The sequence below is a fragment of the Pseudomonas sp. PA-1-6B genome (assembly GCF_021609545.1).
GTDB classification, from domain to species: Bacteria; Pseudomonadota; Gammaproteobacteria; order Pseudomonadales; family Pseudomonadaceae; genus Aquipseudomonas; species Aquipseudomonas fluorescens_BV.
On the sequence record NZ_WJZM01000016.1, the window covers coordinates 55,082 to 96,993 of the forward strand.

47 protein-coding genes (1 of these 47 cut by a window edge) are annotated in these 41,912 nt (G+C 61.0%); 25 read left to right on the top strand and 22 right to left on the bottom strand.

Annotated features, from left to right (window positions below):
- The 3 genes from GIV35_RS10415 to GIV35_RS10425 all read right to left on the bottom strand — a co-directional run.
- On the bottom strand, positions 1-325 hold the 5' portion of the coding sequence (locus GIV35_RS10415; protein ID WP_105228714.1) for an ABC transporter permease. Its footprint begins 941 nt before the window's first position; 325 of the gene's 1,266 nt are visible here — the first part of the coding sequence; the start codon lies at positions 323-325; the stop codon falls past the left edge of the window.
- A 1-nt stretch (position 326) separates the two neighbouring features.
- Entirely contained in the window at positions 327-1,037 is a 711-nt protein-coding gene (locus GIV35_RS10420) for an ABC transporter ATP-binding protein (protein WP_054896940.1), read from the bottom strand.
- Between the two features lie 148 nt (positions 1,038-1,185).
- Positions 1,186-1,785 (bottom strand): DUF2796 domain-containing protein, encoded by a 600-nt coding sequence (locus GIV35_RS10425; RefSeq protein WP_236264152.1) that lies wholly within the window; start codon positions 1,783-1,785, stop codon positions 1,186-1,188.
- A 129-nt stretch (positions 1,786-1,914) separates the two neighbouring features.
- On the opposite strand from GIV35_RS10425, the gene GIV35_RS10430 reads away from it, so the two are divergent.
- Positions 1,915-2,256, top strand: a complete 342-nt coding sequence (locus GIV35_RS10430; RefSeq protein ID WP_200647577.1) for a hypothetical protein — start codon at positions 1,915-1,917, stop codon at positions 2,254-2,256.
- Here the strand turns inward: GIV35_RS10430 and trxA are convergent.
- The 3 genes from trxA to GIV35_RS10445 form a co-directional block, all read right to left on the bottom strand.
- Complete coding sequence (gene trxA, locus GIV35_RS10435) at positions 2,253-3,125, bottom strand: thioredoxin (RefSeq protein ID WP_019818859.1); 873 nt, start codon at positions 3,123-3,125, stop codon at positions 2,253-2,255. The genes GIV35_RS10430 and trxA overlap by 4 nt on opposite strands.
- 125 nt (positions 3,126-3,250) lie before the next feature.
- Positions 3,251-3,907, bottom strand: coding sequence for a class I SAM-dependent methyltransferase (locus GIV35_RS10440; protein ID WP_236264154.1), 657 nt, complete (start codon positions 3,905-3,907; stop codon positions 3,251-3,253).
- Positions 3,904-4,359 (bottom strand): YbaY family lipoprotein, encoded by a 456-nt coding sequence (locus tag GIV35_RS10445; protein WP_003194586.1) that lies wholly within the window; start codon positions 4,357-4,359, stop codon positions 3,904-3,906. Before GIV35_RS10445 ends, GIV35_RS10440 begins: the two co-directional genes overlap by 4 nt.
- Positions 4,360-4,499: 140 nt before the next feature.
- Here GIV35_RS10445 and nrdR point away from each other — a divergent pair, with 140 nt between their 5' ends.
- The 11 genes from nrdR to GIV35_RS10500 all read left to right on the top strand — a co-directional run bounded on the left by nrdR (position 4,500) and on the right by GIV35_RS10500 (position 12,675).
- On the top strand, positions 4,500-4,964 hold the full coding sequence (nrdR, locus tag GIV35_RS10450; protein WP_019818855.1) for a transcriptional regulator NrdR: 465 nt from the start codon (positions 4,500-4,502) through the stop codon (positions 4,962-4,964).
- On the top strand, positions 4,961-6,088 hold the full coding sequence (gene ribD, locus GIV35_RS10455) for a bifunctional diaminohydroxyphosphoribosylaminopyrimidine deaminase/5-amino-6-(5-phosphoribosylamino)uracil reductase RibD (RefSeq protein ID WP_019818853.1): 1,128 nt from the start codon (positions 4,961-4,963) through the stop codon (positions 6,086-6,088). Before nrdR ends, ribD begins: the two co-directional genes overlap by 4 nt.
- Before the next feature lie 49 nt (positions 6,089-6,137).
- Positions 6,138-6,800, top strand: coding sequence for a riboflavin synthase (locus GIV35_RS10460; protein WP_014720128.1), 663 nt, complete (start codon positions 6,138-6,140; stop codon positions 6,798-6,800).
- Between the two features lie 15 nt (positions 6,801-6,815).
- Positions 6,816-7,907, top strand: a complete 1,092-nt coding sequence (ribBA, locus tag GIV35_RS10465; protein WP_236264156.1) for a bifunctional 3,4-dihydroxy-2-butanone-4-phosphate synthase/GTP cyclohydrolase II — start codon at positions 6,816-6,818, stop codon at positions 7,905-7,907.
- Between the two features lie 88 nt (positions 7,908-7,995).
- Positions 7,996-8,472, top strand: a complete 477-nt coding sequence (gene ribH, locus GIV35_RS10470; RefSeq protein ID WP_003194576.1) for a 6,7-dimethyl-8-ribityllumazine synthase — start codon at positions 7,996-7,998, stop codon at positions 8,470-8,472.
- On the top strand, positions 8,469-8,969 hold the full coding sequence (gene nusB, locus GIV35_RS10475; protein ID WP_014720126.1) for a transcription antitermination factor NusB: 501 nt from the start codon (positions 8,469-8,471) through the stop codon (positions 8,967-8,969). Before ribH ends, nusB begins: the two co-directional genes overlap by 4 nt.
- A gap of 18 nt (positions 8,970-8,987) precedes the next feature.
- Entirely contained in the window at positions 8,988-9,953 is a 966-nt protein-coding gene (gene thiL, locus GIV35_RS10480) for a thiamine-phosphate kinase (protein WP_236264157.1), read from the top strand.
- Positions 9,954-10,007: 54 nt separating this feature from the next.
- Positions 10,008-10,730 (top strand): substrate-binding periplasmic protein, encoded by a 723-nt coding sequence (locus GIV35_RS10485; protein WP_105228708.1) that lies wholly within the window; start codon positions 10,008-10,010, stop codon positions 10,728-10,730.
- Between the two features lie 129 nt (positions 10,731-10,859).
- Positions 10,860-11,477 carry a GTP cyclohydrolase II gene (ribA, locus tag GIV35_RS10490; protein ID WP_057724861.1) on the top strand — a complete coding sequence of 206 codons (618 nt, stop codon included), beginning with the start codon at positions 10,860-10,862 and terminating at the stop codon, positions 11,475-11,477.
- Positions 11,474-11,893, top strand: a complete 420-nt coding sequence (locus GIV35_RS10495) for a hypothetical protein (RefSeq protein WP_034126857.1) — start codon at positions 11,474-11,476, stop codon at positions 11,891-11,893. The genes ribA and GIV35_RS10495 overlap by 4 nt, the downstream gene beginning before the upstream one ends.
- Positions 11,890-12,675: a cobalamin-binding protein gene (locus tag GIV35_RS10500; protein ID WP_236264158.1), complete on the top strand. Its 786-nt coding sequence runs from the start codon at positions 11,890-11,892 to the stop codon at positions 12,673-12,675. Before GIV35_RS10495 ends, GIV35_RS10500 begins: the two co-directional genes overlap by 4 nt.
- 90 nt (positions 12,676-12,765) lie before the next feature.
- Here GIV35_RS10500 and GIV35_RS10505 read toward each other — a convergent pair whose 3' ends face one another.
- The 6 genes from GIV35_RS10505 to GIV35_RS10530 all read right to left on the bottom strand — a co-directional run bounded on the left by GIV35_RS10505 (position 12,766) and on the right by GIV35_RS10530 (position 18,969).
- Positions 12,766-14,640: a TonB-dependent receptor domain-containing protein gene (locus GIV35_RS10505; RefSeq protein ID WP_105228706.1), complete on the bottom strand. Its 1,875-nt coding sequence runs from the start codon at positions 14,638-14,640 to the stop codon at positions 12,766-12,768.
- Positions 14,641-14,716: 76 nt separating this feature from the next.
- Entirely contained in the window at positions 14,717-16,615 is a 1,899-nt protein-coding gene (gene dxs, locus GIV35_RS10510; RefSeq protein ID WP_200647569.1) for a 1-deoxy-D-xylulose-5-phosphate synthase, read from the bottom strand.
- Positions 16,616-16,725: 110 nt separating this feature from the next.
- On the bottom strand, positions 16,726-17,613 hold the full coding sequence (ispA, locus tag GIV35_RS10515; RefSeq protein WP_054918156.1) for a (2E,6E)-farnesyl diphosphate synthase: 888 nt from the start codon (positions 17,611-17,613) through the stop codon (positions 16,726-16,728).
- Positions 17,610-17,852: an exodeoxyribonuclease VII small subunit gene (locus GIV35_RS10520; protein ID WP_003194556.1), complete on the bottom strand. Its 243-nt coding sequence runs from the start codon at positions 17,850-17,852 to the stop codon at positions 17,610-17,612. Before GIV35_RS10520 ends, ispA begins: the two co-directional genes overlap by 4 nt.
- 156 nt (positions 17,853-18,008) lie before the next feature.
- Positions 18,009-18,386 (bottom strand): MerR family transcriptional regulator, encoded by a 378-nt coding sequence (locus GIV35_RS10525; protein ID WP_105228703.1) that lies wholly within the window; start codon positions 18,384-18,386, stop codon positions 18,009-18,011.
- Positions 18,325-18,969 (bottom strand): NAD(P)H-dependent oxidoreductase, encoded by a 645-nt coding sequence (locus GIV35_RS10530; RefSeq protein WP_105228701.1) that lies wholly within the window; start codon positions 18,967-18,969, stop codon positions 18,325-18,327. The genes GIV35_RS10525 and GIV35_RS10530 overlap by 62 nt, the downstream gene beginning before the upstream one ends.
- 174 nt (positions 18,970-19,143) lie before the next feature.
- On the opposite strand from GIV35_RS10530, the gene GIV35_RS10535 reads away from it, so the two are divergent.
- The 9 genes from GIV35_RS10535 to GIV35_RS10575 all read left to right on the top strand — a co-directional run bounded on the left by GIV35_RS10535 (position 19,144) and on the right by GIV35_RS10575 (position 26,528).
- Positions 19,144-20,175, top strand: coding sequence for a PDDEXK nuclease domain-containing protein (locus tag GIV35_RS10535; RefSeq protein WP_105228699.1), 1,032 nt, complete (start codon positions 19,144-19,146; stop codon positions 20,173-20,175).
- A gap of 228 nt (positions 20,176-20,403) precedes the next feature.
- Entirely contained in the window at positions 20,404-20,985 is a 582-nt protein-coding gene (locus GIV35_RS10540) for a YjfI family protein (protein ID WP_034126864.1), read from the top strand.
- Between the two features lie 17 nt (positions 20,986-21,002).
- On the top strand, positions 21,003-21,701 hold the full coding sequence (locus GIV35_RS10545) for a PspA/IM30 family protein (RefSeq protein ID WP_057975573.1): 699 nt from the start codon (positions 21,003-21,005) through the stop codon (positions 21,699-21,701).
- Positions 21,702-21,857: 156 nt separating this feature from the next.
- Complete coding sequence (locus tag GIV35_RS10550) at positions 21,858-22,418, top strand: rhomboid family intramembrane serine protease (RefSeq protein WP_213152820.1); 561 nt, start codon at positions 21,858-21,860, stop codon at positions 22,416-22,418.
- A gap of 72 nt (positions 22,419-22,490) precedes the next feature.
- Entirely contained in the window at positions 22,491-23,525 is a 1,035-nt protein-coding gene (locus tag GIV35_RS10555; RefSeq protein WP_223023702.1) for an ion channel, read from the top strand.
- Positions 23,512-24,186: a DUF2491 family protein gene (locus GIV35_RS10560; protein ID WP_223023701.1), complete on the top strand. Its 675-nt coding sequence runs from the start codon at positions 23,512-23,514 to the stop codon at positions 24,184-24,186. The genes GIV35_RS10555 and GIV35_RS10560 overlap by 14 nt, the downstream gene beginning before the upstream one ends.
- A gap of 15 nt (positions 24,187-24,201) precedes the next feature.
- Positions 24,202-24,630: a DUF350 domain-containing protein gene (locus GIV35_RS10565; protein WP_003194539.1), complete on the top strand. Its 429-nt coding sequence runs from the start codon at positions 24,202-24,204 to the stop codon at positions 24,628-24,630.
- A gap of 18 nt (positions 24,631-24,648) precedes the next feature.
- Positions 24,649-25,359: a DUF1190 domain-containing protein gene (locus GIV35_RS10570; RefSeq protein ID WP_034126869.1), complete on the top strand. Its 711-nt coding sequence runs from the start codon at positions 24,649-24,651 to the stop codon at positions 25,357-25,359.
- 11 nt (positions 25,360-25,370) lie between these two features.
- On the top strand, positions 25,371-26,528 hold the full coding sequence (locus tag GIV35_RS10575; protein ID WP_105228691.1) for a glutathionylspermidine synthase family protein: 1,158 nt from the start codon (positions 25,371-25,373) through the stop codon (positions 26,526-26,528).
- Between the two features lie 131 nt (positions 26,529-26,659).
- Here GIV35_RS10575 and ycaC read toward each other — a convergent pair whose 3' ends face one another.
- The 10 genes from ycaC to exaC form a co-directional block, all read right to left on the bottom strand.
- Positions 26,660-27,292, bottom strand: a complete 633-nt coding sequence (ycaC, locus tag GIV35_RS10580) for an isochorismate family cysteine hydrolase YcaC (RefSeq protein WP_014720109.1) — start codon at positions 27,290-27,292, stop codon at positions 26,660-26,662.
- Positions 27,293-27,742: 450 nt separating this feature from the next.
- Entirely contained in the window at positions 27,743-28,513 is a 771-nt protein-coding gene (locus GIV35_RS10585) for a LexA family transcriptional regulator (RefSeq protein ID WP_034126892.1), read from the bottom strand.
- A 211-nt stretch (positions 28,514-28,724) separates the two neighbouring features.
- Positions 28,725-29,252 (bottom strand): inorganic diphosphatase, encoded by a 528-nt coding sequence (gene ppa, locus GIV35_RS10590; protein WP_003176323.1) that lies wholly within the window; start codon positions 29,250-29,252, stop codon positions 28,725-28,727.
- Between the two features lie 109 nt (positions 29,253-29,361).
- Positions 29,362-30,177 carry a zinc-dependent peptidase gene (locus GIV35_RS10595; protein WP_105228687.1) on the bottom strand — a complete coding sequence of 272 codons (816 nt, stop codon included), beginning with the start codon at positions 30,175-30,177 and terminating at the stop codon, positions 29,362-29,364.
- 6 nt (positions 30,178-30,183) lie between these two features.
- On the bottom strand, positions 30,184-30,840 hold the full coding sequence (locus GIV35_RS10600; RefSeq protein ID WP_003194521.1) for a DedA family protein: 657 nt from the start codon (positions 30,838-30,840) through the stop codon (positions 30,184-30,186).
- A 320-nt stretch (positions 30,841-31,160) separates the two neighbouring features.
- Positions 31,161-31,619 carry a GNAT family N-acetyltransferase gene (locus tag GIV35_RS10605; protein ID WP_014720105.1) on the bottom strand — a complete coding sequence of 153 codons (459 nt, stop codon included), beginning with the start codon at positions 31,617-31,619 and terminating at the stop codon, positions 31,161-31,163.
- 89 nt (positions 31,620-31,708) lie between these two features.
- Positions 31,709-32,545, bottom strand: coding sequence for an ethanolamine ammonia-lyase subunit EutC (gene eutC / locus GIV35_RS10610; protein ID WP_034126894.1), 837 nt, complete (start codon positions 32,543-32,545; stop codon positions 31,709-31,711).
- Entirely contained in the window at positions 32,542-33,936 is a 1,395-nt protein-coding gene (locus tag GIV35_RS10615) for an ethanolamine ammonia-lyase subunit EutB (protein WP_236264159.1), read from the bottom strand. The genes eutC and GIV35_RS10615 overlap by 4 nt, the downstream gene beginning before the upstream one ends.
- Positions 33,937-33,999: 63 nt before the next feature.
- Complete coding sequence (gene eat / locus GIV35_RS10620; protein WP_003194515.1) at positions 34,000-35,433, bottom strand: ethanolamine permease; 1,434 nt, start codon at positions 35,431-35,433, stop codon at positions 34,000-34,002.
- 156 nt (positions 35,434-35,589) lie between these two features.
- On the bottom strand, positions 35,590-37,110 hold the full coding sequence (gene exaC / locus GIV35_RS10625) for an acetaldehyde dehydrogenase ExaC (RefSeq protein ID WP_236264160.1): 1,521 nt from the start codon (positions 37,108-37,110) through the stop codon (positions 35,590-35,592).
- 272 nt (positions 37,111-37,382) lie between these two features.
- On the opposite strand from exaC, the gene GIV35_RS10630 reads away from it, so the two are divergent.
- The 4 genes from GIV35_RS10630 to GIV35_RS10645 all read left to right on the top strand — a co-directional run bounded on the left by GIV35_RS10630 (position 37,383) and on the right by GIV35_RS10645 (position 41,754).
- On the top strand, positions 37,383-39,293 hold the full coding sequence (locus GIV35_RS10630; RefSeq protein WP_236264162.1) for a sigma-54-dependent Fis family transcriptional regulator: 1,911 nt from the start codon (positions 37,383-37,385) through the stop codon (positions 39,291-39,293).
- A 208-nt stretch (positions 39,294-39,501) separates the two neighbouring features.
- Complete coding sequence (mpl, locus tag GIV35_RS10635) at positions 39,502-40,851, top strand: UDP-N-acetylmuramate:L-alanyl-gamma-D-glutamyl-meso-diaminopimelate ligase (protein ID WP_236264164.1); 1,350 nt, start codon at positions 39,502-39,504, stop codon at positions 40,849-40,851.
- Complete coding sequence (gene ubiX / locus GIV35_RS10640) at positions 40,848-41,477, top strand: flavin prenyltransferase UbiX (RefSeq protein ID WP_032895136.1); 630 nt, start codon at positions 40,848-40,850, stop codon at positions 41,475-41,477. The genes mpl and ubiX overlap by 4 nt, the downstream gene beginning before the upstream one ends.
- Complete coding sequence (locus GIV35_RS10645) at positions 41,470-41,754, top strand: YceK/YidQ family lipoprotein (RefSeq protein ID WP_236264165.1); 285 nt, start codon at positions 41,470-41,472, stop codon at positions 41,752-41,754. Before ubiX ends, GIV35_RS10645 begins: the two co-directional genes overlap by 8 nt.
- The last annotated feature ends 158 nt before the right edge of the window (positions 41,755-41,912 follow it).

The window sequence follows — 41,912 nt, forward strand, 5'->3', positions numbered from 1 at the left end:
CGCGATGGGAGTCGCCGAGGGAGATCGGGATCGCCCATTTCACTTGAGGGTTGGCGGCGAAGTGCTCGTAGCTGTCCCAACGGATGTTGTTGGTGGCGTTGCCAATGCGGAACACCGAATACAGCAGCAGGTTGACCGAGCCGGAACGGGCGCCGACGATCAAGTCGGTGCCGCTGATGGTGCTGGCGAAACTGTTGCGCGCCTCGACGCGCACACGCTCCACCGCGAGCAGCAAGCAGACGGAAAGCGCGATGGCAAACGCGGTGAGGATCGCGGTAAAGCGGCGGTTAGCCAGGCTGGCCATGGCTAGACGGAACAGATACATCTCAAACCTCTGCGGGCATGGCGGCGCGATTGAGTTCGGCCAGCGACAGGTTGCGGTCGAACAGCGAGGCCAGGCTCTGGTCATGGCTGACAAACAACAGGCTGGCGCCCGCTTCGCGGCATTCTGCGAACAGCAACTGCAGGAAGGCTTCGCGGGCGTCGTAGTCCAGGGCCGAAGTGGGTTCGTCGGCAATCACCAGTTCCGGTTGTCCGATCAGCGCTCGGGCAGCGGCCACCCGTTGTTGCTGGCCGATGGACAGCGAATCGGCACGGCGTTCCAGCAGGCTCTGGTCCTTCAAACCCAAGTGTGCGAGCAAGGTCGCGGCGGCCTGGTCGACACTGCCGTGGCGCTGTTTGGCCCGTTGCGCGCGCAGCTTGGAAAAGTGGCAAGGCAGCTCGACGTTCTCGCGCACCGACAGAAACGGCAGCAGGTTGAACTGCTGGAAGATATAGCCGGTGTGGTCCACACGGAAACGGTCACGAGCACCGGCCGAGAGTTCGGTCAACTCCTGGCCGAGCAGGCGGATGCTGCCCTGGCTGGGCTTCTGCACGCCTCCCAACAGCCCAAGCAGAGTGGTCTTGCCACTGCCGCTCGGGCCCTTGAGGAACAGGGTTTCCCCGGGTTCCAGGCGGAACGCGGGAATGTCCAGCAACTGCGGGTGTCCGGGCCAGTTGAAGCCCAGGTCGGACAGTTCGATTAACGCTTGAGTCATGGGAAGTCAGTGTCGCCTGGTAGTCGAAAATGGCGCCGATCCACTGTGGGAGCTGGCTTGCCTGCGATGGCATCGCTACGGTGTGCCTGTTGCACCGCATCGCCTGTATCGCAGGCAAGCCAGCCCCCACAGGGACTGTGCTTTCAAGTCAGAACTTCAGGGTGGCGGCGGTGGCCGTCGCTTCAACACCTTGCTGACCGCTCGGGCCGATCAGTTGTACCTGAATTTTCTGCGTGGCGGGGAAGGTCTTGAACACTTGGCTCAAGTCCAGGTTGCCCAGGGCCGCCGGCGTGGCGCAGGTGAACTGGTAATGGGCGTGAATTTCACTGTGGTCGTGATCATGCTTGTGGGCGGCTGCGCCTTTGCCGTCGGTGGCGTGGTCATCGTCGTCATGCTCAGCTTCTGGTTTGTCACCGAACAACGGGCTGTTGAGTTCCTGGCTGCTGACCACGCAACCTGCGGCCTTGGGCAGTTTGAACAGTGCCGATGGATTTTCCAGCTGCTTGCGCACGGCGGCGACCTTGGCTTTGTCGGCGGCGCTGGTGGCGGCATGTTCGAAACCCACCAGGTTCATGGCCGGGCTGTCCAGTTCCAGCTCCAAGGCCTGGCCGTCCAATACGGCATTCAGGCGCCCGACCCCATGTTCATGGGCGCCGAGGCTGCCGTGCTCGTGGTCGTGGTCTTCGTGAGCATGAGCGACAGCCAGTGGCAGCAGGGCAAACGGCAAAGCAAGCAGCAAACGGCGCATGAGAGGGCTCCAGGATGAAAGTTTTGTTATGTGATCTTATAACAATTGATCCGAGAGTTTGACCGCCCGCTTGGTGTTGCGCAAGCTGCATGGGAGCATGCCCCTCAGAAAAATGCAGGAGTAAGGACGATGTTGCGAATTCGTGGAACCATCGGTGAGTTGCCGGTGGACTTGACCTTGGAGCTTGACGACGGCGATTGGGCGCGATTGGGCGCCCAACTGCAGGCCGCCCCAACCCCCAGCGCACCGGCTGCGGCGCCGGTCAAACAGAACGAAGACCTGTGGCAGAACGCCCAGGATTTGCTGCGCAAGGCCGGGCAACTCAATGGCCTGGAATTGCTCGACCAACTCGAAGGCTTGGCTGGCGATGCCGGGGCGGGCAAGCGCCTGTTGGTGCGCCTGCGCCACAGCGCCAAGGTGAAGGTGAGCAGCGGCGGGGATACGCCGCTGTACAGTTGGATCGGTGATTAATACAACGCGGCAAACAACTTGCGGCGGTACACCGTGACCAGCGGGTGATCATTGCCCAGCAATTCGAACACCTGCAGCAAGGTCTTGTGGGGCAGGCCTTCGCTGTAGCTGCGGTTGCGGATAAACAACTTGAGCAAACCTTCCAGTGCCGCGTCGTATTGCTGGCGCGCCAGTTGCTGGATCGCCAACTGATAGGCCGCTTCGTCATCCTGCGGGTTTTGCGCCAGGCGGCTTTTCAGCTCGGCAGCGTCCGGCAAATCCGCAGCCTGGCGCAGGAAGGTGATTTGCGCCTTGGCCCCGGCCAGGGCGGCCTTGTGGTCGTCGCTCTTGACCGCGTCGAGCACGGCCTGGGCTTCACCCAATTCACCGCGTTCGGCCAGGCAGCGTGCATATAGGATCAGAGCGGCGGCGTTGGTATTGTCCTCGCCCAATAATTGCACCAGCAACGCTTCGGCCTCGCTGATACGGCCTTCGCTGAACAGCGCCTGAGCCTGCTCCAACGGGTCCGCCGCAGCCGGCGGTGGCATTTGCACATGGGGCTCCAGCATCGCCCGCACTGCCGACTCCGGCTGTGCACCGGCAAAACCGTCCACCGGTTGACCATCCTTGAACAGCACCACCGTCGGCAGGCTTTGAATGCCAAAACGCGCCACGATGTCCTGTTCGGCTTCGCAGTCGATCTTGGCCAGCAGCAACTCACCCTGATAACTCTCGGCAATCTTCGCCAGCATTGGCATCAGTGCTTTGCAGGGTGCGCACCACTCGGCCCAGAAATCGACCAATACGGGCTTTTCGAAGGAGTTCTGGATAACGGCCTGGTCGAAGTTGGCGGTGGTGACGTCGAAGATGTACGGCGTGGGCTCACTCATGGGGCGTCTCGAATAAAGCAGGAATGGGGGCAACTATAAGGGCTGGCGAGGTTGGCTGAAAGCATCCTGGTAGCTCCCACCTTGAAATGCATTCCCCTGTGGGAGCGGGCTTGCCCGCGATGGCCTCAAGCGCGCCGCGAATGGTACAGGCTCACCTTGCGAAACTCCCAGGGCTCGGCCAGGTCCGGCAGGGTCAAGGCCTCGAGGATCTCCAACCGCTGGTAATCCGGATGCTGGAAGTCCCGTACCCGTGAATCCGCCACCAGCGCTTCGCGGCCGCGGGTCAGGAATTGATCCAGCAACGGCAGGTTGGCGCGGTCGTAGAGCACGTCGGCCACCAGGATCAGGTCGAAGCGGTCGGCTTCGGCAAAAAAGTCTGCCGAATAACTCAGTGACACCTGGTTGAGCTCGGCATTCGCACGGCAAGCGGCCAAGGCCAGTGGGTCCAGGTCGCAGGCCACCACCTCCAGGGCCCCAGCCTTGACGGCGGCGATCCCGGCTACTCCCGAACCTGCGCCGAAATCCAGCACGCGTTTGCCGGCGACCCACTCGGGATGCGCTGCCAGGTAACGCGCCAATGCCAGGCCGCTGGCCCAGCAAAAGCTCCAGTAGGGCGGCTCATGCAGGATGCGCCGGGTTTCTTCCTGGCTGAAGGCGCGGTCCATGTTGTCGGCGTCGAGCAGCCACAGCGACAATGCGGTGCCCGGCAGTGGGCAGGGCACTAATTGCGCGTCGCCGATCAGTTCGCTCAAGGCACGCTGCAGGTGCAGCGGTGGTGTCATGGTGCCTTGACGAGTTGCAAGGGGCCGGTGCTCTGGGTGATCGCCTGGGTGACGCGCACGGCGGGTAGATGCAGGATCAACTGGCCGGACTGGCTGGCGCGACCGCGCAATTCAACGCGCGCACCCGCCGGAAAAGCTTCAGGGTTGAAGCGCAGGCGGAAGGCCAAAGGCTTGCCGTTGCCGCTTAGTACGCTGCTGGCGAGCAGTTGCTGCGGGCGCGAACGGTCGTCGATCACCAAGAGCGCCATCTCGACTTCGGCACCCGCGGGCACGTTGGTCAGGCTGCCGCTGATTTCGCGCTGATAGGCGGGCAGGGGGCCGAGGTCTTCAATGCCCGGGACTTTCTTCTCTTGCGCGGGTGTCGGTTGAGGCGCGGCCGGCTTGGGGGCTTCGCTGCTGCAGGCGACCAGAAAACTGAACAGGCTGAGTAGAACGAGTGGTCGTAACTGCATGTACGGCTCCAGAAAGGACAAAATCCGTGACTTAAACAATATCAAACATATAAGCCTGCCTATATACCGTAAAGGCTATGGCTTGTCTTGCCACAGGGATGCGCTACCATGGCCCTCCCATTTTTTGTTGCCTGCCAACCATGCACTGTCCCTTCTGCGGTGCCAACGACACCAAGGTCATCGACTCGCGTCTGGTCGCCGAGGGCGACCAAGTGCGTCGCCGGCGCGAATGCCTGGCCTGTGGTGAACGTTTCACCACCTTCGAAACCGCCGAACTGGTGTTGCCGCGTCTGATCAAGTCCGACGGCAGCCGCCAGCCTTTCGACGAAGAAAAACTGCGCGCCGGTATGCAGCGCGCCCTGGAAAAACGCCCGGTGAGTGTCGAGCGCCTCGAAGCGGCGCTGGTGCATATCAAGCATAAGCTGCGGGCGACCGGCGAGCGCGAGGTCAAAAGCCTGGTGGTCGGCGAGTTGGTGATGGGCGAGCTGCAAAAGCTCGACGAAGTCGCCTATATCCGTTTTGCCTCGGTGTATCGACGCTTCCAGGACCTCAATGAGTTCCGCGAAGAGATCGACCGCCTGGCCCGTGAGCCCTCCAAACAATGACATCTGAACAGGCTGTGCTCGACGCCCACTACATGGCCCGCGCCCTCGAATTGGCGCGCAAGGGCCTGTACACCACCCACCCCAACCCGCGGGTTGGCTGCGTGATAGTGCGTGACGGGCAGATTGTCGGCGAAGGCTGGCATGAGCGCACCGGCGAGCCCCATGCCGAGCCCAATGCCCTGCGCGCCGCTGGCGACAAGGCCCGTGGCGCGACGGTATACGTGACCCTTGAACCGTGCAGCCATCATGGCCGTACGCCGCCCTGTGCCGATGCGCTGGTGACAGCCGGTGTCGCCCGGGTGGTGGCGGGCATGCAGGACCCGAACCCCGAAGTGGCTGGCCGAGGTATGCAGCGCCTGGCCCAGGCGGGTATCGAGGTGCGCAGCGGTGTGCTGGAAACCGAAGCGCGGGCGCTTAACCCCGGCTTCCTCAAGCGCATGGAGCACGGTCTGCCGTTTGTGCGGGTCAAGCTGGCGATGAGCCTGGACGGCCGCACGGCGATGGCCAGCGGCGAAAGCCAATGGATCACCGGCCCCGCCGCCCGTGCTGCGGTGCAACGCTTGCGTGCCGAGGCCAGCGTGGTGCTGACCGGTGCCGACACGGTACTGGCCGACGGTGCCCGCTTGACCGTACGCGCCGCCGAACTGGGCCTGGACGACGCAACCACCGCCCTGGCCATGTCGCGCCCGCCGTTGCGTGTGCTGATCGATGGCCGCCTGCGGGTGCCGCTCAACGCACCGTTCTTCAAGGCCGGCCCGGCATTGGTCATCACCTGCGTGACTCCGGAGAACCAGTTCCCCCGGGGCCCTGAGTGCCTTGTGGTTCCAGGTGTGGAGGGCCAGGTTGACCTGCGCTCGGCATTGGTCGCCCTGGCTGCCCGTGGCGTCAACGATGTGTTGGTGGAAGCCGGCCCAAGCCTGGCCGGCGCGTTTGCCCAACAAGGCCTGGTGGATGAATACGTGATATTCATCGCCGGCAAGTTCCTCGGCTCCGCTGCCCGCCCGTTGCTGGACTGGCCGCTTGATAAGTTGGCCGATGCTCCCCAACTCAAGATCACCGAAATGCGCGCTGTGGGCGACGACTGGCGAGTCACTGCCATCCCCGTCCCAGCAGTGAGCGTATAATTCCCGGCCTGCGCTTGAGCGTCAGCCCCCTCGTTTTCAGGAGAACGAAATGTTCACCGGCATTATCGAATCCATCGGCAGCATCCGTGCAATGACCCCCAAAGGCGGGGATGTCCGCCTGCTGGTTGAAACCGGCAAGCTGGACCTCGGCGACGTCAAGCTGGGCGACAGCATCGCCGTCAGCGGCGTGTGCCTGACCGTCATCGAGCTGCCGGGCAACGGCTTTGCTGCCGATGTCAGCCGGGAAACCCTGGACTGCACCGCGATGAACGATCTTGCGGCCGGCAGCCCGGTCAACCTGGAAAAAGCCCTGACGCCCACCACCCGCCTGGGCGGTCACCTGGTCAGCGGTCATGTCGACGGTGTCGGCGAAGTGGTGGCCCGCAGCGAAAACGCCCGCGCCGTGGAATTCCGTATCCGCGCGCCAAAAGAGCTGGCCAAGTACATCGCCCACAAAGGCTCGATCACCGTCGATGGCACCAGCCTGACCGTGAACGCCGTGAATGGCGCTGAATTTGAACTGACCATCATTCCCCACACCCTCAGCGAAACCATCATGGCCTCGTACCAGCCGGGTCGCCGGGTGAACCTGGAAGTGGACTTGCTTGCCCGTTACCTGGAGCGCCTGTTGTTGGGCGAAAAGGCCGCAGAGCCTGCATCAGGCAACATCACCGAAAGTTTTCTGGCCGCTAACGGCTACCTGAAATCCTGACCAAGGGGGTGCCGCGTGGCGCTCAATAGCATCGAAGAACTGGTTGAAGACATCCGCCAAGGCAAGATGGTCATCCTTATGGATGACGAAGATCGCGAGAACGAAGGCGATATCATCATGGCCGCCGAAGCGTGCAAGCCCGAGCACATCAACTTCATGGCCAAGCACGCCCGTGGGCTGATCTGCATGCCCATGAGCCGCGAACGCTGCGAATTGCTCAAGCTGCCCTTGATGGCGCCGCGCAATGGCTCGGGTTTCGGCACCAAGTTCACCGTATCCATTGAAGCCACCAGCGGCGTCACCACCGGCATTTCCGCCGCTGACCGCGCCCGCACCGTGCAAGCTGCGGCGGCGAAAGACGCCAAGGCTGAAGACATCGTCAGCCCCGGCCACATCTTCCCGCTGATGGCCCAACCGGGCGGTACCCTGGCCCGTGCCGGCCACACCGAAGCCGCGTGCGACCTGGCGCGCATGGCCGGTTTCGAGCCAAGCGGGGTGATCTGCGAAGTGATGAACGACGATGGCACCATGGCCCGTCGTACTGAGCTCGAAGCCTTTGCCGCAGAGCACAACCTCAAGATCGGCACCATCGCCGACCTGATTCACTACCGGATGATCCACGAACGTACCGTTCAGCGGATTGCCGAGCAGCCACTGGACAGCGAACTGGGCCAATTCAATTTGGTGACCTACCGTGATTCAGTGGAAGGCGACGTGCACATGGCCCTGACCCTGGGCAACATTTGCGCCGAAGAACCGACCCTGGTACGCGTGCACAACATGGATCCACTGCGTGACCTGTTGATGGTCAAGCAGCCGGGCCGCTGGAGCCTGCGCGCCGCCATGGCTGCGGTTTCCGAGGCCGGCAGCGGTGTGGTGCTGTTGCTCGGTCACCCGCTGGATGGTGACGTGTTGCTGGCGCACATCCGCGAAACCGCCGACGCCGTGCCGGTGAAAAAACCGACCACCTACAGCATCGTCGGTGCCGGTTCGCAGATCCTGCGCGACCTGGGCGTGCGCAAAATGCGCCTGATGAGCGCACCGATGAAATTTAATGCGATATCCGGATTCGACCTGGAAGTTGTAGAATACGTGCCCTCCGAATAAAGGCCGGCGATTTTTGCCCCTTGTTCGCGGTTAAATCATCACTGAGGGACGCACTTTTCGCGTCCCGGCTCTTTAAGAGATTTGTCGAATGACCCTGAAGACCATCGAAGGTACCTTCATCGCCCCCAAAGGCCGCTATGCCCTGGTGGTTGGCCGCTTCAACAGCTTCGTGGTTGAAAGCCTGGTAAGCGGTGCGGTTGACGCCCTGGTTCGCCACGGTGTGAGCGAAAGCGATATCACCCTTATCCGTGCCCCTGGCGCCTTCGAAATTCCACTGGTTGCGCAAAAAGTTGCTCAGCAGGGTGAATACGCGGCGATCATCGCCCTGGGCGCGGTCATTCGTGGCGGCACCCCGCACTTCGAATACGTAGCCGGCGAATGCACCAAGGGCCTGGCCCAGGTGTCCATGGAGTTCGGCGTGCCAGTCGCTTTCGGCGTACTGACCGTGGATTCCATCGAGCAAGCCATCGAGCGTTCCGGCACCAAGGCCGGTAACAAAGGCGCTGAAGCTGCCTTGTCCGCCCTGGAAATGGTCAGCCTGCTGTCGCAGTTGGAGGCCAAGTGATTTCCGACGAAAGCGATCAGTTCAACCCTCAGGACCCGCGTCCTGCCGATGCCGGCAAACCGTCCAAGAGCGAGAAGCGCCGCAAGGCGCGTCAACTCGCGACCCAGGCGCTGTACCAGCGTCACCTGGCGGGCGCTTCGCTGAACGAAATCGAGGCACAGTTTCGCGTCGATAACGATTTCACCTTCGCCGACCAGAGCTACTTCCACGACATCCTGCACGGCGTGCATGCCAACCTGACCGAGATCGACACAGCCCTGGCGCCATGCCTGGACCTGACCATCGAAGAGCTCGACCCGGTTGAGCTGTGCGTGATGCGCCTGTCCACCTGGGAGCTGCTCAAGCGCGTCGACGTGCCGTACCGCGTCGTGATCAACGAAGGCATCGAACTGGCGAAAGTCTACGGTTCGACCGATGGCCACAAGTTCGTCAACGGCGTGCTCGACAAGCTGGCCCCGCGCCTGCGTGAAGCCGAAGTGAAGGAACACAAGCGCTAATCTGCGCTTGATTCCTCAATGGGTGAGTTTGAGCTGATCCGCACATACTTCGCCGCCGCGCCTTGTGCGCAAGGCGGCGAAGGCATTGCCCTGGGGATCGGCGACGACTGCGCGTTGCTGGCGCTTCCCGCCGGGGAGCAATTGGCAGTCTCTACCGATACGCTGGTGGCTGGCGTGCATTTTGCCGACCCCTGTGACCCGTTCCTGCTCGGCCAGCGCTCGCTGGCCGTGGCGGTGAGCGACCTGGCCGCCATGGGCGCCCACCCCCTCGCCTTTACCCTTGCCCTGACCACGCCGAGCGTCGAAGCCGATTGGCTGCAACGCTATGCCCAAGGCTTGAACGCCATGGCGCAAAGCTGCGGCGTAGGCTTGGTGGGCGGCGATACCACCCGTGGGCCGCTGAGCCTGACCCTGACCGTGTTCGGCCGTGTGCCGGCTGGCCAGGCCTTGACGCGCAGCGGTGCACAGCCGGGTGATATGCTGTGTGTGGGCGGCGAGTTAGGCAATGCAGCTGGCGCCTTGCCGCTGGTATTGGGGCAACGCACGGCTGACGCAGCAATCGCCGAGCCGCTGCTGGCGCATTACTGGTCGCCGCAACCGCAGCTGGCCCTGGGGCTTGCGCTGCGGGGCAAGGCGACAGCGGCGATGGATATCTCCGATGGGCTGTTGGCCGACTGTGGGCATATCGCCAAGGCGTCAGCGATGCGCCTGGTGGTTGAGCGCCAGCGGTTGCCGTTGTCCGAGGCCTTGCTGGCGTTTGTCGGTGAAGACCAGGCTCAAGTGGCGGCGTTGAGCGGGGGCGACGACTATGTGTTGGCGTTCACCTTGCCACCGTCCGAGTTGGCGCCGTTGCAGGCCGATGGCTGGCCGGTGCATGTGGTCGGTCGGGTCGAAACGGGGCAGGGCGTGACGCTGCTCGACGGCGACGGCCAGGACATCACCCCGGCTGTGCGCGGCTACCAGCATTTTCGCCAGACGCCCTGAGCCGGCGGTCTGCGCTACCCTTTAGACGATTATCCCGAGTAAGAGGCCGTGACTATGGCTGCATGCCGCTGGCTGCTGATCGTGCTGTGTTCCTTCGTTTCCCTGGCCCAGGCGGACACTCCCGTGCCCGGTAAAATCGTGCTGGCCAGTGAGGAATGGAACGACTACACCAACAAAGATGGTAGCGGCCTGGCCTGGGACCTGTTGCGCCACGTCTTCGAGCCAGCAGGCATTACCTTGCAAACCCGCAGCGTGCCCTACACCCGATCGGTCGGCCTGGCCCAGCGTGGTGAGGTAGATGGTTGTGTCGGCACCTATCGCGATGAGGCCAGCGCAGTGCTGTACCCGCACTGGAACTTCGACGCCGATCATGTCTACGCTCTCGGGCTGGCAACTTTACCCACGCCGACATTGGCGACCCTGGGCAACTACCGCCTGGCCTGGGTGCGTGGCTATAAATACGAGGGGTATCTGCCCAACGTGCAGCGCTTCAACCAGATCGAGCGGCGCAGCGGCATTCTGCCGATGCTGCAACACGGCCGTGCCGATTTTTATATCGACGCCCTCACCGAAGCCAAATACGTGCTCAGCCAGGCGCAGGACCCGGCGCTGTTCAAACTCACCCATATCGCTGAACTGCCGCTCTACATAGGCTTTGCCGACACCGAGCGCGGCAGGGCATTGATGGCCGTGTATGACCAGCGTTTGGGCATCCTGGTCCAGACCGGTGAGTTGAAAGCAATTTTCGATCGCTGGAAACAGCCGTATCCGTTCTGACGCCCATAGAACTGACTCAAAGGCCAATCGAACCTATTGATCTTTATCAGCGATAATTCAGCTTAAGCGTCTGTAGGAACGTGCTGTTACAATGCCCGCCTCTGTGAAATCTGAAATCAGGAGCACACGGTGCCCGTCGTTTTCGTCGCCGCTTCCAAGCTGCCTACCCCTTTTGCCACGTTCACCATGCACGGCTTTCTTGAAGAAGCCACCGGGCGCGAGCACGTTGTGCTCAGCCTCGGCGACATCGCCGATGGCGCGCCGGTGCTGGGGCGTGTGCATTCCGAGTGCCTGACCGGCGATGCGCTGTTCAGCCAGCGCTGTGACTGCGGCTCGCAACTGGAGGCCGCACTGCAAGCCATCGCCCGTGAAGGGCGTGGCGTGTTGCTGTACTTGCGCCAGGAAGGCCGGGGCATTGGCCTGTTGAACAAGATTCGTGCCTACGAGCTGCAAGACGGCGGCGCCGACACCGTCGAGGCCAACGAGCGCCTGGGCTTTGCTGCCGACCAGCGCGACTACGCCATCTGCCTGCCGATGCTCGAGCACCTGGGGGTCAAATCCCTGCGCCTGATGACCAACAACCCCCGCAAGGTCAAAGCCTTGACCGAGATGGGCATCACCGTGGCCGAGCGCGTACCACTGCACACCGGGCATAACCCGCACAACAAACTCTACCTGGCCACCAAAGCCAGCAAGCTCGACCACATGATGGGCAACGAGCACCAGGGCGAGGTCGACCGCGCGTGACCCGTGGCCAGGTGAAACGGCGACTGTCCTTCAACTGGTGGCAGTACCTGGCCCTGGCGTTGCTGCCCTTGTTCGTGATCAACCTGCTGTTTGGCCGTGCTGAATCCTTGTTGCCCGTATTGGCCATGCCGTTCTTCATCGCCGGCGTGGCATCGATGTTTCTCAGCCTGCGTTATTTTCATGCCTACAAGCACGCGCTGATCGCCACCTCCAAAGCCCTTGATACTGCTGACGAACCCGCGGCCTGGATCACCCTGGCGGCGCGTCGGCGCACGGCCTTGCTGGTTGCAGCGTTACCGGCCTGGATCGGTGCGCTGGCGGTATTCGTCGGCCTGGAGGCGGTGCCGCTGTTTCTGTTGGCGCTGTCGACGCTGGTGCTGTTCTACCTCTATCGCATACCGCGCCAGTTAGGATGAAGCGCTATTGGCTGGCGCTGCTGCTGGTATTCAGTGCCCAGGCGTTGGCGGTCGAACGCGTCGTCAGCCTGGCGCCTTCACTGTCTGAAATCGTGCTTGAACTGGGTGCCGAGGACTTGCTGATCGGCGTGCTTGACGGTGGTGACCGCCCGGCGGCGTTGGCGAAGGTGCCCTCGGTCGGGCACTACGGCCAGTTGGACATGGAGCGCCTGCTCAGCCTCAAGCCCGACTTGATCCTGCTGTGGCCTGGCAGCGTCGGCCCGGCCCAGCGCGAGCAGCTCCAGCGGTTGAATATCCCGGTGTACGTCGCCGAACCCCACAGCCTTGAACAACTGACCGCCCAGGTGCAGGCCATTGCCGAGCAATTGGGCCGCGCTGAGGCAGGGCGCCAGTTCGCGGTACAACTGCGCCAGCGCTTGGCCGAGTTGCGCCAGCGCTACCAGCGGGCCGAGCCGCTGCGGGTGTTTTACCAAGTGTGGAACCAGCCGCTGTACACCGTGGGCGGTGGGCAGATCATCAGCGACGCCCTCAGCGTGTGCGGGGCGCGCAATGTGTTTGATGACCTGAAGTTGCCGGCGCCGCAGGTGAATATCGAATCGGTGTTGGCGCGAGACCCCGAGGTGATCCTGGTGGGGGATCAGGCTCAGAAGGAGGCCTGGAAGGCGTGGCCGGCGATGGCTGCTCGGGTGCGGTTGGTGCCGGACAAGGGCCTGGAACGGCCCAGCGGGCAGATGCTGGAGGCGGTGGGGCGGTTGTGTCAGGTTTTATCACCTAACCTTTGAAACCGCTATCGCAGGCAAGCCAGCTCCCACAGGGGAATGCATTTCAATTGTGGGAGCTGGCTTGCCTGCGATGACATCGGTGCAGGCCCCTCAGAACTCAGGTGTCCATGTCACCCCAACCACCCACACCCGACCTTCTTCACGATAATTCTGGCTTTCCCCGAGGTAGCTGTACTTCGCCCGTGCGTAAGACTTGTCCAGCACATTATCCACCTTCAACGACAACGACACCTCCCGGTTCAACGCCCAACTACTGCGCAGCCCCAACAAGGCATAACCGCCCAGACGGTTGCGGTTGGCTTCATCGTCGTAGCTGTTGCTGATCGCTTGCCAGCTGGCGCCGAGACCGAGTTGATCAAATTGCCGGTCCAGATCCAGGTTCACCGTTCGCCGGGCGCGACGTGCCAGGGTGTGGCCGCTGTCACGGTCACGCGGGTCGATAAGCGAAAGGCCCAGGTTGCCCTGCCAGCCAAACAGTTCCTGCTTGAGCGCCGCTTCAAAGCCGTTGATCCGCGCCGACGCTACGTTTTGCGGCTTGCCAGCGTCAAGGATAATCGCGTCGCTCAGGTCGGTGCGATACAGCGAGGCTTCCAGGCGCGTGCTGTCGCTCAGTTGGCTGCGCCATTGCAGCTCGTAGCTCTTTGATGTCTCGGGCTGCAGGTTGGGGTTGCTGTACTGGGTGTCGGGGTAATAGAGGTCGTTGAAGGTCGGCGCGCGAAAGCCTTCGCTGTAGCTCAAGAGCAGGTCATTGTCAGGGTTGACCGGTAAGGTCAGGGTGCCGCTCCAACTGTTCTGGCCGCCGAACTGCTGGTTCTGGTCGCGGCGCAGGCCCAGCTCGGTGGAAAACCACTGGCTATGGAAGCGATGCTGCACGAAAGCTGCCCGGTTCCAGCGGCTGTTCTCGGTAAAGGTGGTAGAACCGTGGAAACGGTCTTCGTACCAGTCGCCGCCCACGATCAGGCTGTTTTGCTCATCCAGGGTCAGGTCGTTCTGCCAATTGACCGAGTCGCGGTAGGTGTTGAATGCACTGTAATCATCGCTGAGGGTATCGCGCTTGGTGTCGCGGTTTTCACTGTGGCCCAGCTCCAGGCGCGACTGCCAGCTGTCATTGAGCTTGGCATCGACATAGCCGCTGGCGCTGCTCACGGTGTAGTCGGTGTAGGGTTTCTGGCCCAGGCTCTGCCCGGTGGCGCCGTCGTAGCGGCCATAACTGTTGTCGTACTCCGACTTGCCACGGTTATCCAACAGGTTGAAGCCCGCCTCCAGCTCATCGCTGAACGAATGGCTGAGGTTCAGGCTGATGGACTGGTTGCGGTAGGCATCATGGTCGCCGTCACTGGGAAACGACGTGTGGCTCGCGTTGATACCGGCGGTTTCATCCAGGCTCGCTCCCAGGTTGAAGCGCGTGTGTTCATCGCCGCCCGACAGGCCCAGGCTGCGCTCCCAGGTCTGGTTGCTGCCAAAGCCCAGTTTCAAGCGCGGCTGCAAGCCTTGCTCGGCATTGCGCCGGGTAAACACCTGAATCACCCCGCCAATCGCATCGCTGCCGTAAATCACCGAACGTGAACCGCGCAGCACTTCCACCCGTTCAATCTGATCGACGTTGAGGTATTGCAAGCCGCTGTCGCCGGAGGTGGTGTTGGCGATGCGTTGGCCGTCCACCAGCACCAGGCTCTGCGCCGACTTGGTGCCGCGAATGAAAATCCCCGGCAAACTGCCACGCCCACCGGTTGGCGCAACTTGCACGCCCGGCACGCGGCTGAGCAGGTCGGTGACGCTGGTGGGCTGAAGGCGGTCGATGTCGGCGCGGGTGAATACGGTGTTGGCGGCGCTGCTGTCATTACGCGCCTGGACTTGGCGGTTGGCGCTGATGACCACGTCGGAGAGCTTCAGGGCCTGGTCGCGGGTGTCGGCGAGCAGGTCAGCGCAGGGTAGCAGCAGCAGGGCAAGGCACAGGCGTTTCATGGGCTGTCCATAGCATTCGAAGGTCATGCAAAACCACTGTGGGAGCAGGCAAGCCAGCTCCCACATTTGGGGCAGATTACAGATTCAGTAGCGCCAGGCGCTCGCGAACGGACGCCTCGATACCCGCCTCATCCAACCCGCATTCAGCCAGCATCTGCGCCGGCTTGGCGTGCTCGACGTATACATCCGGCAAGCCCAGGTGCAGCACCGACTTGAGGATATTCTCCCGCGCCAGGAACTCGCTGACCGCCGCACCGGCGCCGCCCATGATGGCGTTCTCTTCGACGGTCACCAGCAGCTCATGGCCAGCGGCGATCTCGCGCACCAACGCGTCATCCAGTGGCTTGACGAACCGCATGTCGACCACGGTGGCGTCGATCTTCTCAGCGACTCTCAAGGCTTCGGCCAGTTGTACGCCAAACACCAGGAATGCAGTCTTGCTGCCTTGGCGACGCACGATGCCTTTACCGATTTCAATCGGCTCCAGGTCTTTCTCGATCACGGCATTCGGGCCTGTGCCGCGCGGGTAGCGCACGGCGGCCGGGCCGTTGTACAGGTGGCCGGTGCTGAGCATCTTGCGCAGTTCGTTCTCGTCGCTCGGAGTCATCACCAGCATGCCGGGGATGCAGCGCAGGTACGAGAGATCGAAACTGCCGGCATGGGTCGGACCGTCTTCGCCTACCAGGCCGGCGCGATCAATGGCGAACAGCACATCGAGGTTCTGCACCGCCACATCGTGAACCAGCTGGTCATAACCGCGTTGCAGGAAGGTGGAATAGATCGCCACCACTGGCTTGGCGCCTTCGCAGGCCATGCCGGCCGCGAAGGTCACGGCGTGTTGTTCGGCAATCGCCACGTCGAAGTAACGTAGCGGGAAACGCTCGCTGAACGCCACCAGATCGGAGCCTTCCTTCATCGCCGGGGTAACACCCACCAAGCGCGGGTCGGCGGCGGCCATGTCGCACAGCCATTCGCCAAACACCCCGGAATACTTCGGCCCGCTGGCTTTTTTCGGTGCGGCGGCGGGGGCATCGAGGGGTTCGAGCTTGGTGATCGCGTGGTAACCAATCGGGTCGACTTCCGCCGGAGCGAAACCTTTGCCTTTTTTGGTGACAATATGCAGGAATTGCGGGCCCTTGAGGTCGCGCATGTTGCGCAACGTGGCGATCAGGGTGGGCAGGTCGTGGCCGTCGATAGGGCCGATATAGTTCCAGCCCAGCTCTTCGAACAGGGTGCCGGGTACCAGCATGCCCTTGGCATATTCTTCGGTGCGACGCGCGATTTCCCACGCGCCAGGCAGGCGCGACAGCACTTTCTTGCTGCCTTCGCGCATGCTGGCGTAGGTACGGCTGGAGAGGATCTTCGCCAGGTAATTGGACAGGCCACCCACGTTGCGCGAAATCGACATGTCGTTGTCGTTGAGGATCACCAACATGTTGGCGTCCACTTCCGGCGCATGGTTCAGCGCTTCGAAGGCCATGCCGGCGGTCAGCGCGCCATCACCAATCACCGCAATCGCCTTGCGCTCACTGCCTTGCAGGCGGGCGGCAATCGCCATGCCCAGCGCTGCACTGATGGACGTGCTGGAGTGGCCGACGCCAAAAGTGTCGTACTCGCTCTCGGCACGGCGCGGGAAGGCGGCCAGGCCGTCCTTCTGACGCAGGCTGGCCATGCGCTCGCGACGGCCGGTGAGGATTTTATGCGGATACGCCTGGTGGCCCACGTCCCACACCAGCCGGTCGTCCGGGGTGTCGAACACGTAATGCAAGGCGATGGTCAGCTCGATCACGCCCAGCCCGGCGCCAAAATGCCCACCGGTCTGTCCGACCGTGTAGAGCAATTCCAGGCGCAGCTCATCGGCCAGGGTTTCCAGCTCGGCTTCACCCAGTCGACGCAGGCCGTCCGGCGTGGCAGCACGGTCGAGCAGGGGCGTAGACGGGCGTTTGCGGGGAATCTCTTGAAACGTCGTGGGCATCAGGCGAATCGTTATAGGTATAGAAGAGGCGGCAGTTTACCTCAAGCCGTGCAAACTGCCCACGCAGAGGGCCTAACTTGGCCGATATGCGGCGCAAATGGCCGCGGCTGTCAGTGGCGACGTTCGACGATATACCGCGCCAGGTCACGCAGTGGCTCGGCCGCCGCGTCGAAAGGTCGCAGGGCGTCCAGGGCCTGGTCGCGCAGCTCGATGGCATACGCCTTGGCGGCTTGCAGCCCCAGCAATGCAGGATAAGTCGGCTTGTCCCGTGCGATATCGGCGCCTTGGCGTTTGCCGAGGGTGGCGGTATCACTTTCCACGTCGAGAATATCGTCCTGCACCTGGAAGGCCAGGCCGATAGCGCGTGAGTAGGTCTGCAGGGCCGCCAATTGCTCGGCGCCGGCGCGGCCACTGGCCAGTGCGCCCAACTGCACGGCCGCCTCAATCAGCGCGCCGGTCTTGTGGCGATGCATATGTTCCAGGGCTTTTTGATCCAGCTTGAGGCTGACCGATCCCATGTCGATGGCTTGCCCGCCGACCATGCCAGCCGGGCCTGCGGCGTGGGCCAGGGCGGTGACCATGCGCAGGCGTATCTCGGCGTTGACGCTGCTCAAGCGCGGGTCCAGCAATGCGCTGAACGCCAGGCTCTGCAAGCCGTCACCGGCCAGGATCGCATAGGCTTCATCAAAGGCTTTATGGGTGGTGGGCTGGCCGCGACGCAAATCGTCATCGTCCATTGCTGGCAAATCGTCATGCACCAGGGAATAGGCGTGGATCAACTCGACCGCACAGGCCGCACCATTCGCCTCGGCTGCCGGCGCCCCGAGAGCTTCGCAGGCGGCATAGGCCAGCAACGGGCGCACCCGCTTGCCACCATTCATCACGCTGTAGCGCATGGCTTCATAGAGGCGCGTCATTTCCGGGCTTGGCGCAACAAACAGAGGCTCCAGCGCGGCATTCACCCGGGCTTGGCTACTGGCCTGATATGCGCTGATCATTCCGGCTGTTCCGCATCGAAAGGTTCTTCGGCCAACTCCCCGTCACGCTCCAGCAACACCTGGACCTTCTGCTCCGCCTGCGCCAACGCGCTCTGACAGTCGCGGGTCAGGCCGATGCCTTGCTCAAACGCTGTCAACGAGTCTTCCAGCGACAACTCGCCGTTCTCCAGACGCTCGACCAGGGCTTGCAGGTCGGCGAGGGATTGTTCGAAATCGAGTGCAACTTTTTTGCGGGCCATGGCGGCAATTCCGGTAGACGGTAAACCGGCGCGACACTAGCAGACATGGGGGATTGGGGCAAATGAGTGGCGCACACACGAGGATGTGAGCCGATTGATGGGTTTATTCGGCTCACCCAATGAGCCGATTAGCGACCTTATTCGGCTCACCGAGTCTCAGCTTGCCTTCGTGGCGACCGGGCACTCCCCCTGCGCCGCTTTCAATTGGGCCTCGAAGACCAATAAACCCCGATGCATATTCTGCAATGCCACAATTTGCATGGCTAACGCTTGCTTCTTATTGGCGATGGCTTGATCAGCCTTGTCCCAAGGAAGCGCATCACCCTCGTACCCCTGCAAAATCTCCTGTAATTCCTTGAGTTTGAACCCCAGCTGTTGCGCGCACTTTATAAACATCAGCCGCTCGACACTCTGCGCGGTATAAACGCGATAACCGCCCTGACGCGCAGGTGCTGGCATCAGCCCGATCGCCTCATAGTGACGAATCGCCTTGATGGTCGTGCCGGACAACTGCGCGGCTTTGCCGATGTACATGAAAACTCCCTTTTTCAAGTAGTGCGCCGGCCTGTTTCAGCCACTTGGCCCGCTGCGTCAGCGAAGAGCCCAGCACCGGCCCCAACAGCAGCGTCTTGCCGGTCGTGATACCGCAAAGCGCCAGCGTGGTACGACGCATCTGGTGGATGGCCGGCATGCGATAAACCCAGCGGTAATACCACGGCGGCGTGTCGAGGGTCACTAACAAGTGCGCGGTTCGGCCCTTTAATAACTTGTCTGGGAATGCCTTGCCTGCGCGGTATTTGAAGGCAAAGCCGGGTAGGAAAACGCGGTCGATAAAGCCCTTCATCAGGGCCGGGACACCGCCCCACCAGACAGGGAAAACCCAGGCCAGGTGCTCGGCCCAAAGGATGTCGGACTGGGCGCTGAGCAAGTCAGGTTCCAGCACTTGAACCTGGGTGTAAGCATGATGAAGGATTGGGTCGAAGCTGAGATCACCCAGGCGCAGGACGCGGACTTCGTGGCCGGCCGTTTTCGCAGCGTGGATATAGGTGTGTGCGAGGGCGGAACAAAAGCTATCGGAGGACGGGTGGCCGAGAATGACCAGAATGCGCTGACTCATGGTGATAAGTTCTGAGAAAAGGGCATTCAGGGTAGGGGGTGCCGTATAGGGGAGAGTCAAGTGCCAGCAGGACCTTTCTGTGAGGTACGCGGGACCCTTCCTGAACTGTTCTCGAATGCTTGTGACGGTACTGTCGGCTGGCTAGCCTGCCGAAAACACCAGAGTAAAAAAGGCATGAGCGAAACTTCTATCGGGTTGATCGCGCCTCCTGAGGGCTACGGCGATTGGCTGACAGACCTCAAAGGCCGTATCCATCAGGCGCAACAGCGTGCGTCAATAGCAGTTAATCGTGAGCTGGTGCTGCTCTACTGGCAGTTGGGACACGATATTTTGACGCGTCAGCACGCTCAAGGCTGGGGTAGCAAGGTGATCGACCGCCTTGCGCAAGATCTGCGGGCGGCCTTTCCTGACATCAAGGGTTTTTCGCCGCGCAATCTGAAGTACATGCGTGCTTTTGCCGAGGCGTGGCCGGATTCGGAATTTGTGCAAGAGGTGCTTGCACAATTGCCTTGGTACCATCAAATCGCACTTCTGGACAAACTTCCCGGCCCTGAAACGCGACGTTGGTACGCCATCCAAACGATCAAGCATAGTTGGTCGCGCAACACCTTGGTGATGCACATTGAAAACCGCCTGTTGGAACGCAGTGGCAAGGCAGTGAGCAACTTCGAAAGCCATCTTCCCAAAGCGCAATCCGACCTGGCGCGCGAGTCTCTTAAGGACCCTTATCGTTTTGATTTCCTCAGCCTGGGCCAGAATGCACAAGAGCGCGAAATCGAAAACGCCCTGATCAAGCATGTCACTGACTTCTTGTTGGAGTTGGGCGCAGGTTTTGCCTTCGTTGGCCGGCAAGTGCTGCTGAATGTAGGCGGCGATGAGTTCTTCATCGACCTGTTGTTCTATCACCTGAAGCTGCGTTGCTATGTGGTGATCGAACTCAAGGCAGGCAAGTTCAAGCCCGAGCATCTGGGCAAATTGAGCTTCTATCTTGCGGCGGTGGATGCCGAGATAAAGCACCCACAGGACGGCCCGACTATCGGCCTCTTGTTGTGCAAGGGTAAAAATGAAGTGGTGGCTGAATATGCACTGCGCGATAACAACCGACCTATTGGTGTGGCGGAATATCAACTGATGGAGTCTTTGCCAGCCGAACTGCAATCGAGCTTGCCTAGCATCGAGCAAATCGAGCGAGAGTTGGCGGGGTAGGCAGGGTCTTTTCGGTGGTTGAAAAATGTAAGGAAAAATCTCACGCGTGAGCTATTGAGTACCTTGCGGATTGCCTGTAGATTTTCTCACGCGTGAGTTTTTCACAGCGAGGTCAGTACCATGAACAGCAGCTCTCCATCGAGCCCATCAACTGGGCCCGATACCGATTCAGCAAGCCTCAAGGGAGAGCGCTTGAAACCGTCCGCAAAAAAGCCGTCGAGCTTTTACATGAAGCAGATGCGTGCGGGGCTGGCGGCGGCCGGTTATGTGAAACACGAGACTTGGGTGCTTCCCGAAAACCGAAGCCTGCTCAAGCAAATGGAGAAACAGCTACGCCAACCGATCCTGGCTGGCTCATTCATGTCGGAGAATTTCATGAGCGCAGGTACCAACTGGAATATCGATCGCCTCTTCAGTGCTCTTCAGGCGCTGGATGACGTGACGTCCAATGACATTACGCTTTCTCTCGTCCAAGGCTCCGAGTCCAGCATCAAGCTGGAGATGAACGACTTTGGTGGCTTGCCGATTTACATCGCGGTGGTGGGCGAACAAATCATCGTGGATACCGTCCTGGTCGACGCCGAGTCCATCAACGATGTCGCGAAATTCAACGACGCCGTGCTGCGCAGCCGGGAGATGTTCCCGTTGTCGTCCATCGGTATCGAGTCCATGCCGAACGGGCAGGTGGTTTACAACATGTTCGGTGCGCTCAGCTCCGACTCCAGCCTGACCAACATCGTGACCGAGGTGAAAACCCTGGTTGATAACGTGCAGCGCGCCAGCGAAGCCTTCGAACGTTTCTTCATTTAATTATTCGGGAAAATCCAATGACTCAGTCCATCTGGAGCAAATTGTTCACCGCGTTGCGTGGCGGTGCCAGCGAAGTCGGCGAATCGATCGTCGACCAACAGGCCCTGCGCATCCTCGACCAGGAAATTCGCGATGCCGACAGCGCCTTGGCCAACGCCAAGCGTGAATTGGTAAGCATCATGGCCAAGCACAAACTGGCGGCTGATCGCGTTGGCGAGTACGACGCCAAGATCAAAGACCTGGAATCCAAGGCGATGGCCGCTATCCAGGCCAACCGTGAAGACCTCGCCCTGGAAGTGGCCGAAGCCATTTCGACCCTGACCAACGAGCGGGACGTGGAGCAAAAGCAGACGACCGAGTTCGGTGGGTACGCTGAAAGCATGCGCAAAGACATCACCAAAGCCGAGAGCCGCATCAAAAGCCTGCGCCAGCAAGTGGACATGGCCAAGGCTCGCGACAGCGTGCAAAAGGCCCAGGTCAGTGCCTCCATTGCCAGCGGTGGTGCCAACGGCAAGCTGGAAACCGCCGTCGGTACGCTCAATCGCTTGCAGGCCAAGCAGCAGCAACGTGCCGCTGAGCTGCAAGCCCAGGATGAGCTGGCTGATGCGTCAACGGGCACGGACCTGGAACGCAAACTGCGCGATGCCGGCATCACGCCGAACGAAGGCAGTGCCAATGCGATTCTGGAGCGTCTGAAGCAAAAGTCGGCTGAGTAATCAACGCAGGTCAGTTAAGCCTGCAACTCTGTGGCGAGGGAGCTTGCTCCCGCTGGGCTGCGCAGCAGTCCTGTTTTTGGGGCCGCTTCGCGCCCCAGCGGGAGCAAGCTCCCTCGCCACAGTGGCAGTGCCTTTCTTTTGTATGTTGAGGTCAGGATGAACGCCTTGAAGGGTTTCAAGACAATCGCAGGCCTGGCCCTCTTCATGGTCGCGCTGCAACTGCTCAATGTGGCGACCGGTTACAGCCTCATGGCATTCGGGCTAATCCCGAGAACGATGCAGGGTCTGTTCGGCATCCTCGCATCACCGTTTTTGCACGCCTCCTTCGCCCACCTGAGCGCCAACCTGATTGCCTTTGTGATCCTGGGTTCTCTGGTCATCATCGAAGGGGTCAACCGGTTCATCGCCGTCAGTGCCATCGTCATTCTGCTGGGCGGCTTGTTGGTCTGGCTGTTTGGTTTTTCAGGCGTACACGTCGGCGCCAGCGGCTGGGTGTTCGGGCTATGGGCCTATCTGCTGTCTCGCGCCTGGTTTCACAGAAGCTGGGGCAACCTGCTAACAGCCGCTGTTGTGGCTTTGCTGTATGGCGGGCTGATCTTGGGCTTCCTTCCGCGGCAGGGCGTTTCCTTCGAAGGGCATCTGTTTGGTGCGCTCGCCGGATTTATTGCAGCCAAGGTACTTCTATCCACGCCGCGCAGCGGGTTTAATGCCGGGTGAACGCACTTGAGCATCCAGACGCCGAGGCGATGCTGTCGTCAGGATTCAAGTACCCAGGGAGCCAGGGGCCAAATGTCGATTTTCCTACTGTTACGCATGTACGCCTCGTCCCTCTTTCACCGCTTCGGTTGGGCAGGACTGATCGTTGCCTTGGGTGTCCACCTGAGCACGGCTTACCTGGGCCTGGTGTTGCTGGGCGAACAACACCTCACCGCTCCCGCCACGTTTATCTACTTCTACCTCACCACCACACTCACCGTCGGCTATGGCGACCTCGCGCCGCAGACCTCGGCGGGACGAATTTTCGTGGCGGCCTGGGTCATGCTCGGGGGCATTGCGCTGCTCACGGCCGCCATCGGCAAAACCACCAGCAGTGTTATCGATGCATGGAGAAAAGGCATGAAGGGCAAAGGTGATTTCACCGGCAAGGTCGGCCATACCGTGCTGATCGGCTGGGAGGGCGCGTCCAGCGAGCGGGTGATTGAGTTGTTGCTGCAAGACGAAACCTCGAACGACAACCTGATCGTGATCTGCGATTGCAGCCTTGAAGAAAACCCGATGCCGGGCAAAGCAGCGTTCATCCGCGGCGAAAGCCTGTCTTCCACCGCACTGTTGCTGCGTGCCGGTGTGCCCGGTGCCGAGCGTGTGCTGGTGCGAACCCCGTCTGATGACCTGACGCTGGCCACCGTGCTGGCGGTGAATCAACTGAGCCCCGTCGGGCATGTGGTCGCCCACTTCAACGAAAGTGAAATCGCTGCACTGGCCAGCTCCTACGCCCCGCGCCTGGAATGCACGTCCAGCATGGCGATCGAAATGCTGGTGCGCGCCTCCCAGGATCCGGGGTCGTCGGTGGTCATCAATGAGTTGCTGTGCGTGGGGCAGGGCGCCACCCAGTACCTGATGAAATTGCCCGATGCCTTTGAGGCAACGTTCGGCGAGCTGTACACGCAGATGAAGGAGCGCCACAACGCCACCCTCATCGGCTATCGCGCCAAAGGCGTTCAGCAGCCGTCGATCAACCCGCCCAGTGCCACACAGGTCAAAGGCGGCGAACTCTTCTACATCGCTTCCACTCGCCTTAAGGAAATCTCCCATGGGATGGCTTAAACAGTTGATGGGGCTTGAGGCCCCCAAAGCCACTACCGACTCGAGCCGAACCGCCAGCCCAAGCCTGCCTGCTACCGGTCCTTTGGGCCTGGCGCCGGGCAAGGGCGTGATGTTCGACACCACCCTGAAATTGCTGCTCGATGAAAAAACCAACGTGGTGATCCCCGGCTCCCAGGAAATCTGGAGCAATGGCACCATCGATCTTGGCCAGTCCACCTGGCTGTCGCGTTATTACATGAACGACGAAGATTATTGGTTGCAGGTGCACACCACCGGCCAGATAGCGGGCCAGGTCGAGTCAGTGATTCTGTTCAACTACCTCAGCTACGTCACCATCAGCAGCGAAGCGGAACTGCGCAGGCTCGCGGGCCCACAGAGCCTGATCGGGCTGCCGACCTACACCCACGACGGCGTCGAGTACTTCCGGGAGTGGGGCAGCGAGAACGGCCAGACCGAATTGGTGGCGATGAGCGAACAGGTCACCAGCCCAGAAGCCACTTACAGCGTCGAGCACCGTTCGATGCTATACGCCCGCGACACCGGCCTGACCGACCGTCGAGAGTTCCTGCTGTTCTCCGTCGAAGAAGATGCCGAAGGCACCATCAGCCTGAGCACATCCCTGGGCATTTCGCTGTACACCACCGACCTGACTACGCTCTAAAAAAGGAAGCCGTCCATGCTAGAAGCACTCTCCATCTCCCTCAACAAAGCTGCGGTGCTCGGCTTTGTCCTCTACATCCTGGGGGCTGCGGTACTGTTCGCGCTGTTCCAGTTCATCTACACCCGCATCACCCCGCACAAGGAGTTCGAACTGATCCGTGCGGGCAACACCTCCGCAGCGGTCGCCCTGGGCGGTGCCATCGTCGGTTTCGCCATTCCGGCCAGCAACGTGATTGCCTACTCGATCAACGTTCTCGACTTCATCGTCTGGGCCGTGATCGCCGCCGTCGTCCAACTGCTGGCGTTCCTGCTGACCAGCCTGGTGCTCAAAGGCACGTCCGAGCGCATCAAGAAGGGCGAACTGGCAGCCGGTATCTACGTGGCCGCGGTGGCCATCAGCGTCGGCATGCTGAATGCCGCGTGCATGACGCCCACCTCGAACTGATTGCGCACGGAGCTCCCGATGAAACGAAGCAAGTACGTCCAGCTGTCGCTGGCTGCGTCGGTCGCCATGGCGATATCCGGCTGCGGCCCAACGGAAAAAACCTACGACCTGCAAAAGAAGTACAACTTCCAGTCGGTACAGCAATGCGCCGATGAAAAGCTTCCGGTGGACGTCTGCTCGGACGCCTACATGACGGCCATGGCCGAGCATCGCCGCATTGCGCCGGTGTATGACAGCCAGGCCGATTGCGACGCTGACTTTGTCGCTGATTGGTGCCAGCAAGACTCCACCGGCAAATTCATCCCGCGCTTGGGCGGTTTCGAACTGACCGCCGAAGGCCAGGTGACCCAATCCCAGGTCGACGCTGCCAATGCGCAAGCGGCCAACGCTCAGGCCAGCGGCGGCGGCTCAGGCTTCTCCACCAGCAGCCTGCTGACCGGCTTGCTGATCGGCAACATGCTGAGCAACAACCGCAACAGCTACCGTTCGGAACCGGTGTACCGCTATCGCGATGATCGTGGCAACTATGGCAACTCGACGCTCAACCAACGCGTCTCCAATGGCGCGACCTTTGGCCGCTCCAACCAGGCCCGGTACGGCAGCAGCAATTACACCAACACGCTGCGCTCTTCACCTAAGTCGAGCTCGGTTTCATCGGCCACCTCCCGCGGCGGCTTCGGCAGCAAAGCCAGCGCACGCAGCGGCTGGGGCGGCGGGTCGAGCAGCTAAGGACACCGGCCATGAAGAAGATCCAATGCGCAGAGCGTCATGACTGGAAACACACAGCCGAGAGTCTTGGCTTCCTGTTCCATACCATCGACGACGAACCTTACTGGGACGAAAGCGCGTACTACCAGTTCACGCTCAAGCAAATCGAGCGCGACCTCGAAGACCCGACCACCGAGCTCCATGACATGTGCATGGACCTCGTCGCCCGCGTGGTCCACAGCGAAGAACTGCTTGAACGCCTGAGCATCCCCGCGCCTTTCTACGACATGATCCGAACCTCATGGCTCGAAGGTCACCCGCACCTGTACGGGCGCATGGACTTCTCCTACAACGGCAGCGGGCCCGCCAAGTTGCTGGAGCTCAACTACGACACCCCCACCAGCCTCTACGAAGCAGCCGCGTTTCAGTGGGGCTGGCTGGAACAATGCATCGAACGCGGCCTGCTGCCCAAGCACGCCGACCAGTTCAATAGCATCGACACCAAACTGCACCAGGCCTTCGCCCAACTGCAGGTCAGCCAGCCGTTCTACTTCGCCTCGATGAAAGACTCCATCGAAGACAAAGGCACCACCGACTACCTGCGTCTGGTTGCCGAAAAAGTCGGCATCGAATCGCGCCACATCGACGTCGAAGACATCGGCCTGACCAGCGAAGGCCGCTTCGTCGACCTTGAAGATCGCTGGATCCCCCACCTGTTCAAACTGCACGCCTGGGAGTTCATCTTCCACGAGCCCTTTGGTGCCGCGATTGCCCAGAGCGACACGCAGTTCTTCGAACCCGCGTGGAAATCCGTCCTCTCCAACAAAGGCATCCTGCCGCTGCTGTGGGAATTCAACCAAGGCCACCCCAACCTGCTCGCGTCCCACCTGGACACCGACCCAGGCAAGGCCGTGCCAAAAGGCTGGGTGCGCAAGCCGTTCTTCTCCCGGGAAGGCGCCAACATCGAACTACAAACCGCCGACGGCCTGATCGTAAAAGAAGACGGCCCCTACACGGATGCGCCATTCATCCTTCAGGAGTTCGCACCGCTGCCGAAATTTGGTGACAGCTACACGCTGATCGGCTCTTGGGTAATTGGCGACCAGGCCGCTGGCATAGGTGTGCGAGAGGACAATAGCTTGATCACCAAGGACTCAAGCCGGTTTCTGCCGCACTTGATCCTGGATTAAGGAAGTTGATCGTTCCCACGCTCCGCGTGGTAATGCACCCAGTGACGCTCCGCGTCACCCACACGCATCTCAATCTACGCCCATAAAAAAGCCTGCCTTTTCAGGCAGGCTCAATACGGAGCATGGCAGTCTTAGCTCTGGCGAGCAGACAGGGCCGAGTAGCTGTTCATCAAATTGCGATAGTTAGGAATCCGCTGGGACAACAAATTCCCCAGCCCTTCGATATCGTTGCGCCAGTCGCGGTGCAACTCACACGCCACCGAGAACCAGTTCATCAACTGTGCACCGGCCTGCGTCATCCGGCTCCACGCGGCCTGCTGCACCGTGGTGTTGAACGTGCCCGACGCATCCGTCACCACAAACACCTCAAACCCTTCCGCCAGCGCCGACAACGTCGGGAACGCCACACACACATCCGTCACCACACCGGCAATGATGATCTGCTTACGCCCGGTGGCCTTGATCGCCTTGACGAAATCCTCGTTGTCCCAGGCGTTGATCTGACCAGGGCGAGCGATATACGGCGCGTCCGGGAACATCTCCTTCAACTCCGGCACCAGCGGGCCGTTAGGGCCTTGCTCGAAACTGGTAGTGAGGATGGTCGGCAAGTTGAAGAACTTGGCCAGGTCAGCCAGGGCCAGCACGTTGTTCTTGAACTCGTTGGGCGAGAAGTCCTGCACCAGGGAGATCAGGCCGGTCTGATGGTCGACCAGCAGAACAATGGCGTCGTCTTTGTTCAAGCGGTTGTAGGTTGCAGTGCTCATGGTTGAATCCTTTTTTTGTTTAGGTTGGTTGGGCGTTGCGTTCAACATGGGCACAGATTAATGGGTGGGTGACGGGGGATAAATCGGGTGGGAGGAGTCTTACTGTCAACTTAAGGTGGACAATGGTTAAGGCGCGATTTCAGGCCTCAGGTCGCTGCGCAGAACAGGAATGAATTGTCTGCCTCAATGACATTGATTGAAGGGTGGGCCAGCAGCTGTTGGGTAATTGGAACTGTGTTTTACGGGCATTAAAAAGCCGGCTTGTGGCCGGCTTCTCGGGGACTGCCTCAGCTTGTTTTTGACAAACCTCACCAGCCTTCAAATCGCTCAGCCCACATTGCGTCAGGCTGAATAGTAGGGGCATCCGCGGGAACTCCTCCGCTTCGCCAGCAGGGTGTCAGCTAAAAGCGACCCCTGCCAAATGTGCGGCGCATGATACCCACATTCACCTCAGTTGCCCACCTCCGGTTCCGATTTAGAGCCTTCCCAGCCCAGCAGGTGTTCATCCAGCGGCACCGGTGGGCGGCGGTTGTTGAGGGTGGACCACCAGAATACCCAGCCGACGATCTTGAAGCTTTGTTCGAAGCGTTCCTCATGGTTGAGGTATTCGTCCGGGTGTTCGCTGGCGTTGTGGCTGCGCATGCGCAGGCCGCCGCCAGGACGGTTGTAGAGGTATTTGATGCGCAGCATGCCATCGTGTTCGACGGCGTAGATTTCACCGTCGATGATTTGGGTGCGGCCTCGGTCGATGGCGAGGGTGGCGCCTTGTTGGATGATGTCGATCATGCTGTTGTCGACCATGTAGGCGCCTATCGCGCGGTCGGGGTTGACGTTGAGGGTTTCCAGATTGTGCAGGGAGACGCGGATGCGTTCGGTTGAGGTGAAGGTGGGGTGGAGAGGAATCTCCACGTCGGTTTTTTCCGGGCGGCAGGCGGGGCCTGTGAGGTATTTGCCTGTGTCTTCGCGGGTGGTTGCAATCCTTGCGATGGGGCCTTCCAACAGGTAGTTGGCGGGCGGGTGTTTGGGGCCTTTGCCGTCGCTTAACCAGCGACTTGAGACGCACAGCAATTCTGCGATCTCGTTGAGTCGGCCCATGGGGACGCCGCGTTTGAACCAGTTGTTCACGTGCTGAGGCGTGACGCCGCGGTTCTTGGCGAAGTCGGAGGCGGAAAGATGAACTTCCCGTAGTAGTGCTTTTAAACGATCACCTGATGTATTCATAAACGCAGAGTTTACTGGCCGGAAAGTCCCATCAAATAAACCATGCGTTGATTTGCAGTTGTAGGATCTGGCTTAGTTATGGCTCGATCTTTCATATGTGCAACTTGGTTAAACGCTGCAACTAAACATTGAACTTAATGTTTAGTCTCGCCCATAAAAAAGCCCCGAATTAACGGGGCTTTTTATTTGCCGTGGCAATGAGGCGCGGGTATCAGCCTTTGTAGGCGGCAACCGACTTCATGATCTCGGCGCGGGCGGCGTCTGCGTTGCCCCAACCGTCGATCTTCACCCATTTGCCTTTTTCGAGGTCTTTGTAGTTCTCGAAGAAGTGCTTGATCTGTTCCAGCAGCAGTGGCGGCAGGTCGGTGTATTCCTTCACGTCCACATACAGCTGGGACAGCTTGTCGTGTGGCACTGCGATGACTTTGGCATCGCCGCCGCCGTCGTCGGTCATGTTCAGGATGCCGACTGGACGGGCGCGGATAACCGAGCCTGGGGTGACCGGGTAAGGGGTCACGACCAGCACGTCGAGGGGGTCACCGTCGTCAGCCAGGGTGTTGGGGATGAAACCGTAGTTGGCCGGGTAGAACATCGGGGTGGCCATGAAACGGTCAACGAACAGGCAGTCGCTGTCTTTGTCGATTTCGTATTTGATCGGCGCGTGGTTGGCCGGAATTTCGATGGCGACGTAGATGTCGTTCGGCAGGTCTTTGCCAGCCGGAATCTTGCTGTAGCTCATTGGGCGTTGCCCCCGTTAGTTGGCCATATGACATGGCCGGATTGGCCTAAAAGTGGCGGCGATTATAGGCATATTCTGACGCCGATGCCATGCGCCAAGCGTCGTACGGTCATTCGCCCTGTGGCGAGTAGCGCGGGTCGCTGGCTTGCAGTTGAATCAGGCGGGCCAGGGGATCCTGGCGATAAAAGCGGCTGAGTTGGGCGTACACCTCTGGATAACTATTGACCAGTAAATCCGGGGCGCTGAAGAAATATTCACTGGTGACGGCAAAGAATTCCGCCGGGTTTTCCGCAGCGTAAGGGTCTATCTCGGTCTCGGCATCCGGGTTGGCGTCCAACTGGCGGTTGAGGTCATCGAAGGCGCCTTGCATGACGCAGGCCCAGTCCTGCACGCGCATGTCATGGTGCAGAGGTGGCAGGCCGTTGGCGTCGCCGTTGAGCATGTCCAGCTTGTGCGCCAGTTCGTGGATGACCAGGTTGTAGCCTTCCCATTGGCCGCTGGCGAGCACACCAGGCCAGGCGAGGATCACCGGGCCTTGTTGCCAGGCTTCGCCGCTGTGTTCGCCGTCCCATTCGTGCTCCACGCCACTGGCATCGCGATGGCGTTGCGGGCTGAGGAAGTCGTCGGGGTACAGCACGATCTCATGGAAGCCCTGGTACCAGTCGAGGTCGCCCAGGTTCATCAGCGGCAATTGCGCCTGCGCGGCGAGCAGCAGGCGTTGTTCCTGGTGCAGTTCGACGCCGGGCAGGGCGGTGAGGTGTTTTTCGCTGAGGAACACCACGCAGGCTTCGCGCAGCCACTGGTCTTGCTCCGGCGTGATGCCGTCGAGGAAGGTCAGGTGGTGGCGCACCCGTTGCCAGGTGTCATCGGCAATCGGGTGCTTGGCCAGCAGGCGCCGGCGACGCCAGGCGCTGAGGGACCACACGGGGGGTCAGTGCGGGTTGGCTTCGGAGGACGTGCGGCCAAAGCGGCTGCGCACTACGCCAATAATCATCGGCACCAGGGACAGCAGGATGATGAACACCACCAGCAGCGACAGGTTCTTCTTGATAAAAGGCACGTTGCCGAAGAAGTAACCCAAGGTCACCAGGCCACCGACCCACAGGATGGTGCCCAGTACGCTGAAGCCGAAGAAGCGCGGATACGGCATCTTGGCCACGCCCGCGACGAACGGCGCGAAGGTACGCAGGATCGGCAGGAAGCGCGCCAGGGTCACGGTCTTGCCGCCGTGCTTGTCGTAGAAGTCGTGGGTTTTTTGCAGGTAGTCGCGGCGGAAGATCTTGGAGTTCGGGTTGCTGAACAAGCGCTCGCCCGCCGTTCGTCCGATCACGTAGTTGGTGCTATCGCCGAGGATGGCCGCCAGCATCAGCAGGCCGGCCAGCAGGACTGGGTCCATACCGCCGCCAGCCGCTACAGCACCGGCGATGAACAGCAAGGAGTCGCCCGGCAGGAAGGGCATGACCACCAGGCCGGTTTCGCAAAAAATCACCAGGAACAGAATGGCGTAGATCCACGGACCGTAATTGGTTACCAGCATGTCGAGGTAGACGTCGAGATGCAGGATAAGGTCGAGCGGGTTGAAATCCATGGATGGCACCTGTGTGAATAGCCCGACTCAGCGGGCTTGTGCGGAAGCTCAGGCAATAAGGCTACAAGTAATTGTCGCGGTTCTTACAACCCTGAAAGGTCGGCATTATACGGATTGAGAGGTGAAAAGCGTGTGGCTTTTGTAGCGGGGAGTGTCGCGAAATTGTGAAGGGGTTGGGCTTCAAGCCAGTCGCCGGATCAAGACACAAGCTGGCTTGCCTGCGATAGCGGTGGGTCAGTATGAGAAATGCTCGCTGACACTCCGCCATCGCAGGCAAGCCAGCTCCCACAAGGATATTGCGGTGTCTGGCTGACTGGTTTTCAGTCTTCGTTGATCGGCAACACGTAGTTTTTGAATTCGGTGTCTTCGCGAAACCCAATCGATTCATAGGTCTTCTGCGCCACGTCGTTATCGCTGCTGGTCGATACCCGCAGCCGCACCGCGTGGGTGTCCTTGGCCATTTTCTTGGCCGTGCGCATCAGGTTGTCGGCCACCAGTTGCCGGCGTGCGTCCTCGGCCACATAGATGTCGTTGAGGATCCACACCCGCTTGAGCGACAGCGAAGAAAAACTCGGATACAGCTGGCAAAACCCCAGCAGCCGCTTGTCGTCATCGTCGGCCAGGGCCAGGTAGATCACCGACTCCTTGCGCCGCAGGCGCTTTTCCAGGAAGGCCCGTGACGAGTCCGGGAACGGCAAGGCCCCGTAGAACTCGCGGTATTTGACGAACAACGGGGTCAACAGGTCCAGGTGTTCCAGGGTCGCTTGAGTAATCCGCATGCCAGGCCTCAACTTCCAAATGGGGTATGACCACACGAGCGGCCGTGACTCGATGCTGCCTAATGACGCCAAAAAGCGCAATCGTGCCGCTAGCGGTCATCCGCCGGGCTGAGCAGGAAATTGCCCTTCATCAGGTCCGGGTCGTCGGATTCGAGGGTCTGAACCTGCGCCTCATCCTTGAGATTGACCCCCGACAACTGCCGGCGACACGCCTCTCGCATCAAGTACAGCAGGCGATGGGCCGCCATGCCATAACTCAAGCCCTCCAACCGCACATTGGAGATGCAGTTGCGATAGGCATCGGTGAGGCCGACCTTGGGGTTGTAGGTGAAATACAGGCCCAGGCTGTCCGGCGAGCTGAGCCCCGGCCGTTCGCCGATCAGGATCACCACCATCTTGGCGCCCAGTAGCTGCCCGATTTCATCGGCCACTGCCACGCGGCCTTGCTCCACCAGGATCACCGGTGACAAGGACCAGCCTTCGGCGTGGGTCTGTTCTTCCAGGCGCGCCAGAAACGGCGCTGTATGTTTATGCACGGCCAGTGCCGACAGGCCATCGGCCACCACGATGGCTAAGTCCACACCACCGGGCTGGGCCAGGGCGTAGTCGCGCAGCGTTTGCGCCGACTCATCGCTCAGGCGTCGCCCAAGGTCCGGGCGTTGCAGGTAGATGTGCCGGTCCGTGGCGGCGCTGTGCAACAACAGGCTGTCTCGGCCACGTTCGGCCAGTTGGTGGCTGAGCCCGGCGTGATCGAAGGGCAGGTGCACCGCGTCCCGCGCCTGGGCATGGGCAAACTGGAAGTCCAGTTGGGCGCTGGTGGGAAGGCTGGTGCCGGTGCGGCCCAGGGCAATACGCGCCGGGGTCAGGCGGCGCAGTTCCAGCCACGGGTTGTCAGGCAATTCTGGTTGCACGGTCGGCTCCTTCATCCCAATTGCGCCAAGGCGTGGCGAAAGGCCGGTGGCAGGCTGTTGCCAAAGTGCACCTTGCCATCACCCTGCGTGAAGATGCCCATTTTCGCCAGCCACTGCTCGAACTCCGGCGCCGGTTTTAAACCCAATGTTTGCCGCGCGTACAGAGCGTCGTGGAACGAGGTGGTCTGGTAGTTGAGCATGATGTCGTCGGAGCCGGGAATGCCCATGATGAAGTTGATGCCGGCCACGCCGAGCAGGGTCAGCAGGGTGTCCATGTCGTCCTGGTCGGCTTCGGCGTGGTTGGTGTAGCAGATGTCGCAACCCATGGGTACGCCCAGCAGCTTGCCGCAGAAGTGGTCTTCCAGGCCGGCGCGGATAATCTGCTTGCCGTTGTACAGGTACTCCGGGCCGATAAAACCGACCACGGTGTTCACCAGAAACGGCTTGAAGTGCCGCGCCACGGCGTAGGCACGGGTTTCACAGGTTTGCTGGTCGACGCCAAAGTGCGCATTGGCCGACAAGGCGCTGCCCTGGCCGGTTTCGAAGTACATCAGGTTCTGGCCCAGGGTGCCGCGCTTGAGGCTCAAGCCCGCGTCGTAACCTTCCTGCAGCACGTTCAGGTTGATCCCGAAACTGGCATTGGCCGCTTCGGTACCGGCAATCGACTGAAACACCAGGTCCAGCGGTACGCCGCGGTTGATCGCTTCGATGGAGGTGGTGACGTGGGTGAGCACGCAGGCCTGGGTGGGGATTTCGTAGCGCTGGATGATCGCGTCCAGCATCTCCAGCATGGCGCAGATCGAGGCGATGCTGTCGGTGGCCGGGTTGATGCCGATCATGGCGTCGCCGTTGCCGTACAGCAGGCCGTCGAGAATGCTCGCGGCGATGCCGGCCGGTTCGTCGGTGGGGTGGTTGGGCTGCAAGCGCGTGGACAAGCGCCCGCGCAGGCCCAGGGTGCCGCGAAACTGGGTGACCACGCGGATCTTCTGCGCCACCAGCACCAAGTCTTGCACGCGCATGATCTTGGACACGGCCGCGGCCATTTCCGGTGTCAGCCCTGGCGCCAATGCGCGTAGGGTATGTTCATCAGCCGCATCGCTGAGCAGCCAGTCGCGCAGGCCGCCGACGGTGAGGTGGCTGACCGCTGCAAACGCCTGTTTATCGTGGGTGTCGATGATCAGCCGGGTGACTTCATCGCTTTCATAAGGAATCAGTGCTTCCTGCAGGAAGTGCTTGAGCGGGATATTCGCCAGCGCCATCTGCGCCGCCACACGTTCGCCGTCATTCTGGGCGGCGACACCGGCGAGGAAGTCCCCGGAGCGTGCGGGGCTGGCCTTGGCCATTACGTCCTTGAGGCTGTCGAAGCGGTAGGTTTGAGCACCCACCGCGTGGGAAAAGCTTGCCATACAGTGTCTCCTTGATGACGCGGGCCTGCTGTGGGCAAGACGCCGCGTCGAGGTTTTCGGCAGTTAGTGCAGGGCGGCCTCTGCGGCCTGGATCGCCGCGAATTCCTCTTCCGGCGTGCCTGCTACCAAGTGATGCCGGCTGTAGAAAGCAAAGTAAGCAATTAATACTCCATAGATGATCGCCGCGCCAATCACCACGCGCGGGTCCACCAGAAAGCCCGCCACTACCGCCACGCAAGCCAGCACCAGCGCCACGCCTGAGGTGAAGATGCCACCCGGCGTGCGGTATGGCCGCTCCATTTTAGGGCGACGAATGCGCAGGGTGATGTGGGCGGCCATCATCAATACGTAGGAAATGGTGGCGCCAAACACCGCCACCAGGATCAGCAAGTCACCCTGGCCGGTCAGCGACAGGCCAAAGCCGATAATCCCTGGGATTACCAGTGCCAATACTGGCGCCTTGCTCTTGTTGGTCTCGGACAATTTGCGCGGCAGGTAACCGGCACGGGACAAGGCAAAGATCTGCCGCGAATAGGCGTAGATAATCGAGAAAAAGCTTGCGATCAAACCGGCCAGGCCGACCAGGTTGACGAAGCTGCCCATCCAGGTGGAACCGCCGTAGGACAACGCCAAGGCTTCAACCAGCGGGTTGCCGGACTTGATCAGCGCGTAAGTCCCCGCACCGCCTGGCGCGATCACCAGGATCAACAGGGCAAAACTGGTCAGCACCACAATCGCGCCGATCAGCCCGCGCGGCAGGTCGCGCTTGGGGTTCTTGGTTTCTTCAGCGGCCAGCGGCACGCCTTCCACCGCCAGGAAAAACCAGATGGCATAAGGGATCGCGGCCCACACGCCGACGTAGCCGAACGGCAGGAAGCTGCTGGCGCCCTTGGCCTCGGTCACGGGTATATCCAGCAGGTTGGCGACGTTGAAGTGCGGCACCATCGACACCAGGAACACGCCCAGGGCAATCGCGGCGACAGCGGTGATCACGAACATCAGCTTCAAGGCTTCGCCCACACCAAAGATGTGGATGCCGATAAAGATGATGTAGAACGCCAGGTAGATCATCCAGCCGCCAATGCCGAACAACGACTCGCAATAGGCGCCGATAAACACTGCGATGGCGGCGGGGGCGATGGCGTATTCGATAAGGATGGCAGTACCGGTGAGGAACCCGCCCCAAGGGCCGAAGGCGCTGCGGGCAAAACCGTAGCCACCGCCAGCAGTGGGGATCATGGAAGACAGCTCGGCCAGGGAAAAGCACATGCACAGGTACATGGTGGCCATCAGCAAAGTGGCGAGGAACATGCCGCCCCAGCCGCCTTGGGCCAGGCCGAAGTTCCAGCCGGCGTAATCGCCGGAAATAACATAGGCGACGCCAAGGCCAACCAGTAGTACCCAGCCGGCGGCGCCTTTTTTCAGTTCGCGTTGTTGAAAATAATCGGTGCCGACTTTTTCGAAGTCGACAGAAGAACCAGTGGGTTCGCTAGGCATGGGAAGTACCTTTGATTGTTATTGTTTTTAACTCGGCATCTGTGTGCCGAACGAGGTAGCAATTACTGGCGAAGTTCAAGTGTAGGAGCGGGCAAGCCAGCTCCCACACTTGATTGCATTTCAAGTTGGGAGCGGGTTGCTTGTTAAGAGGCTAAGTTAGAAAAAGCCCAACGGATTAATGTCGTAGCTCACCAGCAAGTTCTTGGTCTGCTGGTAGTGATCCAACATCATCTTGTGGGTTTCACGGCCCACGCCAGACTTCTTGTAACCACCAAACGCGGCATGCGCCGGGTACAGGTGGTAGCAGTTGGTCCACACGCGGCCGGCCTTGATCGCCCGGCCCATGCGGTAGGCGCGGTTGATGTCGCGGGTCCACAGGCCGGCGCCCAGGCCGAACTCGGTGTCGTTGGCAATCGCCAGGGCTTCGGCTTCATCCTTGAAAGTGGTGATGCTTACCACCGGGCCGAAGATTTCTTCCTGGAACACACGCATGTCGTTGGTGCCCTTGAGCAGGGTCGGCTGGATGTAATAACCGGTGGCCAGGTCGCCCGTGAGCTTCTCGACCTTGCCGCCGGTGAGCAATTGCGCGCCTTCGCCCTTGGCGATTTCCAGGTAGGACAGGATCTTGTCGAACTGTTGCTCGGACGCTTGGGCGCCGACCATGGTGTCGGTGTCCAGCGGGTCACCACGCTTGATCGACTCGACCTTCTTCATCACCACTTTCATGAAGTCGTCGTAGATCGACTCTTCCACCAGAGCGCGGGAAGGGCAGGTGCACACTTCGCCCTGGTTGAAGAACGCCAGCACCAGGCCTTCGGCGGCTTTTTCGATAAATGCAGGTTCCGCTTTCATGATGTCGGCGAAGAAGATGTTCGGCGACTTGCCGCCCAGCTCGACCGTGGACGGAATGATGTTCTCGGCCGCGGCATGCATGATGTGCGAGCCCACAGGCGTTGAACCGGTAAAAGCGATCTTGGCGATGCGCTTGCTGGTGGCAAGGGCTTCGCCAGCTTCCTTGCCGAAACCGTGCACCACGTTCAGCACGCCCGGTGGCAGCAGGTCGCCGATCAGCTCCATCAGCACGCTGATGCCCAACGGCGTTTGCTCGGCTGGCTTGAGCACCACGCAGTTACCGGCGGCCAGGGCCGGTGCGAGTTTCCACGCGGCCATCAGCAGTGGGAAGTTCCACGGGATGATCTGACCAACCACACCCAGCGGTTCGTGGAAGTGGTAGGCGGCGGTGAGTTCGTTGATTTCCGCGCTGCTGCCTTCCTGGGCGCGGATGCAGCCAGCGAAGTAGCGGAAGTGGTCGGCGGCCAGAGGGATGTCGGCGTTGAGGGTTTCACGCACGGCCTTGCCGTTGTCCCAGGTTTCGGTGATGGCCAGCAGTTCGAGGTTTTGCTCGATGCGGTCGGCGATTTTCAGCAGTACCAGCGAGCGGTCCTGGGCGCTGGTTTTGCCCCAGGCGTGCGCGGCGGCGTGCGCGGCGTCCAACGCCTTGTCGACGTCTTTGGCGGTGGAGCGCGGGAAGTCGGCAATCGGCTTGCCGTTGACCGGCGAGGTGTTGGAAAAGTAGTTGCCATCGACCGGCGCCACGAACTCGCCGCCGATGTAGTTGCCGTACTTGGCCTTGAACGAAACGATGGCGCCTTCAGTACCGGGGTGTGCATAACGCATGGTGGGCATCTCCTGCTTTTATGTTTATTGGAGTACAGCGCTGCGAGCGCGTTATAAAGCGTAGAGCAAAGGTCGGGCCATCGCCGTGCGGGCCAGCAGAATCAAGAGGTTGGGCTTTGTTGCAAAGCTTTGCCGTGGCGGGAGTGATACAGGCAGGGTGACAGTTTGTGCCACAAACGATACAGCCTGTGACCGGTGGGTCGGGCCGGGATTGCAATGGTCGGATGGCTGGGGGATGCTGGGCGTTCTCACGCAGGGAGAATAATAAGAACATGCATAACGATCATTTCAGTCGCCATGCCCAGCAAGTCTTGACCGTCACCCGTGGCCAAGAGCTTTCCCAAGGGCCTGGCAGCGACCCGTCCATCGCACGCTCCTGGCTGCGCTGCGTGGAGGATTACCACCTCGACCCGGCGCTGACCATCGCGCCCACCGTGCTCGAGCACGGGCGCTTGCTGGAAAGTCGCGAGCGCCTGCGCCAAGTGCTGCACATCGCCGGCAGCGAAATGAACAGCCTGCACCAACAACTCTCCGGCGCCGGTCATGCGGTGCTGCTCACCGATGCGCGTGGGGTGATCCTCAACTGTGTCACCGCGCCGTCCGAGCGCAAGATCTTCGAGCGCGCCGGCTTATGGCTGGGCGCTGACTGGAGCGAAGCCTGCGAAGGCACCAACGGTATCGGCACCTGCCTGGTGGAACGGCAGTCGTTGACGATCCACCGTGACGAGCATTTTCGCGGCCGTCATACCGGGCTGACCTGTTCGGCCAGCCCGGTGTTCGACCCTCATGGTGAATTGCTGGCGGTGCTGGATGTGTCCTCGGCCCGCGAAGCCGTGTCGCGCCAGAGCCAGTTCCACACCATGGCGCTGGTGAACCTGTCGGCCAAGATGATCGAAAGTTGCTACTTCCTGCGCCACTTCGAACACCACTGGCTGCTGCGTTTTCACCTGCAGGCCGAGTCGGTCGGGTTGTTCAGCGAAGGCTTGCTGGCGTTCGATGGTGAAGGGCGCATTTGTGCGGTCAACCAGAGCGCTCTGAACCTGTTGGGGCAGCTACGCGGCGGCTTGGTGGGCCAGCCGGTGGAAGCATTTTTCGACTGCTCCCTGGATCAGTTGCTGGGCCGGGCCAGCGCGAATGCCACGGCCAGTTGGCCGCTGCGTACCCGCGATGGCCGGCCTCTGTTTGCAGCGCTGCGAGGCCAGCCGCGCAGTGTGCCGGTACCCATCATCAAGCCGCAGGCGCCACGGCCTTTGGGTATCTGCGTGGGCGACCCGGCGTTGCAAAATGAGCTACGCAAGGCCTCGCGAGTGTTCGAGCGCGACGTGCCCTTGCTGATCAACGGCGAAACCGGCTGCGGTAAAGAAGCTTTCGCCAAGGCCGTGCATCAGGGTAGCCAGCGGGGCGATAAGGCCTTTGTTGCGCTGAACTGTGCGGCGATTCCAGAAAACCTGATCGAGAGCGAATTGTTTGGCTATCGCGCCGGCAGTTTCACCGGCGCCCTTAAAGAAGGCATGCGCGGCAAACTGCAACAGGCCGACGGGGGCACGTTGTTTCTCGACGAAATCGGCGACATGCCCCTGGCGTTGCAAACCCGCCTGTTACGGGTGCTGGAGGATCGCCTGGTGGTGCCTATCGGCGGCGAACCTCAAGCGGTGAACGTGCGCATCATCAGCGCCACGCACCGAAATTTGCTGGAGCGCGTGGCCGATGGCAGCTTTCGCGAAGACCTGTATTACCGCTTGAACGGCTTGGAAGTGGCCCTGCCGCCGTTGCGCGAACGCAGTGACAAGTCGCAACTGTTGGACTTCCTCCTGGCCCAGGAAGCGGGCACCGAGCAGGTGATGCTGGACGAACCTGCGCGCCAGGCCTTGTTAGCATTCCAATGGCCCGGCAACCTGCGGCAGTTGCGTACGGTGTTGCGCACGGTAGTGGCGCTCTGTGAGGGCGGGCGAGTCGGTCTTGAAGACTTGCCGGCCCTGATTCGCCAAGCGCAGCCGCAAGGGGCGAGGGTGGATGCGCCGTGCGTCTCGCCGCTGGAGAACGCCGAGCGCCAGGCATTGCTCAACGCGTTGGCGCAGCAGCGCTGGCATATGAGCCATGTGGCTGAACAGTTGGGGGTCAGTCGCAATACGCTGTACCGCAAGTTACGCAAACATGGCATTTCACGGGACGCCATGCAGTAAGGGGCGCTGTCGGAGTAACCTGATTATTGCGAACTGCTCGTTTTTTGTCTCACGCGCTACCTTGAAAGACGCTGAGCTTAAAAACGCCGGCAGCGCGGTTTAAGACCTCCCTTGTGCCGGATCCTACCGGCGAGCGTTTCGTGCTCAGCTAAAGCGTGCGAACTTTCCCACCCTACGCTAACCTGCCTCGATGTTTACGAGGTCAACTATGCACATTCATATTCTGGGTATCTGCGGTACGTTCATGGGTTCGATGGCGGTTCTGGCCAAAGAGCTGGGCCATCACGTAACAGGCTCCGATGCCAATGTTTATCCACCCATGAGCACGCAGCTACAGGCGCAAGGGATTGAGCTGACCCAAGGTTACGACCCTTCGCAATTCGACCCTGTGCCGGACCTGGTCGTCATCGGCAACGCCATGTCTCGCGGTAACCCGGCGGTGGAATACGTACTGAACAAAGGCTTGCCTTACGTCTCCGGCCCCCAGTGGCTGGCGGACCATGTGCTGCAGGGCCGTTGGGTCCTGGCAGTGGCCGGCACTCACGGCAAGACCACCACCAGCAGCATGCTCGCCTGGGTACTGGAGCATGCGGGCATGAGCCCGGGTTTCCTGATTGGCGGTGTGCCGCAGAACTTCTCGGTATCGGCGCGCCTTGGGGAGACGCCGTTTTTTGTGATCGAGGCCGATGAATACGACAGCGCCTTTTTCGACAAGCGCTCCAAGTTCGTCCATTACCGCCCACGCACGGCGATCCTGAATAACCTTGAGTTCGATCACGCGGATATCTTCGCTGATCTGCCGGCGATTGAGCGCCAGTTCCACCACTTGGTGCGCACTATCCCAAGTGAGGGCCTTGTCATTCATCCCACCACCGAGCCTGCGTTGCAGCGTGTGATCGACATGGGCTGCTGGACCCCGGTGCAAACCACCGGCGCGGACGGGCAGTGGCAGGCGAGGTTGCTCAGCGAAGACGGTTCGCGGTTTGAAGTGCTGTTCGAAGGCCAGCCCCAAGGCATCGTCGATTGGGGCATGACCGGCCAACACAACGTGGCCAACGCTTTGGTGAGCCTGGCTGCCGCTCGGCATGTTGGCGTGGTGCCAGCCATGGGCATTGCCGCCTTGAGCGCGTTCAAGAGTGTGAAGCGGCGCATGGAGAAAGTCGCTGAAGTAAATGGAATTACCATCTACGACGACTTTGCCCACCACCCGACCGCAATTGCCACCACCCTGGATGGCCTGCGCAAGCGCGTCGGCGATGCGCAGATCATTGCCATCGTCGAGCCGCGCTCCAACTCCATGAAGCTGGGCGCGCACCGTGATGGCCTGCCCGAGAGCGTCAACGATGCCGACCGGGTGGTGTGGTATGCGCCGGCCAACCTCGGCTGGGATTTGCCCGCGATTGCTGCGCTATGCACCGTGCCCTCCACAGTCTGCGATTCGTTGGAAGGCATCATTGAGCATGTGAAATCCTTGGCCCAGCCCGGCACCCACGTGGTGGTCATGAGCAACGGCGGCTTTGGCGGCCTGCACGGCAAGCTGGCCGAGGCACTGAAATGAGCGGGCCGGAACGCATCACCCTGGCGATGACCGGCGCATCCGGTGCGCCCTACGGCTTGCGCCTGCTCGACTGCCTGGTGCGTGAAGACCGTGAGGTGCATTTTCTGATCTCCAAGGCGGCGCAATTGGTGCTGGCGACTGAGACCGATGTCGCGCTGCCTTCCAAGGTGCAGATGATGCAGGCATTCCTCACCGAGTACACCGGCGCAGCGGCGGGGCAGATCAAGGTCTACGGCAAAGAGGACTGGATGTCGCCGGTAGCCTCAGGCTCCGGTGCGCCAGCGGCGATGGTGGTGGTGCCGTGTTCCACCGGCACCTTGTCGGCGATTGCCACGGGCGCCTGCAACAACCTGATCGAACGGGCGGCGGATGTGACCTTGAAGGAGCGCCGCCAGTTGATCCTGGTGCCGCGCGAAGCGCCGTATTCGAGCATTCACCTGGAGCACATGCTCAAGTTGTCGAACATGGGCGTGACCATTCTGCCCGCGTCGCCTGGCTTCTATCACCAGCCGCAGACCATCGATGACCTGGTGGACTTTGTGGTGGCGCGCATTCTCAACCTGTTGAACATTCCCCAGGACATGTTGCCGCGTTGGGGCGAGCACCATCTGGGCGGCGATGAATAAAACACTGCTGCTGTTGATGGCACTGCAACTCACCGGCTGTGCCACCGCGCGCACGCTGGATGCCGCGCAACCGGGCGCCCCGGTGGTGTATGCCGGCACACGCCTGGATCTGTACGCGATCAATGGCGGCTGCTGCGCCAAGGACCGCTTTGGTGCCGAGGCCCCGAGCTACCCCCATCTCGACCTGCCGGCCAGCGCGTTGCTCGATACCTTATTGTTGCCACTGTCGGTGTTGACGGTGCTGGGTGTGGGCTTCAACGCCACGGGCGGGCTGTAAGTTAGTGGCTGCCTGGGCCGGCCCCATCGCGGCATAGGTATCTACACAACTTCGGCACGACGCTAAATCTGTGGCGAGGGAGCTTGCTCCCGTGACGGCCTGGCAGCCGACACAGATATAACTGATGCCCCGCGATCCAATGTGGGAGCTGGCTTGCC

What these genes read in the sequence shown, in the direction of transcription:
- GIV35_RS10420 (WP_054896940.1), bottom strand. Translation starts at nt 1,037, where the DNA reads ATGACTCAAGCGTTAATCGAACTGTCCGACCTGGGCTTCAACTGGCCC.
- GIV35_RS10425 (WP_236264152.1), bottom strand. Translation starts at nt 1,785, where the DNA reads ATGCGCCGTTTGCTGCTTGCTTTGCCGTTTGCCCTGCTGCCACTGGCT.
- GIV35_RS10430 (WP_200647577.1), top strand. Translation starts at nt 1,915, where the DNA reads ATGTTGCGAATTCGTGGAACCATCGGTGAGTTGCCGGTGGACTTGACC.
- trxA (WP_019818859.1), bottom strand. Translation starts at nt 3,125, where the DNA reads ATGAGTGAGCCCACGCCGTACATCTTCGACGTCACCACCGCCAACTTC.
- GIV35_RS10440 (WP_236264154.1), bottom strand. Translation starts at nt 3,907, where the DNA reads ATGACACCACCGCTGCACCTGCAGCGTGCCTTGAGCGAACTGATCGGC.
- GIV35_RS10445 (WP_003194586.1), bottom strand. Translation starts at nt 4,359, where the DNA reads ATGCAGTTACGACCACTCGTTCTACTCAGCCTGTTCAGTTTTCTGGTC.
- nrdR (WP_019818855.1), top strand. Translation starts at nt 4,500, where the DNA reads ATGCACTGTCCCTTCTGCGGTGCCAACGACACCAAGGTCATCGACTCG.
- ribD (WP_019818853.1), top strand. Translation starts at nt 4,961, where the DNA reads ATGACATCTGAACAGGCTGTGCTCGACGCCCACTACATGGCCCGCGCC.
- GIV35_RS10460 (WP_014720128.1), top strand. Translation starts at nt 6,138, where the DNA reads ATGTTCACCGGCATTATCGAATCCATCGGCAGCATCCGTGCAATGACC.
- ribH (WP_003194576.1), top strand. Translation starts at nt 7,996, where the DNA reads ATGACCCTGAAGACCATCGAAGGTACCTTCATCGCCCCCAAAGGCCGC.
- thiL (WP_236264157.1), top strand. Translation starts at nt 8,988, where the DNA reads ATGGGTGAGTTTGAGCTGATCCGCACATACTTCGCCGCCGCGCCTTGT.
- GIV35_RS10485 (WP_105228708.1), top strand. Translation starts at nt 10,008, where the DNA reads ATGGCTGCATGCCGCTGGCTGCTGATCGTGCTGTGTTCCTTCGTTTCC.
- GIV35_RS10500 (WP_236264158.1), top strand. Translation starts at nt 11,890, where the DNA reads ATGAAGCGCTATTGGCTGGCGCTGCTGCTGGTATTCAGTGCCCAGGCG.
- GIV35_RS10505 (WP_105228706.1), bottom strand. Translation starts at nt 14,640, where the DNA reads ATGAAACGCCTGTGCCTTGCCCTGCTGCTGCTACCCTGCGCTGACCTG.
- dxs (WP_200647569.1), bottom strand. Translation starts at nt 16,615, where the DNA reads ATGCCCACGACGTTTCAAGAGATTCCCCGCAAACGCCCGTCTACGCCC.
- ispA (WP_054918156.1), bottom strand. Translation starts at nt 17,613, where the DNA reads ATGATCAGCGCATATCAGGCCAGTAGCCAAGCCCGGGTGAATGCCGCG.
- GIV35_RS10520 (WP_003194556.1), bottom strand. Translation starts at nt 17,852, where the DNA reads ATGGCCCGCAAAAAAGTTGCACTCGATTTCGAACAATCCCTCGCCGAC.
- GIV35_RS10525 (WP_105228703.1), bottom strand. Translation starts at nt 18,386, where the DNA reads ATGTACATCGGCAAAGCCGCGCAGTTGTCCGGCACGACCATCAAGGCG.
- GIV35_RS10530 (WP_105228701.1), bottom strand. Translation starts at nt 18,969, where the DNA reads ATGAGTCAGCGCATTCTGGTCATTCTCGGCCACCCGTCCTCCGATAGC.
- GIV35_RS10535 (WP_105228699.1), top strand. Translation starts at nt 19,144, where the DNA reads ATGAGCGAAACTTCTATCGGGTTGATCGCGCCTCCTGAGGGCTACGGC.
- GIV35_RS10540 (WP_034126864.1), top strand. Translation starts at nt 20,404, where the DNA reads ATGAAGCAGATGCGTGCGGGGCTGGCGGCGGCCGGTTATGTGAAACAC.
- GIV35_RS10545 (WP_057975573.1), top strand. Translation starts at nt 21,003, where the DNA reads ATGACTCAGTCCATCTGGAGCAAATTGTTCACCGCGTTGCGTGGCGGT.
- GIV35_RS10550 (WP_213152820.1), top strand. Translation starts at nt 21,858, where the DNA reads ATGAACGCCTTGAAGGGTTTCAAGACAATCGCAGGCCTGGCCCTCTTC.
- GIV35_RS10555 (WP_223023702.1), top strand. Translation starts at nt 22,491, where the DNA reads ATGTCGATTTTCCTACTGTTACGCATGTACGCCTCGTCCCTCTTTCAC.
- GIV35_RS10560 (WP_223023701.1), top strand. Translation starts at nt 23,512, where the DNA reads ATGGGATGGCTTAAACAGTTGATGGGGCTTGAGGCCCCCAAAGCCACT.
- GIV35_RS10565 (WP_003194539.1), top strand. Translation starts at nt 24,202, where the DNA reads ATGCTAGAAGCACTCTCCATCTCCCTCAACAAAGCTGCGGTGCTCGGC.
- GIV35_RS10570 (WP_034126869.1), top strand. Translation starts at nt 24,649, where the DNA reads ATGAAACGAAGCAAGTACGTCCAGCTGTCGCTGGCTGCGTCGGTCGCC.
- GIV35_RS10575 (WP_105228691.1), top strand. Translation starts at nt 25,371, where the DNA reads ATGAAGAAGATCCAATGCGCAGAGCGTCATGACTGGAAACACACAGCC.
- ycaC (WP_014720109.1), bottom strand. Translation starts at nt 27,292, where the DNA reads ATGAGCACTGCAACCTACAACCGCTTGAACAAAGACGACGCCATTGTT.
- GIV35_RS10585 (WP_034126892.1), bottom strand. Translation starts at nt 28,513, where the DNA reads ATGAATACATCAGGTGATCGTTTAAAAGCACTACTACGGGAAGTTCAT.
- ppa (WP_003176323.1), bottom strand. Translation starts at nt 29,252, where the DNA reads ATGAGCTACAGCAAGATTCCGGCTGGCAAAGACCTGCCGAACGACATC.
- GIV35_RS10600 (WP_003194521.1), bottom strand. Translation starts at nt 30,840, where the DNA reads ATGGATTTCAACCCGCTCGACCTTATCCTGCATCTCGACGTCTACCTC.
- GIV35_RS10605 (WP_014720105.1), bottom strand. Translation starts at nt 31,619, where the DNA reads ATGCGGATTACTCAAGCGACCCTGGAACACCTGGACCTGTTGACCCCG.
- eutC (WP_034126894.1), bottom strand. Translation starts at nt 32,545, where the DNA reads ATGAAGGAGCCGACCGTGCAACCAGAATTGCCTGACAACCCGTGGCTG.
- GIV35_RS10615 (WP_236264159.1), bottom strand. Translation starts at nt 33,936, where the DNA reads ATGGCAAGCTTTTCCCACGCGGTGGGTGCTCAAACCTACCGCTTCGAC.
- eat (WP_003194515.1), bottom strand. Translation starts at nt 35,433, where the DNA reads ATGCCTAGCGAACCCACTGGTTCTTCTGTCGACTTCGAAAAAGTCGGC.
- exaC (WP_236264160.1), bottom strand. Translation starts at nt 37,110, where the DNA reads ATGCGTTATGCACACCCCGGTACTGAAGGCGCCATCGTTTCGTTCAAG.
- GIV35_RS10630 (WP_236264162.1), top strand. Translation starts at nt 37,383, where the DNA reads ATGCATAACGATCATTTCAGTCGCCATGCCCAGCAAGTCTTGACCGTC.
- mpl (WP_236264164.1), top strand. Translation starts at nt 39,502, where the DNA reads ATGCACATTCATATTCTGGGTATCTGCGGTACGTTCATGGGTTCGATG.
- ubiX (WP_032895136.1), top strand. Translation starts at nt 40,848, where the DNA reads ATGAGCGGGCCGGAACGCATCACCCTGGCGATGACCGGCGCATCCGGT.
- GIV35_RS10645 (WP_236264165.1), top strand. Translation starts at nt 41,470, where the DNA reads ATGAATAAAACACTGCTGCTGTTGATGGCACTGCAACTCACCGGCTGT.